Source organism: Streptomyces sp. NPDC001980 (assembly GCF_040296885.1).
In the GTDB taxonomy this organism is placed as follows: Bacteria; Actinomycetota; Actinomycetes; order Streptomycetales; family Streptomycetaceae; genus Streptomyces.
Genome location: NZ_JBEOYD010000061.1, coordinates 1 through 49,932 on the forward strand (window position 1 = coordinate 1; position 49,932 = coordinate 49,932).

The 49,932-nt window shown below is 72.4% G+C and carries 38 protein-coding genes and 2 pseudogenes; 21 read left to right on the forward strand and 19 right to left on the reverse strand.

Annotated elements, in window-relative coordinates; all coding sequences use genetic code 11:
- Positions 1-407 precede the first annotated feature (407 nt).
- Together ABT137_RS46700 and ptsP are read left to right on the forward strand one after the other, a co-directional pair.
- Positions 408-857, forward strand: coding sequence for a PTS sugar transporter subunit IIA (locus tag ABT137_RS46700; protein ID WP_351719171.1), 450 nt, complete (start codon positions 408-410; stop codon positions 855-857).
- Between the two features lie 111 nt (positions 858-968).
- Positions 969-2,639 (forward strand): phosphoenolpyruvate--protein phosphotransferase, encoded by a 1,671-nt coding sequence (gene ptsP / locus ABT137_RS46705; RefSeq protein ID WP_351719173.1) that lies wholly within the window; start codon positions 969-971, stop codon positions 2,637-2,639.
- Positions 2,640-2,708: 69 nt separating this feature from the next.
- Here the strand turns inward: ptsP and ABT137_RS46710 are convergent, their stop codons facing one another.
- A complete protein-coding gene (locus ABT137_RS46710; protein ID WP_351719175.1) occupies positions 2,709-3,602 on the reverse strand; it encodes a DUF8829 domain-containing protein in 894 nt (297 codons plus the stop codon).
- Between the two features lie 123 nt (positions 3,603-3,725).
- Positions 3,726-5,702 (reverse strand): acetoacetate--CoA ligase, encoded by a 1,977-nt coding sequence (locus ABT137_RS46715; protein ID WP_351719178.1) that lies wholly within the window; start codon positions 5,700-5,702, stop codon positions 3,726-3,728.
- A 214-nt stretch (positions 5,703-5,916) separates the two neighbouring features.
- Between ABT137_RS46715 and ABT137_RS46720 the strand changes: the two genes are divergently transcribed.
- Positions 5,917-8,277: a glycoside hydrolase family 31 protein gene (locus ABT137_RS46720; protein WP_351719180.1), complete on the forward strand. Its 2,361-nt coding sequence runs from the start codon at positions 5,917-5,919 to the stop codon at positions 8,275-8,277.
- 10 nt (positions 8,278-8,287) lie between these two features.
- Here ABT137_RS46720 and ABT137_RS46725 read toward each other — a convergent pair whose 3' ends face one another.
- Complete coding sequence (locus ABT137_RS46725; RefSeq protein WP_351719183.1) at positions 8,288-8,821, reverse strand: NUDIX domain-containing protein; 534 nt, start codon at positions 8,819-8,821, stop codon at positions 8,288-8,290.
- A gap of 196 nt (positions 8,822-9,017) precedes the next feature.
- Here ABT137_RS46725 and ABT137_RS46730 point away from each other — a divergent pair, with 196 nt between their 5' ends.
- The 5 genes from ABT137_RS46730 (at position 9,018) to glpK (ending at position 15,116) form a co-directional block, all read left to right on the forward strand.
- On the forward strand, positions 9,018-9,464 hold the full coding sequence (locus ABT137_RS46730) for a Zn-ribbon domain-containing OB-fold protein (RefSeq protein WP_351719185.1): 447 nt from the start codon (positions 9,018-9,020) through the stop codon (positions 9,462-9,464).
- Positions 9,461-10,651: a lipid-transfer protein gene (locus ABT137_RS46735; RefSeq protein ID WP_351719187.1), complete on the forward strand. Its 1,191-nt coding sequence runs from the start codon at positions 9,461-9,463 to the stop codon at positions 10,649-10,651. Before ABT137_RS46730 ends, ABT137_RS46735 begins: the two co-directional genes overlap by 4 nt.
- Before the next feature lie 112 nt (positions 10,652-10,763).
- Entirely contained in the window at positions 10,764-12,404 is a 1,641-nt protein-coding gene (locus ABT137_RS46740) for an EAL domain-containing protein (protein ID WP_351719190.1), read from the forward strand.
- 306 nt (positions 12,405-12,710) lie between these two features.
- On the forward strand, positions 12,711-13,448 hold the full coding sequence (locus ABT137_RS46745) for an MIP/aquaporin family protein (RefSeq protein ID WP_351719191.1): 738 nt from the start codon (positions 12,711-12,713) through the stop codon (positions 13,446-13,448).
- 150 nt (positions 13,449-13,598) lie between these two features.
- Positions 13,599-15,116 (forward strand): glycerol kinase GlpK, encoded by a 1,518-nt coding sequence (gene glpK / locus ABT137_RS46750; RefSeq protein WP_351719193.1) that lies wholly within the window; start codon positions 13,599-13,601, stop codon positions 15,114-15,116.
- 58 nt (positions 15,117-15,174) lie between these two features.
- Here glpK and ABT137_RS46755 read toward each other — a convergent pair whose 3' ends face one another.
- Genes ABT137_RS46755 through ABT137_RS46775 form a run of 5 tightly spaced genes read right to left on the reverse strand, consistent with a single transcriptional unit; the run spans position 15,175 to position 23,139 of the window.
- On the reverse strand, positions 15,175-15,780 hold the full coding sequence (locus tag ABT137_RS46755) for a GTP-binding protein (RefSeq protein WP_351719195.1): 606 nt from the start codon (positions 15,778-15,780) through the stop codon (positions 15,175-15,177).
- Positions 15,781-15,820: 40 nt separating this feature from the next.
- Positions 15,821-19,444 carry a hydantoinase B/oxoprolinase family protein gene (locus tag ABT137_RS46760; RefSeq protein WP_351719197.1) on the reverse strand — a complete coding sequence of 1,208 codons (3,624 nt, stop codon included), beginning with the start codon at positions 19,442-19,444 and terminating at the stop codon, positions 15,821-15,823.
- 24 nt (positions 19,445-19,468) lie between these two features.
- A complete protein-coding gene (locus tag ABT137_RS46765) occupies positions 19,469-19,864 on the reverse strand; it encodes a DUF742 domain-containing protein (RefSeq protein WP_351719200.1) in 396 nt (131 codons plus the stop codon).
- Positions 19,865-19,873: 9 nt separating this feature from the next.
- Positions 19,874-20,308 carry a roadblock/LC7 domain-containing protein gene (locus tag ABT137_RS46770; RefSeq protein ID WP_351719202.1) on the reverse strand — a complete coding sequence of 145 codons (435 nt, stop codon included), beginning with the start codon at positions 20,306-20,308 and terminating at the stop codon, positions 19,874-19,876.
- Complete coding sequence (locus tag ABT137_RS46775) at positions 20,305-23,139, reverse strand: nitrate- and nitrite sensing domain-containing protein (RefSeq protein ID WP_351719244.1); 2,835 nt, start codon at positions 23,137-23,139, stop codon at positions 20,305-20,307. Before ABT137_RS46775 ends, ABT137_RS46770 begins: the two co-directional genes overlap by 4 nt.
- A gap of 433 nt (positions 23,140-23,572) precedes the next feature.
- Between ABT137_RS46775 and ABT137_RS46780 the strand changes: the two genes are divergently transcribed.
- Entirely contained in the window at positions 23,573-24,043 is a 471-nt protein-coding gene (locus ABT137_RS46780) for a hypothetical protein (protein WP_351719205.1), read from the forward strand.
- Between the two features lie 47 nt (positions 24,044-24,090).
- Here the strand turns inward: ABT137_RS46780 and ABT137_RS46785 are convergent, their stop codons facing one another.
- From ABT137_RS46785 to ABT137_RS46800, 4 genes are all read right to left on the reverse strand, one after another.
- Positions 24,091-28,701: a hypothetical protein gene (locus ABT137_RS46785; RefSeq protein ID WP_351719208.1), complete on the reverse strand. Its 4,611-nt coding sequence runs from the start codon at positions 28,699-28,701 to the stop codon at positions 24,091-24,093.
- A gap of 51 nt (positions 28,702-28,752) precedes the next feature.
- Positions 28,753-29,622 (reverse strand): hypothetical protein, encoded by an 870-nt coding sequence (locus tag ABT137_RS46790; protein ID WP_351719211.1) that lies wholly within the window; start codon positions 29,620-29,622, stop codon positions 28,753-28,755.
- Positions 29,623-29,752: 130 nt separating this feature from the next.
- Positions 29,753-31,282, reverse strand: a complete 1,530-nt coding sequence (locus ABT137_RS46795; RefSeq protein WP_351719212.1) for a hypothetical protein — start codon at positions 31,280-31,282, stop codon at positions 29,753-29,755.
- Positions 31,283-31,455: 173 nt separating this feature from the next.
- On the reverse strand, positions 31,456-32,151 hold the full coding sequence (locus ABT137_RS46800) for a GntR family transcriptional regulator (protein WP_351719214.1): 696 nt from the start codon (positions 32,149-32,151) through the stop codon (positions 31,456-31,458).
- A gap of 174 nt (positions 32,152-32,325) precedes the next feature.
- Between ABT137_RS46800 and ABT137_RS46805 the strand changes: the two genes are divergently transcribed.
- The 5 genes from ABT137_RS46805 to ABT137_RS46825 all read left to right on the forward strand — a co-directional run bounded on the left by ABT137_RS46805 (position 32,326) and on the right by ABT137_RS46825 (position 36,814).
- Positions 32,326-33,645 carry an MFS transporter gene (locus ABT137_RS46805; RefSeq protein ID WP_351719216.1) on the forward strand — a complete coding sequence of 440 codons (1,320 nt, stop codon included), beginning with the start codon at positions 32,326-32,328 and terminating at the stop codon, positions 33,643-33,645.
- Entirely contained in the window at positions 33,642-34,490 is an 849-nt protein-coding gene (locus tag ABT137_RS46810; RefSeq protein WP_351719218.1) for a putative hydro-lyase, read from the forward strand. Before ABT137_RS46805 ends, ABT137_RS46810 begins: the two co-directional genes overlap by 4 nt.
- Positions 34,491-34,509: 19 nt before the next feature.
- Complete coding sequence (locus tag ABT137_RS46815; RefSeq protein WP_351719220.1) at positions 34,510-35,268, forward strand: LamB/YcsF family protein; 759 nt, start codon at positions 34,510-34,512, stop codon at positions 35,266-35,268.
- A gap of 62 nt (positions 35,269-35,330) precedes the next feature.
- Positions 35,331-35,948 (forward strand): 5-oxoprolinase subunit B family protein, encoded by a 618-nt coding sequence (locus ABT137_RS46820; protein ID WP_351719245.1) that lies wholly within the window; start codon positions 35,331-35,333, stop codon positions 35,946-35,948.
- Entirely contained in the window at positions 35,945-36,814 is an 870-nt protein-coding gene (locus ABT137_RS46825; protein WP_351719222.1) for a 5-oxoprolinase subunit C family protein, read from the forward strand. The genes ABT137_RS46820 and ABT137_RS46825 overlap by 4 nt, the downstream gene beginning before the upstream one ends.
- A gap of 51 nt (positions 36,815-36,865) precedes the next feature.
- On the opposite strand, the gene ABT137_RS46830 is transcribed toward ABT137_RS46825, so the two are convergent.
- Genes ABT137_RS46830 through ABT137_RS46840 form a run of 3 tightly spaced genes read right to left on the reverse strand, consistent with a single transcriptional unit; the run spans position 36,866 to position 40,046 of the window.
- A complete protein-coding gene (locus ABT137_RS46830; protein ID WP_351719224.1) occupies positions 36,866-37,717 on the reverse strand; it encodes an SGNH/GDSL hydrolase family protein in 852 nt (283 codons plus the stop codon).
- Positions 37,714-38,919: a glycosyltransferase gene (locus ABT137_RS46835; protein ID WP_351719226.1), complete on the reverse strand. Its 1,206-nt coding sequence runs from the start codon at positions 38,917-38,919 to the stop codon at positions 37,714-37,716. The genes ABT137_RS46830 and ABT137_RS46835 overlap by 4 nt, the downstream gene beginning before the upstream one ends.
- On the reverse strand, positions 38,916-40,046 hold the full coding sequence (locus ABT137_RS46840; RefSeq protein WP_351719228.1) for a glycosyltransferase family 4 protein: 1,131 nt from the start codon (positions 40,044-40,046) through the stop codon (positions 38,916-38,918). The genes ABT137_RS46835 and ABT137_RS46840 overlap by 4 nt, the downstream gene beginning before the upstream one ends.
- Between ABT137_RS46840 and ABT137_RS46845 the strand changes: the two genes are divergently transcribed.
- On the forward strand, positions 39,948-40,166 hold the full coding sequence (locus tag ABT137_RS46845) for a hypothetical protein (protein WP_351719247.1): 219 nt from the start codon (positions 39,948-39,950) through the stop codon (positions 40,164-40,166). The genes ABT137_RS46840 and ABT137_RS46845 overlap by 99 nt on opposite strands.
- A 117-nt stretch (positions 40,167-40,283) precedes the next feature.
- On the opposite strand, the gene ABT137_RS46850 is transcribed toward ABT137_RS46845, so the two are convergent.
- Both ABT137_RS46850 and ABT137_RS46855 read right to left on the reverse strand, forming a co-directional pair.
- The gene (locus ABT137_RS46850; RefSeq protein ID WP_351719231.1) at positions 40,284-41,702 is read right to left on the reverse strand and encodes a HEAT repeat domain-containing protein; all 1,419 of its coding nucleotides are present in this window, start codon (positions 41,700-41,702) and stop codon (positions 40,284-40,286) included.
- A gap of 301 nt (positions 41,703-42,003) precedes the next feature.
- Complete coding sequence (locus ABT137_RS46855) at positions 42,004-42,396, reverse strand: ankyrin repeat domain-containing protein (RefSeq protein ID WP_351719233.1); 393 nt, start codon at positions 42,394-42,396, stop codon at positions 42,004-42,006.
- Between the two features lie 341 nt (positions 42,397-42,737).
- On the opposite strand from ABT137_RS46855, the gene ABT137_RS46860 reads away from it, so the two are divergent.
- Both ABT137_RS46860 and ABT137_RS46865 read left to right on the forward strand, forming a co-directional pair.
- Positions 42,738-42,932 carry a hypothetical protein gene (locus ABT137_RS46860; RefSeq protein WP_189268091.1) on the forward strand — a complete coding sequence of 65 codons (195 nt, stop codon included), beginning with the start codon at positions 42,738-42,740 and terminating at the stop codon, positions 42,930-42,932.
- 37 nt (positions 42,933-42,969) lie between these two features.
- Positions 42,970-44,526 carry a hypothetical protein gene (locus tag ABT137_RS46865; protein ID WP_351719235.1) on the forward strand — a complete coding sequence of 519 codons (1,557 nt, stop codon included), beginning with the start codon at positions 42,970-42,972 and terminating at the stop codon, positions 44,524-44,526.
- 268 nt (positions 44,527-44,794) lie between these two features.
- On the opposite strand, the gene ABT137_RS46870 is transcribed toward ABT137_RS46865, so the two are convergent.
- On the reverse strand, positions 44,795-46,297 hold the full coding sequence (locus tag ABT137_RS46870; protein WP_351719238.1) for an SCO1417 family PLP biosynthesis transcription factor: 1,503 nt from the start codon (positions 46,295-46,297) through the stop codon (positions 44,795-44,797).
- 115 nt (positions 46,298-46,412) lie between these two features.
- Between ABT137_RS46870 and yczE the strand changes: the two genes are divergently transcribed.
- From yczE to ABT137_RS46890, 4 genes and pseudogenes are all read left to right on the forward strand, one after another.
- Positions 46,413-47,066 carry a membrane protein YczE gene (gene yczE / locus ABT137_RS46875; protein ID WP_502984697.1) on the forward strand — a complete coding sequence of 218 codons (654 nt, stop codon included), beginning with the start codon at positions 46,413-46,415 and terminating at the stop codon, positions 47,064-47,066.
- Complete coding sequence (locus ABT137_RS46880) at positions 47,063-47,830, forward strand: glycerophosphodiester phosphodiesterase family protein (RefSeq protein ID WP_351719241.1); 768 nt, start codon at positions 47,063-47,065, stop codon at positions 47,828-47,830. The genes yczE and ABT137_RS46880 overlap by 4 nt, the downstream gene beginning before the upstream one ends.
- Positions 47,831-47,871: 41 nt before the next feature.
- A complete protein-coding gene (locus ABT137_RS46885) occupies positions 47,872-49,218 on the forward strand; it encodes an MFS transporter (RefSeq protein ID WP_351719242.1) in 1,347 nt (448 codons plus the stop codon).
- A 255-nt stretch (positions 49,219-49,473) separates the two neighbouring features.
- Positions 49,474-49,842, forward strand: a pseudogene (locus ABT137_RS46890) (RNA polymerase-binding protein RbpA); the annotation flags it as partial.
- On the opposite strand, the pseudogene ABT137_RS46895 reads toward ABT137_RS46890, so the two are convergent.
- Positions 49,839-49,932: pseudogene (locus ABT137_RS46895) on the reverse strand (short-chain dehydrogenase); the annotation flags it as partial. The pseudogenes ABT137_RS46890 and ABT137_RS46895 overlap by 4 nt on opposite strands.

The window sequence follows — 49,932 nt, forward strand, 5'->3', positions numbered from 1 at the left end:
GTTGACTTTTGGCACGCTGTTGAGTTCTCAAGGAACGGTCGCTTCCTTTGTACTCACCCTCTCGGGCTTTCCTCCGGGCTTCCCTTCGGTGTTTCAAACTCTATCAGTGTTTTTCCGTCTCTCTGACCACCCTCCCGCAGGCATGCGGAAGATGATCCCGAGTTAGGATCTGACAAGTTTGGGTGCTGCTCAGTAGCGACGCTTTATCGCACCGCTCGGTCCCAAGCAGGAGTACGACTGTACACGGAGCCTCGAAGGCCGCGCAAATCGAATAGGCTGGTGGTCTAGACCACTACCTGGTAGCTTCCATGCGGAACCGCCACTTCATATGACATACGCTGCTGCTCAGCGCCGTCCGGAACAGGCAGTGACGGCCCGTAAGCAGCACCACTCCTGGGAGGCTTCCCATGACCACCGTGACGTCCCCGCTCGCCGGACGCGCCGTCGGACTGGCCGCAGTGCCTGATCCGGTCTTCGCCGGGGCCATGGTCGGCCCGGGTACCGCCATCGACCCCGCGCGTGAGCCTTCCGAGGTCGTGTCGCCCGTGGACGGAGTCGTCGTCTCTCTCCACCCGCACGCGTTCGTCGTGGTCGACGGCGAAGGCCATGGCGTGCTCACCCATCTCGGTATCGACACCGTGCAGCTCAACGGGCAGGGCTTCGAACTGCTCGTCAACAAGGGCGACACCGTGACCCGCGGCCAGGCCGTGGTCCGCTGGAACCCGGCCGAGGTCGAGGCCGCCGGCAAATCTCCGGTCTGCCCCGTCGTGGCCCTGGAGGCCACGGCCGACTCACTCTCCGACGTCAACGAAGCCGGGGACGTGAAGGCCGGCGACGTCCTCTTCTCCTGGAGCTGACTCGTCCCGGACCGACAACCCCGCCACCGTGCGCTCGTAGGGACGGCGCAGGCGGCGACCACGACAACCACCGCGGCGGCGGGACCCGCCGCACTATCGGAGACGGGTGAGATGGAGACAACGCTGCGAGGCGTCGGCGTGAGCCACGGTGTGGCGATCGGCGAGGTTCGGCATATGGGGACGGCGGTACTGGAGCCGCCTGCCAAGCAGATCCCCGCGGAAGAGGCGGAGCGGGAGCAGGGGCGTGCCCGTCAGGCCGTGGATGCCGTGGCGGCCGACCTGACGGCGCGCGGCAATCTGGCGGGCGGCGAGGCCCAGGCGGTGCTCGAGGCACAGGCCATGATGGCGCAGGACCCTGAACTGATGTCCGACGTGGACCGCCGGATCGCCGTCGGCAGCACCGCCGAGCGTGCCGTGTACGACGCGTTCGCCGCGTACCGCGAGTTGCTGGCCGGAGCGGGCGAGTACCTCGCCGGCCGAGTAGCCGACCTGGACGACGTGCGGAATCGTATCGTCGCCCGGCTGTTGGGTGTTCCGATGCCGGGTGTGCCGGACAGTGACGAGCCGTACGTACTGGTGGCGCGGGATCTGGCGCCGGCGGACACGGCGCTGCTCGACCCGGCACTGGTGCTGGGTTTCGTGACCGAGGAGGGCGGGCCGACGAGCCACAGCGCGATCCTGGCGCGGGCGCTCGGTGTGCCGGCCGTGGTGGCGCTGCCGGGTGCCGGGGAGCTCGCCGAGGGCACCGTGGTGGCCGTGGACGGCAGCACCGGCGACATCTTCGTGAACCCGAGTGCGGAGAAGAAGGCGGCGCTGACGGCTGCGGCCGCCGAGCGGAAGGCGGCGCTGTCCGCCTCGACCGGCCCGGGCGCGACCGCCGACGGACACAAGGTGCCGCTGCTGGCCAACGTGGGCGGTCCGGCGGACGTGCCGGCCGCGCTGGAGGCCGGTGCCGAGGGTGTCGGTCTGTTCCGTACCGAGTTCCTGTTCCTCGACGACAGCAAGAGCGCTCCTTCCGAGGAGAAGCAGGTCGAGGCCTACCGTCAGGTGCTGGAGGCGTTCCCGGAGGGCCGGGTCGTCGTACGGGTGCTGGACGCGGGCGCGGACAAGCCGCTGGACTTCCTGACGCCGGCGGACGAGCCGAACCCGGCGCTGGGTGTGCGTGGTCTGCGGACGCTGCTCGACCACCCCGAGGTGCTGCGCACCCAGCTGACGGCGTTGGCGAAGGCGGCCGAAGGGCTGCCCGTCCGCCTTGAGGTCATGGCACCGATGGTGGCGGACCGTGCCGATGCGAAGGCGTTCGCGGACGCCTGCCGGGAGGCGGGGCTGCGGGCCAAGTTCGGCGCGATGGTGGAGATTCCGTCGGCCGCGCTGCGGGCGCGCTCGGTCCTTCAGGAGGTCGAGTTCCTGTCGCTGGGGACGAACGACCTGGCGCAGTACACGTTCGCCGCCGACCGTCAGGTCGGTGCGGTGTCCCGGCTGCAGGATCCGTGGCAGCCCGCGCTGCTCGACCTGGTCTCGCTGTCGGCGGAGGCGGCACGGGCCGAGGGCAAGAGCTGTGGCGTGTGCGGTGAGGCCGCGTCGGATCCGCTGCTGGCCTGTGTGCTGACGGGTCTGGGTGTCACCTCCCTCTCCATGGGTGCGGCGTCGATTCCTTACGTGCGGGCGATGCTGGCCAAGTACACGCTGGCCCAGTGCGAGCGGGCCGCGGCGGCCGCGCGCGCCACCGACAGCGCGGACGAGGCCCGTGCGGCGGCTCAGGCGGTGCTGTCCGGCGAGTAGTCGGCCAGGGCCGTGATCGGCTGTCTTTCCAGGGGCGCTCCACCGGTGGGTGGGGCGCCCCTGGTGTTTTCAGTGGTGGTGGCCGGGGGTCGTGTCCTGGTCGCCCAGTTCGGGCGGGGCGCTGTAGTCGACGTCCGATTCCGGTGAGATGAGGTCTCCCGATTCGACGTCGGTACAGTACGCGTCGAAGACCTCGCCTGCGGTGAGGGGCCCGAGGTTGTTGCCTCGCAGCCGCCAGCCGTAGACGCGGTCGGGGGTGCCGGGGGCGCTGGTGCGCATGACGAGTCCGCCGGGGCTGTTGGTGGCGAGGCCGAGGGCGAGGACGCTGGTGAATTCGAGGGCTTCGGCCTCGTCGAGTTGGGTGGTGCCGTCGCTGTTCTGGTCGGCGTGGAGGACGGTGACGAGGGTTTCGGGTGGTCCGGAGACGCTGCACACGAGGTGCCGGTTGCCTGGCGGGGCGGTGTCGAGGATGCGGGTCAGGAGGTGGGAGGCGCGGGTCAGGGCAGCGCGTCCGATGTCCTCGCCGCAGGTGGGGCAGGGGCCGAGGCGGGCGAGGAGGGTGCTGGCGTACTCCCAGGTGGCCTGCCGTACCGCCTCGTCGACGAGGGCGGGGACGAGGTCGGTGAGGGGTCGGCCGTCGTAGGGGACGGTGGGGCCGGTGGCCGCGAGTTCGGCGGTGAAGCGGGTGCGGCTGGCCGGGTCGTCCGGGTCGAGGCCCGTGACTGTGCAGAACTCGGCGAATTCCTCGGGGTCGAAGAGGGCGAGTGTGGTGTGGGTGCCCTCGGCGGCGCGGGTCCTGAGAAGGGCTTCGATCTGGCGGAGGTAGGTGAGGTGGTCGTCGAAGGTGAAGGTGCGGTAGCGCCGCATGGCGCGGAAGTCGTGTTCGTCGGTCAGCAGCCCGATGGTGCCGGCGATCTCGCGGCGCAGAACGCGTCGCATGGTCCGGTGGTCGGTGTGCGCCATGGTTCCCCCTGTGTGCGGTCGATCAATGCTCACTCACAGTAACCGGCGCCACTGACAGCGAGGGTGCGGAAGCCGGTCGAGGACCAGGCGGTGCCGAATGGCGCAGGTCGGACCGATGCGGGTTCAGGCGCGCTTGCGGGCGAGGTTCTCGAAGTAGGTCAGCAGGTCGAGGTTGTCGATGGAGCCGGGGTTGACGGCTTTCTCCAGGGGCGTGCCCTGGAGAAGGCGTTTGACGGGGACCTCGATGCGCTTTCCGGTGAGGGTGTGCGGGACGCCGGGGACCTCGATGACCTCGTCGGGGACGTGCCGGGGCGAGAGCTGTTCGCGGATGGCCTGCTTGATGCGGTTCAGCAGGGCCTCGTCGAGGACCGCGCCCGGTGCCAGGTGGACGAAGAGGGGCATCCAGTAGCCGCCGTCGGGCTGTTCGATGCCGATGACGAGGGACTCCTTGATCTCGGGGAGTCGTTCGACGACCTCGTAGATGTCGGCCGAGCCCATCCGTACGCCCTGGCGGTTGAGCGTGGAGTCGGAGCGGCCGTGGATGATCACCGTGCCGCGTGAGGTGACCGTGATCCAGTCGCCATGGCGCCAGACGCCGGGGTAGGTGTCGAAGTAGCTCTCGTGGTAGCGGCTGCCGTCGGGGTCGTTCCAGAAGCGGATCGGCATGGAGGGCATGGGGTTGGTGACGACCAGTTCGCCCACTTCGTCGATGACGGGATTGCCGGCCGGGTCCCAGGCCTGGAGGTCGGTGCCGAGGCCGGGTGCCTGCAGTTCGCCGGTGTACACGGGGAGGGTGGGTACGGCGCCCGCGAAGCAGGAGCACACGTCGGTGCCGCCGCTGACGGAGGCGATCCAGAGGTCGGCCCCGCTCGCTGCGAACTCGTCGTGCAGCCAGCGGAAGCCGTCGGGGGGCAGTGGGGAGCCGGTGGTGGCGACGCACTGCACGTTGGAGAGGTCGTAGTCGCGGGAGGGGTGCACGCCGGCCTTGCGGCAGGCCATCACGTAGGCGGCGGAGGTGCCGTAGAGGGTGGCTCCGGTGCGTTCGGCGACGCGCCACTGGGCGCCGGTGTCGGGGTAGCCGGGGCTGCCGTCGTACAGGACGATCGTGGTGCCCGTGAGGAGGCCGGAGACGAGGAAGTTCCACATCATCCAGCCGGTGGAGGTGTACCAGAAGAAGCGGTCCTCGGGGCCCAGGTCGCAGTGCAGGCCGAGCTGTTTGAGGTGTTCGACCAGGATGCCGCCCTGGGACTGGACGATGGCCTTGGGCAGGCCGGTGGTGCCGGAGGAGTAGAGCACCCACAGGGGGTGGTCGAACGGGACCTGTTCGAATTCCGGCTCGGTGTCGGCGGCGGTCAGGGCCGACCATTCCAGGGCGCCTTCGGGGGCGGGGGTGCCGAGCAGCGGGATGTGGACGACGGCGCGCAGGGTGGGCAGTTCGCGGCGGAGTTCGGCGACGATCTCGCGCCGGTCGTGTTCCTTGCCTCCGTAGCGGTAGCCGTCGACGGTGAACAGGACGACGGGTTCGACCTGCTGGAAGCGGTCCAGGACGCTGCGGGCGCCGAAGTCGGGGGCGCAGGAGGTCCAGACGGCGCCCACGGCGGCGGTGGCGAGGAGGGCGGCCACGGCCTGCGGGATGTTCGGGAGGTAGCCGCTGACGCGGTCGCCGGGGCGGACGCCCAGGGCGCGGAGTTCGGCGGCCAGTGAGCCCACCTGCCGGCGCAGCTCCGCCCAGGTGACCGGGCGGGGTTCGTGGGTCTCGTCGACGTACAGGAGGGCGGGTTCGTCCGCGCGGGTGGCGGCGGCGCGCAGGGCGTGCTCGGCGTAGTTCAGCCGCGCGCCGGGGAACCATTCGGCGCCGGGCATGGCTCGGTTGCCGAGCACGCGCGCGTAGGGCGTCGAGAACCGCACGTCGAAGTGTTCCGTGACGGCTTGCCAGAAGGTGTCCAGGTGGTCGACGGACCAGCGGTGCAGGGCCGGGTACCCGCCGTCGGCGGGGGCTCCGTGGTGTTCCGCCGCCCAGGACTGGAACCTGGTGATGCGTGCCTGGGCGATCCGCTGTGGATCGGGCTGCCAGAGCGGCTGGGGGTTCGCGGTCGACATGGGGCGGCTCCCGGGCTTCTGCGCTTTGTGTGCGTGGGACGCGCACGGGCTGGGGTGTGCGCGTGACGCGGCTGACAGGGACGATGCCATGTGATCGACTTCTACACCAGGGTGCGCTCCACATAGTCCGCGTCGTGAAGATGTGGTCCCGGCACGGGTGAACGCCAGTTGAACGGCACGCGCGTGTGGAGCGCTGAGTGGCAGGGTGAGCAGCATGGACGGTCGTGACCTGGTGCGTTCGGTAAGAGTGGTCGGTTCGAGCAGGGCGGCTCAGGGGTTGCGTACCGTACGGGCCGCGTGGCGCAGGCGGCGGATCGATGCCGCCGGGCTGCCCGCGCGGGGGGCGGAGCGGGCCCGGGTGCCGGGGCCGGTGCAGGACGCGGAGCCGGGGCCGGGCGGCGGTGTGATCCGGTTCAGCCGGTCCGAGCTGCGGATCACGGTCGCCGTGAACGGGGCCGTGTTCTGGGGCTGGGACGGGGCCGGTCCCGAGCCGTCGTACGCCCTCGCGGGGCGCTGTCCGGAGCCGGATCCGCGGGCGGTCCTCGAACCGGACACCAACGGCGGCTGGCGGGTCGTGGCGGAGCGGGTGACGGTCAACGTGTCGCGGCACGGGGCGGTGGAGGTGTGCACGCCCGGTGGTGTGATGCTGCGGCGCGAGCTGCCGCCGCGGTGGTGGGAGCCGGTGGGCGGGGGTGCGGCGCGCTGGGTGCAGCGGTCGGAGGTGGCCGCGGACGCGCGGTTCTTCGGGCTGGGCGGGCGTCCTTCGGGGCCGCGGCTGCGGGACGGCACGTACCGGTTGTGGAACACCGATCCCGGCCGTGCCTTCGGGCCCGGTGACGATCCGTTGTACATCACCATGCCGGTGCAGCTGGTGGTGGCGGACGCGGCGGCGCATCTGGTGTTCCACGACAGTTCCTGGGACGGGACGGTGACGCTCCGCGAGGGCGAGGAGGGCGCCGGTTCGGGGCACGACCGGACCGGGCGCTGCGAGCTGCGGATGGACGGCGGTCCGCTGCGCTGCTGGGTGATGGTGGGCACCCCCGCGCGCGTGCTGCACACGTGGGCCTCGCTCACGGGCGCGCCCGCGCTGCCGCCGGCGTGGGCGCTGGGTCATCACCATGCGCGCTGGGGTTTCGGCAGCGAGCAGGAGGTGCGGCGGATCGTCGCCGGTTACCAGGAGCGCGGTCTGCCGCTGGACGCCGTCCATCTGGACATCGACCACTACGACGACCACCAGGTGTTCACGGTCGATCACGAGCACTTCCCGAAGCTGCCGACGCTGGCGGAGGAGCTGCGGCGGGACGGGATCCGGCTGGTGTCGATCGTCGATCCGGCGGTGAAGGCAGAGCGGGGCAACGCGGTCTACGACAGCGGGACGGCGGTCGACGCCTTCGTCCGTGATGCGTCGGGGCGGACCGTGGAGGGCGTGGTGTGGCCCGGGGAGGCGGTCTTCCCCGACTTCACGGACGCGCGCGTGCGCGCGTGGTGGGGCGGGCTGTACGAGGAACGGCTCGCGCTGGGCTTCGCCGGGTTCTGGCACGACATGAACGAGCCGACGTCCTTCAGCGCGTTCGGCGAGTCGACGCTGCCGCGCTCGGCGCGGCACGCCCTGGAGGGGCGCGGCGGCGACCACCGGGAGGCGCACAACGTCTATGCGCTCTGCATGGCGCGGGCGGCCTACGAGGGCCTGCGCGGACTCGCGCCCGGGGAGCGGCCGTTCCTGTTCTCCCGTTCGGGCTGGGCAGGTATGCAGCGCTACGGGGGCACCTGGTCCGGTGATGTCGCCACCGGCTGGCCGGGGCTGCGCGCGTCCTTGTCGCTGGTGCTGGGGCTCGGGCTGTGCGGGGTGCCGTACTCGGGTCCTGACGTGGGCGGTTTCGACGGGAGTCCGTCGCCGGAGCTGTTTCTGCGCTGGTTCCAGCTGGGCGCGTATCTGCCGCTGTTCCGGACGCACGCGAGCATGCGGGCGGGGCGCCGGGAGCCGTGGGAGTTCGGGGCCGAGGTGCTGGAGCACGCGCGCGTGGCGCTTCTCGAACGGCGGCGTCTGCTGCCGTACTTCATGACGTTGGGGCAGCTGGCCCGTCGGACCGGTGCGCCGTACGTGCGGCCGGTCTGGTGGGGTGCGCCGGAGGACCGGGCGCTGCGCGACTGCGAGGACGCGTTCCTGCTGGGCGACGCTCTGCTGGTGGCTCCGGTGCTGGATCCGGGTGCCGACCGGCGTGCGGTGCAGCTACCCCGGGGCCGTTGGTACGACACGGTGACCGAGCAGGCGTACGAGGGGCCCGGGCAGGTGCTCGTCGATGCCCCGCTGTCGCGGATCCCGGTGCTGGCGCGCGCGGGTGCCGTCCTGCCCGTGCGGGACGAGGACGGCGGGACGCGGCTGGAGGTGTGGGCGCCCGCCCGGGGGCGGACGGGTGGTGGACTCTTCGTGCCGGACGCGGGCGACGGCTGGGAGGAGCCGGAGATCGAGCGTTACGTCGCCCGCTGGGAGGACCGGCGGGTGGTGGTCGCACGCGAGGACGAGACCGGCGCGAGCGAGCCGTCCCGGCCCGTCCGGATCAGGGGGCTGGGATGAGCGGGAGGGCTCAGTAGCGGCCCTCGAACCACGCGCGTACGGCCACGCTGTGCAGCGGGAAGGCGAGTTCCTCGGGGCGGCGCAGCAGGTGCCAGCCCTCCGTCTCGTCCGTGGCGCCCGACGGCGGGAGGCCTTCGGCCGGGCGTTCCGGGAGGAGGCCGAACAGCAGCAGGTGTCCGTCGGGTGAGCTCATGGCGTCGACGAGCCGTACGTCGCGGGCGGCCGCGTCGATGCCCGTCTCCTCCTTGAGCTCACGGACGACGGCGTGCCGCCAGTCCTCGCGGTCGTCGACGTAGCCCCCGGGCAGCGCGGTGCCGCCGCGCGCGGGGGCCACGGTGCGGGTGATGACGACCAGGGCGGTGCCCTTCGTGTCGTAGACGGGCTGAAGGGCGATCGCCACCGGCAGCGGGTTGCGGTAGGCGACGTGGCCGCAGGCCGGGCAGGTGCGGGGCCAGCCGGAGATTCTCTCTCCGTAGGCCGCTCCGCAGCTCGAACAGTGCGAGTCCGGAGCGGAGTTGGCAATTGGGTGCTGATTTTCGGACACGCGCGGACTTTATCCGATCGGGAGTACGACGTCTTACGGTCAGGGGAACGCCTCCTTCCGGAAGTGAACCGACAGATGGCGGCCCCGGAACCGAAACCGGGCGGGGCGGCCAGGGGGCGCCGACGCGGCCTGCCCAAACCCGGTCGCCCGTGGCACACTTCTGACGTTCCGTCAGATCTGGTGTCCTGGAGGAGCTTTGTCGCGCACACGCACGCCGGCGGTCGACGGCTGGTTCACGGGCGAGGGGGACGGATTCCGGCTGCTGGGGACCCGCTGTGCGGCCTGCGCCTCGGTCTTCTTCCCGCGTGAGGACGTCCACTGCCGCAACCCCGGCTGCGCGGGCGGCGACCTGGAGGAGGTCCCGCTCTCCCGGCGCGGACGGATCTGGTCGTACACCGACAGCAGATACCGTCCTCCGTCACCCTATGTGAGCGATCCGGAACTTCCGTGGGAGCCGTACGCGTTGATCGCTGTGGAGCTGGAGTCCGAGCGGATCGTGGTGCTGGGACAGGCGGTTCCCGGAATCACCGTCGCCGATCTGGCGGTGGGCATGGAGGCCGAGGTCGTCCCCGGAGTCCTGGGCGAGGACGCGGAGACGACCTGGACGACCTGGCACTGGCGGCCGACGGGGGTGACGGCATGACGGCGGACGTGGCGGTGCTCGGCGCGGGCATGCACCCCTGGGGCAAGTGGGGGCGGAGCTTCGTCGAGTACGGGACGGCAGCGGCCCGCGCGGCGCTCGCGGACGCCGGACTCGGATGGCGGGACATCGGCTCGGTCGTGGGCGCGGACACGGTGCGTGGCGGCTATCCCGGCTATGTGGCGGGCGCGACCTTCGCGAAGGCGCTGGGCTGGCAGGGGGCAAGGGTCGCGAGCGTGTACGCGGCGTGCGCGTCCGGGGCCCAGGCGGTCGCCGCGGCGAGGGCACAGATCCTGGCGGGCCTCGCGGACGTGGTGCTGGTGGTGGGTGCGGACGCGGCCCCCAAGGGCTTCTTCCGGCCCGCCGGAGGGGACCGGCCCGACGATCCCGACTGGCTGCGCTTCCGGCTGCTGGGGGCGACGAATCCGACGTACTTCGGGCTGTACGCGCGCCGCCGGATGGCGGTGTTCGGGGACACCCCCGAGGACTTCGCCCTGGTCAAGGTGAAGAACGCGGCTATGGGAGCGCTCAATCCGTACGCCCGCTACCGCAAGCGGGTCACCGCCGAGGAGGTCGCCGCCTCCCAGGTGGTCGCCGATCCGCTGCGGCTGCTGGACATCTGCGCCACCTCCGACGGCGGGGCCGCGCTGGTGCTGTCCAGCCTGGAGTTCGCGCGCCGGCACGGGGAGGCACGGCCGGTGCGGATCCGCGCGGTGTCCACGGTCACGCCCCGCTACCCGAGCACGGTGCTGGACCTGCCGGACATCGCCACGGACTCCGCGGCGGCGGTGGAGCCACCCCCGGAGCCGTTCCGGGCCTCGATCGCGCGGGCCGCCTACGAGGAGGCGGGCATCGGCCCCGAGGAGCTGTCCCTCGCCGAGGTGTACGACCTGTCCACCGCGCTGGAGTTGCAGTGGTACGAGGATCTCGGGCTGTGCGCCGAGGGCGAGGCGGCGAAGCTGCTGCGCGAGGGAGCGACGTCCCCGGGCGGCCGCATACCGGTCAATGCCAGCGGGGGGCTCGCGTCCTTCGGGGAGGCGGTGCCGGCCCAGGCGATCGCCCAGGTCTGCGAGCTGACCTGGCAGTTGCGGGAGGCGGCGGGCGACCGTCAGGTGGCGCACGCGCGCGTGGGGATCACGGCCAACCAGGGGCTGTTCGGGCACGGCTCGTCCGTGATAGCGGTGCGCTGACGGGACGGGTGTGACAGCAGAGGGTGCATACCCTGTGTGACCACCCCGAAATGGTGCGTGAACGTCTCATGAACTGCCCCTGGGCGTGCGCCGGTGGCGTCATCATGCTCCCGTGCGCACCTGGACGGATGCTCTCCGTTTCGCCTTCCAGCCGGTGGTCAATCTGACGACCGGCGGGATCGCCGCACTGGAGATCCTCGCCCGCCCCGAGACCGGCGACATCCTCGGCGAAGCCCGACGGAATCCCGAACTCGACGGCAATCTGGCGGTGTTGGCCCTCCGCGCGGCGGCCCGCAAGGAGACTCTGCTGCCGCTGCACATCAACGTCTTCGCGGCCACCCTCGCCGACCTGGGCGGCATCGGACGGCTGCCCGAGGCCGTACGCGAGGCCGGACGGATGCCCTGGGAGGTCACCCTGGACATCGTCCCGCCGTACACGCACGTGCCGCAGCAGGCCCTGCTGGAGGCCGTGGCGGTGCTGCGCGGCCAGGGTTTCCGGATCAGCGCGGACGGCATCGGGGACGGGGACGTGCCGCTGCGGCTGCTCACCGACCTCTCCCCCGATCTGGTCAAGCTCGACGCCTCGCTGCTCCCCCGGCCGGCCGCGATGCGGGCCATGCGGACCCTGTGCGAGGAACTGGGCGCCCTGGTGGCCGTGGAAGGCGTGGAGACCGAACTCCAGCACGCGGCCGCGCTGTCGGCCGGGGCGCAGCTGGCCCAGGGCGAGCTGTTCGCGCCACCGGCCCGGATCCCGGTCGCGGAGGTATACGTTCCGCCGCCCTCCCCCGCCGTCGTACCGCCACCGCGCTCCGGACCGTCCGTGCGCGAGTTCATCCGGCCCGCCGCGCTCCTGCCGGTCACCGCGTCCGCGTTGCAGGTGCGGGCGCTGCTGACCGGCGCCCCGGACGTCTCCGGCGTGCTCCTGGTGGACCAGACCGGCGCCCCCGTCCGGTCGGTGCACCGCTCCCGCTTCCTGCTGTCGATGTCCGGCCGCTACGGGCACGCCCTGTACGCGGACCGCCCGGCCTTCAAGCTGGGCGACGCACCGCGCACCGTCGGCATTGACGCAACCGCCTGGGAGGTGCTGGACGTGGTGGCCGTCGGCGGCCCGGACCGTACCTCGGACGATGTGACGGTCGTCGACCGGTTCGGGCGCTGCGTGGGCGTCGTACGCCTCGCCGACCTGGTACGGGCGCTCGCCGAGACCCGGGTCGAGGAGGCGGCCGGGCTCAACCCGCTGACACGGCTGCCCGGTTCGGACGCGATCACCGGCGAGGTGGACCGGTGGCTCGCGGACGGCCGTGTCTTCGCGCTGAGCTGGCTGGACATCGACCACTTCAAGCAGGTGAACGACGGTGTCGGGTTCGCCGCGGGCGACGAGCTGATCCGTTCGGTGGGGCGAGCGCTGCAGGAGGCCGCCGTCGGGCACGCGCGCGTGGGGCACATCGGCGGGGACGACTTCCTGGTGCTCGCCGACGAGGCGGGGCTCGATCAGGTCGCCGCCCTGCTCGACGCGCCCTGGTCCGCGGGCGGGCGTCCCGTCACGCTGTCCCTGGCCACCGTCGTGTGCGGCCCTGGCAGTGTGTCCGACCACCGGCAGGCGGCCGCCTGTCTGGCACCGCTCAAGAAGGCCGCCAAGGCGCTCAGCGGGGCGAGTTGGGTGCTGGGGCGGGCGGGGCTGCCCGGGCACGAGATCCGGCGCGGCTCGAACGCGTACCCGACCCAGGCCGGGTACGCGGCGGTGGAGCCGTGACAGCTGCTTTCCGGCGGGTTGCCTGTCATCGTTGCCGTCGGCGACCTTGACGCCCCCTGAGTGCCGGTGAAAACTTCCGGTGTCGGTCGACATCGCCGTACATTCTCGGCGTATTCAGGCACTGCGCCATGGGCCGCTCCTGTCTCGAGGCTCTTTCCCCATGGGCGATTCGGCCGCGACGGCACGCTCGTCATGGACGCCGGGCGGGGCGCGGGACCTTCCCTGCCTTCGGCTGACGTCGCCAAGGGAACCGTTCCTGCTCAATGCGCCGGGGTCGATCCCCCGGCCAGCGCCCTAGGAGCCGCCATGAGCAACGGAGACATCTTCGTCGGCGAAGTCATCGGCACGGCCATTCTGATCCTCTTCGGCGCCGGTGTCTGCGCCGCGGTCACCCTCAGACACTCCAAGGCCCGGGCCGCGGGGTGGGTGGTGATCGCGTTCGGCTGGGGATTCGGCGTGCTCGCCGGCGCCTACACCGCCGCTCCCCTCTCCGGCGGGCAGCTGAACCCCGCCGTCACCATCGGCATCGCCGTCGACACCGGCGAGTGGGGCAAGGTCTGGGTGTATCTGCTCGGGCAGTTCGTCGGCGCGATGCTCGGGGCCGTGCTGACCTACCTGGTCTACCTGGCCCAGTTCCAGGCCAACGTGCGCGACGAGGAGTCGGGAGAGGAGCCGACGCCGACGCTCGGCATCTTCTCCACCATCCCGGAGATCCGGAACCCGCTCGCCAACCTGATCACCGAGATCATCGCGACCATCGCGCTCGTCCTGCCGATCCTCGCGTTCGGACTGACCAAGGGGCTCGGCGAGTCCGGCACCACTGTGCTGATCGTCTCGCTGCTCGTCGTCGGCATCGGGCTGTCGCTCGGCGGCCCCACCGGCTACGCCATCAACCCGACGCGCGACCTCGGCCCGCGGATCGTGCACACCTTCCTGCCGATCCCCAACAAGGGCACCTCGGACTGGGGTTACGCCTGGATCCCGGTCGCCGGCCCCCTGATCGGCGGGGCGCTCGCGGGCCTCATCTACAACGTGGCCTTCTGACGCGGCGCGGCCGTCCCGGCCCGCGCGATCGATCCTCCGACCCGACGCGGCCCTCCGACCCGACGGGACCTTCAGGTACGAAGCGGCCCTCCGACCGGACGCGGCCCTCCCACCCACGCAGCCTTCCGACCCAGCGACCAAGGGGTAGCCATGACGGACACCGCCGAGAAGTACGTCGCCGCAATCGACCAGGGCACCACGTCGAGCCGCTGCATCATCTTCGACCACTCCGGCGCGATCGTCGCCGTCGACCAGCGCGAGCACCGCCAGATCTTCCCCAAGCCGGGCTGGGTGGAACACGACGCCACCGAGATCTGGTCCAAGGTGCAGGCCGTGGTGGCCGGGGCGCTCGCCAACGCGGGGCTGCGCCCCGACCAGCTGAGCGCGCTGGGCATCACCAACCAGCGCGAGACGACCGTCCTGTGGGACCGCGCCACCGGCAAGCCCGTGCACAACGCCATCGTCTGGCAGGACACCCGCACCGCGGCCCTGTGCCGCGAACTCGGCGGCAGCGACGGCCAGGACCGCTTCCGCGAACAGACCGGGCTGCCCCTGGCCAGTTACTTCTCCGGACCCAAGGCGGCCTGGCTGCTGGACAACGTGCCCGGGCTCCGGGACCGGGCCGAGCGCGGCGAGATCGCCTTCGGGACCATCGACTCCTGGCTGATCTGGAACCTCACCGGCGGCACCGACGGCGGCCGGCACGTCACCGACGTCACCAACGCCGGGCGCACCATGCTGATGAACCTGGAAACCCTCCAGTGGGACCCCGCCATCCTCGCCGCGATGAACGTCCCCCAGGCGATCCTGCCCGAGATCAGGTCGTCCGCCGAGGTCTACGGCACCGCAGTCGGCCAGCTCGCCGGGGTGCCGGTGGCGTCCGCGCTGGGCGACCAGCAGGCGGCGGTCTTCGGGCAGGCCTGCTACGACGTCGGCACGGCGAAGAACACCTACGGGACGGGCAGTTTCCTGCTGCTCAACACCGGCAACCGGCCGGTGCCGTCCAAGAGCGGGCTGCTGACGACGATGGGATACCGGATCGGCACCGAGGCGCCGGTCTACTGCCTGGAGGGTTCGATCGCCATAACGGGCGCGCTCGTCCAGTGGTTCCGCGACCAGCTCGGCATCATCCGCACCGCCGACGAGATCGAGACACTGGCGGCGAGCGTCGACGACAACGGCGGCGCCTACATCGTGCCCGCCTTCTCCGGCCTGTTCGCTCCCTACTGGCGCTCCGACGCGCGCGGGGTCGTCACCGGGCTGACCCGGTACGTCACCAAGGCGCACCTCGCCCGCGCGGTCCTGGAGGCGACGAGCTGGCAGACGCGGGAGGTCGTGGACGCCATGTACCAGGACTCCGGGGTGCCGATCACCACCCTGAAGGTGGACGGCGGCATGACGAAGAACAACCTCCTGATGCAGCACCAGGCCGACGTCCTCGGGGTACCGGTGATCCGGCCCCGGGTCTCCGAGACGACCTGTCTGGGCGCCGCCTACGCGGCCGGCCTGGCCACCGGCGTGTGGAACGACCTGGACGAACTCAGGTCGCACTGGCAGAAGGACGCGGAGTGGACGCCCACCATGGCGGCGTCGGTGCGCGACCGCGAGTACGCGAACTGGCGCAAGGCGGTGGAGAAGAGCTTCGGCTGGCTGGAGGACGGCGAGTAGCCCCCTGGACCACGGCCCGTACCCCGGTCGGCGGGGGTACGGGCCGTGCCGCCGCCGTTCAGGTGGTGACGGCCTGCCGGTGGCCCGCCGCGTACGCCATCGCGTGCCGGACGACGCCGATGAGCACCTCCTTGACCGACTCGCGGTCCCGGGCGTCGCAGAGCACAACGGGCACGTCCGGGTCCAGGTCGAGGGCCTTGCGCACCGACTCCACCGGGTAACGGGCCGCGTCCTCGAAGCAGTTGACGCCGACGAGGAAGGGTATGGAACGCCGCTCGAAGTAGTCGACGGCGGCGAAGCAGTCCTCCAGCCGGCGCGTGTCGGCGAGCACGACGGCTCCCAGCGCGCCCTCGGCCAGCTCGTCCCACATGAACCAGAACCGTTCCTGCCCGGGCGTGCCGAACAGATACAGCACCAGGTCCTCGCGCAGGGTGATGCGGCCGAAGTCCATGGCGACGGTGGTGGTGTGCTTGCCCTCGACGCCGGAGGTGTCGTCGACCGGTCGCCCGGCCTCGGTGAGCAGCTCCTCGGTGCGCAACGGCCGGATCTCGCTGACCGCGCCGACCAGGGTCGTCTTGCCCACGCCGAAGCCGCCGGCCACGAGGATCTTGAGCGTGACGGGCTCGACCGGGGGCTTGCCGCGCTCAGATCGCCCGAAGATCATCGTTTTCTTCTCCTGCTTGATGAAGTCGCTGATGGGGGGGTCATTGATGGGCTCGGGTGCCGGGTGACGGGCGTCCGTATCCGCCGCCGCCCGGGGTTTCGACGACGAGTACGTCGTCGGGGCCTACGTCCGCGGCATCGCTGCCGCCGAGTTCGGTGACCGTGCCGTCGGCCCGCTCCACCCGGTTGGCGCCGAGTGCGCCGGGTTCGCCGCCGGCCATGCCGTACGGCGGCACGCGGCGGTGCTGGGAGAGGGTGGAGACGGTCATGGGTTCGAGGAAGCGGACGCGGCGGACCGCGCCGTCCCCGCCGTGCCAGCGGCCCGCGCCGCCACTGCCCGCCCGTACGGCGAACTCGTCGAGGCGGACGGGCAGCCGCCACTCCAGGACTTCCGGGTCGGTGAGCCGGGAGTTGGTCATGTGGGTCTGTACGACGCTCGCACCGTGGAAGCCGTCACCGGCTCCGGAACCGGAGGCGACGGTCTCGTAGTACTGGTGGCGTTCGTTGCCGAAGGTGACGTTGTTCATGGTCCCGGAGCCCTCGGCCTGGACGCCGAGCGCCGCATAGAGGGCACCGGTGATGGCCTGGGAGGTCTCGACGTTGCCCGCGACGACGGCGGCCGGCGGCTCGGGGGCGAGCATCGAACCCGGCGGCACAACGATGTCGAGCGGGCGCAGGCAGCCGTCGTTGAGCGGGATGTCGTCGGCGACGAGGGTGCGGAAGACGTACAGCACGGCCGCGTTGACGACGGCGAACGGGGCGTTGAAGTTGGTGGCGAGCTGGGCGGAGGTGCCGGTGAAGTCGACGGTCGCACGCCGGTTGGCGCGGTCCACGCGCACGCGTACCCGGATGACGGCGCCGGAGTCGGTCTCGTAGGCGTACGCGCCGTCGTCGAGGGCGTCGATCACCCGGCGGACCGCCTCCTCGGCGTTGTCCTGGACGTGCCGCATGTAGGCCTGGACGACGTCCAGGCCGAACTCCTCGATCATCCTGCCGACTTCGTCGACGCCCTTGCGGTTGGCGGCGATCTGGGCGCGCAGGTCGGCGAGGTTGGTGGGGATGTTGCGGGAGGGATAGCGGGCCTCGGCCAGCAACCGGTGCGTCTCGGCCTCCCGGAACCGGCCGTTCTCGGCGAGCAGCCAGTTGTCGAAGAGGACGCCCTCCTCGTCGATGGTGCGGCTGTTCGCCGGCATCGAGCCCGGGGCGATGCCACCGATCTCGGCGTGGTGGCCGCGGGAGGCGACGTAGAAGAGGATCTCCGGAGCCCGGCCGGGGTCACCGTCCGTGTCCGCCGTGCGGTCGGTGTCGAAGACCGGCGTGATGACCGTGACGTCGGGCAGGTGGGTGCCGCCGTGGTAGGGGTCGTTGACGGCGTAGGTGTCGCCGGGGCGCATCGAGGTGCCGCGGCGGCGGATGACCTCTTTGACGCTGGTGCCCATGGAGCCCAGGTGGACGGGGATGTGCGGGGCGTTGGCCACCAGGTTCCCGTCCGGGTCGAACAGGGCGCAGGAGAAGTCCAGACGCTCCTTGATGTTGACGGACTGGGCCGTCGACTCCAGGCGGGCGCCCATCTGTTCGGCGATCGACATGAAGAGGTTGTTGAAGACCTCGAGCAGAACCGGGTCGGCTTTCGTGTCGAGATCGGAACTCTGCGTGACCGTCGCGCGTTCCATGACCAGATGCCCGTCTTCGGTCGCCGCGGCCCGCCAGCCGTCGTCGACGACGGTCGTGGCACTGGCCTCGGTGACGATCGCCGGGCCGGTGACGGTTTCGCCGGGAGGCAGGTCCTCGCGGCGGTGCAGGGGTACGACGCGCCAGGCGCCGCCGGTGTGGAGGCGGACGGTCTCCGGGGCGGCGGGAGTGCCCTCGTAAGGGGCGAGGGCGGAGAGATCGGGGGGTTGGGTGATGCCGGTGGCTTCCACGGAGAGGGCTTCGACGACGACCGGGCGGTCGAGCGTGAAGGAGTACGTGGCGCGATGACGTTCCTCGAAGGCGTGTTTCATCGTGTCGGGCTCGGTGAGCTCGACGGTCAGGGTGGTGTCGGTGCCGTCGTAGCGGAGCTGGGCGCGGCGGGTGACTTCGACGCGGTCCTCGGGGACGTCCTCGGCGAGGAGTTCGGCGCGGGCCGCGGCCTCCAGGTCGTCGGCGGTCTTGCGGATGCCGGCCATGGCGGCGGGCTCCAGGGGGGCCTCGACGGACTGCTCGCGCATGGCGGTGGTGTCGGCGAGCCCGATGCCGAGCGCGGACAGGACCCCCGCCATGGGCGGCACCAGGACGGTGCGGATGCCGAGCGAGTCGGCGACCATGCACGCGTGCTGCCCGCCGGCCCCGCCGAAGGTGGTGAGGGCGTAGCGGGTGACGTCGTGGCCCTTCTGGACGGAGATCCGCTTCACGGCGTTGGCGATGTTGGCCACGGCGATGCTCAGGTAGCCCTCGGCGACCTGTTCGGGGGTGCGGTCGTCGCCGGTCTGCTCGCGGATCTCCCGGGCGAGCCCGGCGAAGCGGTCGCGGACCAGGGCGGCGTCGAGGGGCTGGTCCCCGCCCGGTCCGAACACCTGGGGGAAGTGGGCCGGCTGGATCCGGCCGAGCATGACGTTGGCGTCGGTGACGGCGAGCGGGCCGCCGCCCCGGTAGCAGGCCGGGCCGGGGTCGGCGCCGGCCGAGTCCGGGCCGACGCGGTAGCGGGAGCCGTCGAAGTGCAGCACCGAGCCGCCGCCCGCGGCGACGGTGTGGATGTCCAGCATGGGAGCGCGCAGCCGGACGCCGGCGATCTGCGTGGTGAAGACCCGTTCGTAGCCGCCCGCGAAGTGGGAGACGTCGGTGGAGGTGCCGCCCATGTCGAAGCCGATGACCCGGTCGAAGCCGGCCAGCTGCGACATCCGGGCCATGCCGACGATCCCGCCGGCCGGACCGGAGAGCACGGCGTCCTTGCCGCGGAACTGCCCGGCCTCGGCGAGCCCGCCGTTGGACTGCATGAACATCAGCCGCACGCCTTCGAGCTCGTCGGCGACATGGCGGACGTAGCGGCGCAGCACGGGCGACAGGTAGGCATCGACGACGGCGGTGTCGCCGCGCGGGACCAGCTTCATCAGCGGGCTGACCTCGCTGGACAGCGAGATCTGCGGGAAGCCGGTGCGGGCGGCCAGCTCGCCGATCGCCTGCTCGTGGGCGGGGTACAGGTGGCTGTGCATGCAGACGACGGCGACGGCGCGGATCCCGTCGTCGTACGCCTCCTGGAGCGGGCCCGCCAGGGCGTCCAGGTCGGGTGCGCGCAGCACGGTGCCGTCGGCGGCGACGCGCTCGTCGGCCTCGACGACCCGTTCGTACAGCAGCTCGGGCAGGTCGATGCGGCGGGCGAAGATGCGGGGGCGGTTCTGGTAGGCGATGCGCAGGGCGTCGCGGAAGCCGCGGGTGATGACGAGGAGGGTGCGCTCGCCCTTGCGTTCGAGAAGGGCGTTGGTTGCGACCGTGGTGCCCATCCGGACGGCGTCGACGGGGGCGCCGGAGCCTTCCAGAAGCGCGCGTACCGCGGCCACGGCGGCGTCGGTGTATCGCGCGGGGCTGTCGGAGAGCAGCTTGTGGGTGAGCAGCCGGCCGTCCGGGCGCCGTGCGACGACGTCGGTGAACGTACCGCCACGGTCGACCCAGAACTGCCAGCCTGTCACGTCACTACTCCGCTTCCGCGCCGGTCACAGCGCCCGGAGGCCGTTGATCACGTCGCGCAGAATACTCTCGTCCACCAGCTCTGCCGGGGGTACCGGCCGGTTGACATGGACGAGTTCCCCGTCGACGAGGTCGCCGATGAGGACCCGGACCACTCCGACGGGGAGGTCGAGTTCCGAAGCCAGCTCGGCGACCGACTGCGGGGCGTCGCGGCAGAGCTCGACGATGTCCACGTGTTCCGGGGACAGCGTCCGGTCGTCGTCCGGGTCGTCCACGTGCGGCTCCGTGACGACCACCGCGATCAGGTCGAGCCGGTGCTGGGCCGCACTGGTGGTGCGGCCCCGTGTCATGGCGTACGGACGGACGACCGGTCCGGCCTCGTCGTCGAACCAGTGACTTCTTCCCTGACCGTCTCCGCTCATGTCATCCCACTACCCGCCCGAGGACAGATCGGTGCGCGGAGCGGACCCCAGATGTACACCGACCCTCTTGACCAGGAGCGTCATCTCGTAAGCGACCTGGCCGACGTCGGAGTCGGCGTCGGAGAGGACGGCGAGGCAGCTGCCGTCGCCGGCGGCCGTGACGAACAGGAAGGCGTCATCGAGCTCGACCACGGTCTGCCGGACACTGCCCGCCTCGAAGTGCCGGCCCACGCCCTTGGCGAGGCTGTGGAAGCCGGAGGCCACGGCGGCCAGGTGCTCGCTGTCCTCTCTGGTGAGGTCCTTGGACACGCCGGTGGGCAGGCCGTCGCCGGAGAGCACGACGGCCTTGTGGATGCTGGCGACCCGGTCCACCAGGTCGTCCAGCAGCCAGTTCAGCTCGCCCTTGTTCGTCGCCGTGTGGCCGGTCGCCTTCGGATCGGTCATCGACCGTCCCCCTTAGTCGTTCCTTGTGCTCTGCTGTCCCAGGAGCCTTCGCTCTCGGCGTTCTCGGCACGGCCGCGCTGCCAGCCGCGCTGGAGCGAGCCCATGCGGCTGCGGACCTCGTCGGCGTCGCGCTCGACGGGTTCCGGCTCGCGCGCGGTGGATGATGCGGGTTCCTGTCGCAGCTGTGGGGCCAGGTTGGCCTGCCGTACCCGCTTGGGCAGCGGCCGGGTGCCGGACGCGGCCTCCGGGGGTGTGCTGCCGAGGGGCGGGACGGAGTCTTCGGTGCCGCTGCCGGGGGCGGTCGCGGCGCGGCGGGACCGCCGGGGCAGGGCGGGGGGCCCGGAGGGTTCGTCCGGGCCGCCGGCCTGGGGCGCCGTCCGTTCCTCGGTGCGGTCGGCCGAGCCGATGGCGCGGGGCGAGGAAGGGTCGGTGCGGCGGCGGGAGGGCAGCGGGGCGAGTCCGCCGGGTTCGAGGCGGCCCTGGTCCGCCTGGTCCCGCTCGTCCGGGTCGACGCGGCGGGAGCGCTGCTCGGTGACCGGCTTGCCGTGCGAGCTGACCAGCTTGGGCGTACGCCGTCCGGGCAGCGGCACGGGGCCGCCGGGGTGCTCGTCGCCGAAGCGGTCGGCGGTCTCGCGGGCCGGGTGAGGGAGCTCGGTCACGGCGGGCGTGGGGTCGCCGTCGGCGGGGGCGACGGAGCGGCGGGGGCGGAACAGGCCGCCGCGCTCGCTGTCGTCGTCGGTGAGGGCGCCCGGGAAGTCGTCCAGCGCGTCCAGGTCGACGGGTGCCTCCAGCTCGACCGGGCCGTCCAGGAGTGCAGCCGGCAGTCCGGGCCGCTGTCCCGGCACGTGGGCCAGGGAGGTGGCGCGGCTCTCCTCGGGTTCGGCCTCCCTGGCCGGCCGGCTGCGGTCGAGGCGGAAGCCGACGCCGTTGGTGTCGGGGACGTCGTCGGTCAGCAGCACGTCGGGGATGAAGACGACGGCGGTGGTGCCGCCGTAGGGGGACGGCTGGAGCGAGACGCGGACGTTCTGGCGCTGGGCGAGGCGGCTGACCACGAACAGGCCGAGCCGGTCGGTGTCGGAGAGCTCGAACTCGGGCGTCTCGGCGAGCCGCAGGTTGGCGTCCAGGAGCGCCTCGGCCGCCATGCCGAGACCGCGGTCGTGAATCTCCAGGGTGAAGCCGTTGGCGACGCGTTCGCCGAGGACCTGCACGGCGGTGTGCGGCGGCGAGAACACCGTGGCGTTCTCCAGGAGTTCGGCCACGAGGTGGGTGAGGTCGGCGACGGCGGGGCCGGTGACGGCGACGCGGGGCAGCCGGCGGACCTCGATGCGCTCGTAGTCCTCGACCTCGGCCACGGCGGCGCGCACCACGTCCATCAGCTGGACGGGCCGGCGCCACTGCCGCGAGGGGGCGGCACCGGAGAGGATGACCAGGCCCTCGGCGTGCCGGCGCATACGGGTGGTGAGGTGGTCGAGGCGGAAGAGGTCGGCGAGTTCGTCGGTGTCCTCGGTCCTGCGTTCCATGGTGTCGAGCAGGGTGAGCTGCTTGTGCAGCAGGACCTGGCTGCGGCGGGCGAGGTTCACGAAGACCTCGGAGACTCCGGCGCGCAGTTCGGCCTGCTTGACGGCGGCCTCCACGGCGGCGCGCTGCAGGGTGTTGAGGGCCTGGCCGACCTCGCCGATCTCGTTCCTGTCGTACTCCAGGCGCGGGACCTCGGTCTCCACGTCGACCTGTTCGCCCGCGGACAGCCGGCGCATCACGCTCGGCAGCCGGACCCCGGACGCCTCGTGCGCCTCCTGGCGCAGCAGCCGCAGGTCGCGGATGAGGCTGCGGCCGACCCGGACCGACATGACCAGCGAGAACAGCACGGCGGCCAGGCCGAGGACACCGACGACGGCCGCCTGGACGAACTCGCTGACCGCGACGGGCCGGATGCGGTCCTCGAAGCGGTCGCCGACCTGGTCGTCGAGAGTGCGCAGTTCGCCGAGCACATTGCCCGCGGTGGTGTCCCAGCTCTTCGCGCCGACGTCGTTCGGCATGCCGGATCCGGCGGCGACGACGGACCTCTCGGCGGCCAGCAGCGGGGCGGTGGTGGCGCTCTTCCAGAAGCGGTCGAAGCGGTCGCGTTCGCCGGCCGGCAGCAGCGGGAGGCTGATGTCGTAGAGGAGGGTGCGCTGGGCTATGAGGTCGGAGATCTCGCGGGTCTCCTCCCGGGAGACCTTCCCGACCACCAGAGCGGAGCCGAGGAGGGCGTCCTCACGGGAGACGAGCTCCCGGGCGCGGGTGATGTTGACGAGGGCGCGGGCCTCCTTGTCGATCCCGACATCGTCGGTGCCGTCGAGGGAACCGAGCAGCGTGTAACAGGGGTCGACGACGGCGTTGTAGAGGGCGAGGGCCTGGGCACGGTCCACGGTGCCCTGCTCGACGCTGCGGCGCAGCGGGTCGATGCCGTCGAGGCCGTCGAGTTCGGCGGTGAGGTGTTCGCTGTCGTCGGCGTCCAGGCCGTCGCGTACCTGCTGTTCCCCGGCGTTCCTGCGGAGCTTGGCCACGGTGTCGTCGGTGGCGGCGCGCGTGCGGTTCAGGGCGGTGAGCGCGTCGGACGCCCGCGGGTCGGCGAGGTAGACCAGGGTCTGCCGGCGTTCCTGCTGGAGAGCGCGGACCGCGTCCTCGGTGGGGTATCCGATGTCCTCGACGAGCGACGACACCTGGAAGACGTGGGTGACCACGCGTCCCGTGAGCACGGCCGCGAAGCCCCAGACGGCCGTCAGGGACACCAGCGGCACGAGAAGCAGCGCCACGATCTTCCGGCGGATCGACTTCCCGCGAAAGCGCATGGCCTCCCCCAGCTCGACCCCCACGGTCCGGGGGTACACATGTACGTCAACAAACGGCGCGAGCCTACTACCGTCACAGGGATAACTCGAAGAACTGTCCGGACGGTGAACTTCCGCCCCGATACCCGAACATGACCGACAGACAGGACGAGTTGTCCGGGCATTGCGGGAGATTGCCACCGCGATCGCGTCGACTTCACGCGAGTGGGGCGGGAACGGCACGAAGGATCAGTTGGCCGGAATTTTTCCCTGGTCGGGAATCATCGGGCGAGTTCGTTCGTCCTTGTAGACGGGTGATGAGTGCGGATTCGGCCACAGGAGCCGCATCTCGGATCCGGGCGGCGTAAAACAGCGCAAGCCGGGCAGCCACTGGGGAGCCGGGGTCGTCGGACACCGGTGCGAGGGCTTGCCGGCGGTGGGGAGTGACACGTTGATGGGGACGGCTGAGCGGCGCCTGGCGCCCGAGGACGGCGCGGCCACGCACTCGACGGTGCGGCAACAGCAGGTGCAGTACCGGGCGTTGTGGGTCGAGGAGCCTGCCAAGCGGTACCGGATGCCCGATCCTGTGCGGACGGCGGCGGTGCGAGCGGTGATCATCATCGCGGTCACGCTGACACTGGCCATGGTGGCGTTCTTCTGCACGATGGCGGAGTCCTGGCTGGCGTTCCCGATGGTGATCAGCAGTGTGGCGAGCACGGTGGTGGCCACCTGGAGTGCGGTCGACGTCCTGGTGACCCGTCAGGTGTGGAATCAGCGCTACGGCGTGCTCTCGGAGCCGAGCAGCACGGCCCGCACGCTCCGCCGCGAGCGGCGCGCGGCCCGGCGGCAGGAGCGGGCCGCCGAGCGCGAACAGGAGCGGATACGGCGGCGGGGCGGCAAGGCCGGGCAGCTGACGCACCCCTGACACACCCTCTGAAGACGCCGTGTCCCGTGCCGTACGGGGACCGTCCGTCAGGCTGACGGCTTCTTGAACATCCGCGTCGCGGTGATCTCGCTGTGCACGGCCTCTCCCGTCTGCGGCTGCTGCGGCAGCCCGGGCCGGAGATGTTCCTCCACGCTGATGTATTTGAGTCCGGCCCGCAGGTCCGCGTCGTTCCGCAACCGGATGACCAGCGGGAACTCGGCCAGTGCGGTCGTGTCGAACAGCCCGGTCGTGTACAGCAGTTGCACGCCCAGCGCATCCGACACGGCTCGCTGGAGCTCCAGCAGGTAGGTCGCGTTGGCGCGACCGATGGGGTTGTCGAGGAACAGCGTCCCCGCGTGCCGGTGCTTGTCCCGCCCCCGGTCGTTGGACCGCAGTGCGGCCATCGTGCAGTACAGGGCGATGGCCGCGGTCAGCAGCTGCCCACCGGAGAACACGTCCCCCATCTGCCCCACCGGCACCCGCTCGGCGCGCAGCACCGCGTCCGGCTTGAGGATCTCGACGGCGACACCCCTCGGCTGCAGAGCGGCCGCGACTCCCCGCAGCAGCAGGGACATTCCGTCCCGCCGCAGATCGGAGTTCTTCTTCACGGCGGCCCGGGTCGCCTCGTCGACGACCTCGCCGAGCCGCTCGGTGAGTGTGGCCTGGTCGGGCTCCTCGAAGCGGATGCGGAGGAACTCCTGCCCGGACCACTCGCCGAGCCCCTCGGGCAGCCGGGAGAGCCGCTGGGCGGAGCGCAGGGTCGCCAGCGCCGACTCGACGAGCCCCCGCAGCCGGTCCACGATCGAGTCCCGGTTCCGCTCCAGCTGGGCGAGTTCGTCGGTCAGCACCCGCAGCCGCGGCGCGAAGGCGTCCGCCCACTTCTGGGCGTGCTCGGGCAGTGCGGAGGCGGGCAGTTCCCGGATCTGCTGGCGCGCGGGGGTCCGCACCGCCTCGTACCGGGTGGCGTTGGCATGCCGGACGAGGACGTCGCTCGCCTCACGGACGGCGGACTCGGCGGCGGACAGGTCACCCGCGCAGCCGCGCAGCGACCTGCGGGCCTCCGCGGCGGACTGCCGGGCCTCCTCCAGGCTGCCGGGGTACGGCTCGATCTCCTCCTGCTCCTCGTCGGCGGTGTGCTCGCGCAGCAGGTCGCGGAGCATGGCGGCGATCTCCTCGAAGCCGCCCGCCGCGTCCTCGGCCGCGCGGTGCGTGCCCAGCAGCTCGGCGTGCGCCTCCCGGGCCTGGGCCAGCGCCTCGGTGCGTGCGGCCAGTTCGGCCGTCGCCGTGCGCAGCAGTGCCTGGGCGTGCTCGGCGTCGCGCGGCTGCAGCTCCCCGGGCAGTTCGGTGTGCGCCTCGCCGTCCTCGGGGGCGTGCCGCTCGGCCTCGCCGCGGAGCCGCCCGAGCTGCTCGCTCGCGGTGGACATGCGGGTCTCCAGGAGCTGCACCAGTTCCTCCGCGCGGGCGGCGGCGGCCTGCCGGGAGGGCCCGTCGGAGCCGTCGGGCGACTGGAGCAGCTGCTCCGCGCGGGTGCGGACCTTGTTGCTCAGCCGTTCCAGTTCCGCGAGCGCGGCGCTCTCGTCGCTCTCCGCACGGGCCTGCTCGGCGCGCAGGTCGGCGCCGACGCCGACCTTCTCGTACACCTGCGAGGCGGCCCGGTAGGCCTCGCGCAGGGCGGGCAGCGGGGACGAGGACTCGGGGGCGTCCTCGTCGCTCTCGGGCATGTCGTCGGGGGCGCCGGCGATCTCGGAGCGCTCGGCGCGCAGCGCACGGGCGGTGCGGCGGGCGTCGTCGGCGGCGCGCTGGGCGGCGCGGCGGTCCTCGTCGGCGACACGGGCGCGTTCCAGACAGGACTGGGCACGGGCCTCCGACTCGGTGGCCTCGTCGGCGAGTTCGCGCAGCCTGACCTGCCAGCCGGCCCGCTCGCGCAGCCGGAACGCGAGGCCGGCGAGGGCATCGGCCGCGCGCCGGGCCCGCTGGGCGGCCTCCTGCCGCTCGTCGCGCACCTGCGCGTTCTCGGCGGCGGCCTCCTCGGCTTCGGCCCGCACGGTCCGGGCCTCGGCCAGCTCGGCCTCGGACTCCGCCGCGAACACCCGTGCGTCCCGGGCCTCCTGTGCCAGCTCCACGAGCCGCCCGGACGGGCAGCCGGTGCGCCAGGAGGCGAGCCGCGCGGCCAGCTCGCGGTCCTTGCCGAGCCGGGCGGCGAGCGTGCGGATCTCCTCGTCCCGCTCGGTGGCCCGCGCGCGCAGCGCCTGCCGCTCCTCGTCGGCGGCGTGCTCGTCGTGCATGGCCGGGTTCGGCGGTACGAGGAACACGTCGCCCGGGGTGGCGTCGGCGGCCGGGGTGGGCGCGAGCAGGGCGGCGGCGGTGCCGACGGCCACGGCGGAGCGGGGCAGCAGGGCCGCCTCGCTCAGCGCCTCGCGGGCGCGGGCGTGCGTGCCGGGGTCGGTGATGACGACGCCGTCGACGAGTTCGGGGCGGGCGGCCAGCACGCGCGCGTGGTCGGCGGGGTCGACGGCCTGGGCGAGGTAGCGCCAGCCGGGCAGTGCCGGGATGCCGTGCTCGCCGAGGAACTCGACGGTGGCCAGCACGTCGGGGCCCGGCGGCAGCAGTCCGCCGTCGCCGAGTGCGCCGAGGATCCGGGAGTCGTCGGCGGCGGCGGTCCGCAGCTCGAACAGCTGCCGCTCGGCGGACCCGACGGCGTCGTCCAGCAGTTCCCGCAACTCGTCCGCGAACCGGTCGAGTTCCTCGGGCACGAGGGTCGTGAGGGTGTCGTCGTCGCCCTCGTGGCGGGGCCGCGGAACGGCGGTGCGGGAGCCGGTGAGGCCCAGCAGTTCGGTGAGCCGCTCCTCCGCCGCCAGGCTCTCGGCCAGCCGCTGCTCGGCGTCGTACGTCCGCTCGGCCGCAGTCGCCGCGTCCGCGGCACGGGCGGCGGTGAGTTCGGCGCGGGACTCGGCGGAGGCCGCCTCGCGCGCGTGCTCGCCCGCTCGGCGGGAGGCCTCGCGGGCGGTGTCCCAGGCGGCCACGGCCGTCTTCTCGGCGTCGCTCGCCGCGAGGGCGGCCCGGGCCGGGTCGGCGTCCGGGGCGCTGTCGTCGAGCCAGCCCGCACGGACCGCCTCGGCGGTCTCCTGCTCGACCTCGCCGAGCCGCTGCCGGAGGTGCCCGGCCTCGCTGCGGGCGCGCTGTGCCTCGGTGGCGGCGGAGGTCGAGTCCCGGTACGCGCAGTCGCTGACCTCCTGGAGTGCGGCGGACCGCTCCTCCCCCTCGTTGGCGAGGGTCTCCGCACTCTCGGCGGCCCCGTGCAGGGCCCGGACGAGTGCGACGGCGGCCTTGGCGCGGGCGGCGAGGGCGGGCGCCGCGTCCCGCTCGGCCTCCTGGATGGCGGCGGCCACGCGCGCGACGCGGTCGGCGGCCGCGCGGTGGCGCAGCGCGGCCTCGGCAGCCTGCCAGGCCGAGTGCAGGGTGCGGGCATCGGCCAGCTCGCGCTTCTGCGCCGCGGCGGACTTCTCGCCGACGGCCAGTGCCAGGGAGGCGTGCCGGTAGGCGAGTTCGGCGGCGATCAGCGCGCTGCGCTCGCGGGCGCCCTCGGAGTGCGTGACGGCGTAGGCGGCGGCCGTGACCCGCTGGGCGAGGTCGGCGGCGCGCACCCGCTCCTGCACGCCCCGCGCGGACAACCGGCGCGCCAGCGTGCGGGTGCGGCGCTCGGCGCCCGCGTGGATGTCACGCGCGCGTGACCGAGCCTCCGCGGCCTCCACGATCCGCCCCAGCAGGTCCACCGACCCGGCGGTGAAGTCCCGTTCGGCGATCAGCTCGGCGCGCCGCCCGAGCTTGTTGCCGAAGCCGCCGACCAGGTCGGCGAGTCCGTCGGTGTCCCGGGTGTCGGTGACGGCCCGCAGCAACAGGTCCGTGAAGTCGGAGTCCTTCTTCACCGCGAACAGGCCGGCGGCCTCGCCCTCGTCGGCGTTCATCTCGCGCTGGTAGCGGAAGAGTTCGGGGTCGAGGCCGAGTTCGCCGAGGTGCTCGATCCAGCGGTCGTGGATCTCCTCCCAGTGCACCTCCAGATGCGGATAGAACTTGCCCGCCTCGGTGATGGCGTCGCGGAAGCCCTTCATGGTGCGCCGCCGCCCCTGTGCGCCGGAGGCGCCCTCGACGGGCGGCCGTACGGCGGTGGACTCGGCGACCGGCAGATTGTCCAGGGAGAGCCCCGGGCCGGGCCGGAACGAGTACCAGGCCTCGGCGAACTTCCGCGGGTCGTTGGAGACCTGCCGCCCCCGCCACTCGCTCGCCTTGCCGACGACCACGCACTCGCCGGTGAGCGTGTGCTGCCACTCCAGGGCGACATGCCCGCAGTCGTCGGCGAGCAGGAACTTGCGCAGCACACCCGAGCTCGCGCCACCGAGGGTGTTCCGGTGCCCCGGCAGCATCACCGAGAAGATCAGCTTGAGCAGCACCGACTTGCCGCCGCCGTTCTCCAGGAAGAGCACGCCGGCGGGCGCGGGCCGGCGCGGCGGCCCGACCGGCTCCTCCTCGAAGAACTCCGCCTGGGTGGGGGCGGGGTCGGGCACGGGCGCGCCGACACCCCGCAGGTCCAGCACGGTGTCGGCGTAGCGCGCACCGGCAGGCCCGATGGAGTAGAGGCGGACCCGGGACAGCTCGTACATGGCGGACTCTCGTAAGACGTGGGAAGAGGGTGGTGACGGCTCGGGAACGGCTCAGGAGTGGAACGGCAGACCGGCGTCGGCGACCAGGTCCAGGTCCTCGGTGGCGTCGGCGGGCAGCAGGCTGGCCGTGCCGTCCGTCACCGGGACGACGCCGAGCTCCAGCAGCTCGGCCATGGCGGCGCTGCCTGCCATGTCCCGCACCTGGAGCTGGTAGCGGGCCGTCGTGCGGTACGTGCCGCCCTGGTCGTCCCCGGTGCGCTGGAGGAACCCGGAGTCGGTGAGGAAGACGACCGCCTTGCCGATGATGCCGGTGGTGGAACCGGCCAGCCGGCGGGCGTCCTTGGTGGCGCCGGTCGCGCTGCGTCTGGCCCAGATCCGCCAGGCGGCCTCCAGGCCGGGCGCGTCGGTGGCCGGGTCGGTGTTCTCCCCCGCCTCCTCGGCCCGCTCCTCCAGCCTCCGGCAGGCCTGCCGGACGAAGGCGTCGACGCCGTTGACCGTGATCCGCCCGATGTAGCCGTCGTCGGCCAGGTCCTCGGGACGCGGGAACGCCAGTGCCGCGACGGCAAGGTGGGCCAGCCCGTGCAGGAACCGGTCGCTGCCGTCCGCGGACGTACGACGCGCGTAGTCGCCCATACGCACGGCGAACACCGAGTCCTCGGCGGCGGCCACGGCCATCCCCGCGCGGGGCGACACTTCAAGGACCACCAGCCCCAGCCCGGCGGCCACGGCATCGGCGAGCCGCGCGAAGGCCGGGTCCTCCCGGTACCGCCGCAGCAGCTCGGTGTACTCCTGATCGCGCGCGGGCTGCAGCTTGGGCTGCAGCCCGAAGGCGACGAGCCGAGCCGCGTCGGCGGCATCGGCGGGCGTGACGGCAGCACTCGCCGACGCACCGGATGCCTCAGCCTCAACGTACTCGCTCACGACGAAAACTCCTTGATCTTGAAAACAGAGGGATGGGCGACTCCCTCAGGGGCGCGGGGATGTGGTGAATGTGCGGCTACCGCCGCGTGGGCGCGACCAGCCACGACGCATCCGCACCCGGCCCACGACATCACGCGGCCTCGGTCCGATCCGCAGCCATCCCCACCGCATCCAGCAAAGCCGTCCCGACGATCAGATCGGCACCACCGAAGCCGGGGTCGTCCAGCTGCGTGCCGTCGTCCACCGCGAACAGCAGCTTCTCCTCACCCTGCCGGTAGGCCGTGCCCACGGCCGGGCTGGCAGCGTGCACCGCCAGCAACGCGACCAGGTAGGCCAGGTCCTCGCCGCCCACGCGCCGCGCCTCCGCCAGCAGCCCCGACAACCGCCGGGGCGCGTCGGCCGGAAGGTCCAGCAGCCGCATCGCGTCGGCCAGCTGCTCCTCGCTGAACCGGCTGTCGTCCGGCGTGGCGATCAGGTCCGGCTCCGGCATCTCGGCGCCCAGGTGCTCCCGCTCCACCGGCGGCGTCAGCAGTATGTCGACAAGGTCGCCGACCCGCACCGACACCGGCGTCCGCAGCCCGGTCCCGCGCGCGAAGAACGCCCCCGTGACCCGGCTCGCCTGCTCCAGCGGCAACGGCAGCAGCGGCGCGAGGAGGTGCCCGTACAGGTCCGTCCCCGACGTCGTCATGGGCGTCGCGAACGCCTGCCGGTCCTGCTCCGCGCGGAACAGCGGCCCCGCCTCCAGCAGCCGCGACTGCAACTGGGTGTGGCGTCGGATGCAGTCCTTGACGATGTCGACGAGTTCGGCGGCGCGCCGCTTGTTCTCGGGCTCCTCGGTCTCGTCGCGGGCCTTGCGGATGTTGGTGAGGATCGCGTTCTCGTGCCGGTAGCGGTCGGCGACGTGGTCCAGGGCCTCGGCGATCAGGTCGGGGACGGCGTTGAGCCAGTCCACCGCGCGGACGTTGCGCCGGGTGGCCTCCAGGGCACGGCGCAGGCTCTCCGAGTACTGAACGGTCCGGTAGCGGGCCTGCTCCGCGGCGAGCTGGGCGTCGGCGAGCCGGCCGCGGTTGATCAGCACCTCGAGCTTGACCTCGGCGGCGATCTGGGCGCTGGTGACGTCCGTGTCGAGGGCACCGACCAGGACGTTGACCGCCTCGTCGGTGGTACGGAGGTACACCGTGCCGCCCGGGCCGGGCACCTCCTCGATCAGCTTGAAGTCGTAGTCCCGGCGGACGTACGACCCGTCCGGGGTGAAGGTGCCGTACACCGCGCGGAAGCCGCGGTCGACGCTGCCGACGTTGATCAGGTTCTCCAGGACCCAGCGGGCCACGCGCTCGTGCTCGGCGACGGGGCGGTGCGGGGTCTGGGCGGAGATGCGCGGGATCAGCCGGGCGACGATCTGCTCGTGGTCGGCACCGGTGTCGAAGTCCATGTTCAGGGTGACCAGGTCGATGGCGGAGAGGGCCACCTCGGCCATGCCGTACACCGAGTACTCGCCGGCCAGGTTCGCCTTGCGTGCGTCGAGGTCGTGCAGCGGCGCCGTGCAGGCGAGCGCGCGCAGCCGCCGCGCCAGCCCCTCGTCGGCGGCCGGGCCCGGTGCGGGGCGCGGCCCCGCGCTGAGCTGGGGCGGCACGCTGTCCGTCGATGCAGGCGAAGTCACGGTGCACAGACTAGGTCCTGGGTCTGACATCGGCCCAAACGACGCGGGTGGCTCCGCCGGTGGGGCCGGGTACTGCAGGCCGGTTGTCAGAGTGCGGGCCGGTGGGGGCCGGTCGCGCAGTTCCTCCCCCAGCCTTCGGCCGGGGGTACCCCCAGCGCCCCTGAAGGGGCGCTTTACGGGGCGCTGTCCACTCGGCGTCGGTAGACCTCCACCACTCGGTCCAGGGAGTCCGTGAGGTAGGTCTCGAGCAGGCGCTCCGCCCCGCGCCTGTCACCGCCCTGGAGCGACTCCAGGATCTCGCGGTTTCGGGCCAGGTACGGCTCGTGCAGGGCATGGGGGTCGTCGACCACGTGGAAGGCGAGGCGGAGTTCCGCGAAGACGCTGCGCATCAGTTCGTCGGTGCGTTCGCTGCCGGCCAGGGCGACCAGTTCCCGGTGGAAGTGGATATTGGCCGTACCCACTGCTTTCCAGTCATCCGCGGTGGCCGCCGACTGCCCCTCGTCGACCGCCGCCGACAGGCTCTCCAGGGCGTACGGCGGCTCGCCGAGACCGCGTACCACCGCGCACTCGACGAGGGTGCGGGTGCGGTAGATGTCCTCGACGTCCTCGACGGTCAGGACCCGGACGAAGACGCCCCGGTTGAGTTCGTGGACCAGCAGGCGCTCGTGGGTGAGCAGCCGGAACGCCTCGCGCAGGGTGTTGCGGGAGACACCGAGCGCGCCGCCGATGCCGTCCTCGGACAGGCGGGTGCCTGGCGGGAAGTAACCCTCGGCGATACGGCTCCTGAGGATGTCGGAGACCCGTTCCGCGGTGCTGGTCCGCCCGAGGAGGGCGCGGTCGTCGGCCAGTCCCGTCAGCTGCTCTGCCATGCCCGGAATTCAACCGCAGACACAGGAACGAAACAACGTGGGTATTGAAGGATCGTTGAACGATCCCCTACGGTGCTCATCACGCTCACCTTGGTACGGCCGTCGACACGGCCCCTGGCACGGCCCCGCACCGCTCAGTCCCCGCACCCTCCGTCCCTCATCTGCGAGGTGCCCATGAGCACAACTCCTCCACCGCAGGCCCTGTCCTCCGACGCGCATCCGGGCAGGGGTGAACGCACCGCCGAGGACGGCGCGTTCGGCTGGCTGCGCGCCCTCGGTCCGCGCGGCCGGCGCGCGTTCGCCGGTGCTTTCGGCGGATATGCCCTGGATTCGTACGACTACTTCACCCTGCCGCTGAGCATGGTCGCGCTCGCGGCGTACTTCGGCCTGGACAGCGGCCAGACCGGCCTGTTCACCACCGTCACCCTGGTGGTCTCCGCGGTCGGCGGTGCCGCGGCGGGCGTGTTCGCGGACCGTGTCGGCCGGGTCCGCGCGCTGATGATCACGGTGGTCACCTACGCGGTGTTCACGGTGGCCTGCGGCTTCGCGCCCAACTACGAGACCCTGCTGGTGTTCCGAGCGCTGCAGGGCCTCGGTTTCGGCGGCGAGTGGGCGGTCGGCGCGATCCTGGTCGCCGAGTACACGAGCGCCCGCCACCGCGGCCGTACGCTGGGCGCGGTCCAGAGTTCCTGGGCCGTCGGCTGGGCCCTCGCCGCGATCGTGTACACGCTGGTCTTCTCGTTCGCCGGCGACGACCTGGCCTGGCGGGTGATGTTCTGGACCGGCGCACTGCCCGCGCTCCTCGTGGTGTGGCTGCGCCGCCGGGTGCACGACGCCCCGCAGGCGGTCGCGGTACGCGAACAGAGCCCGCAGCGCGGCTCGTTCCTCACCATCTTCCGGCCGGGCACGGCCGAAGCGCCCGGACTGCTGCGCACCACGGTCTTCGCGGGCCTGTTGTCAACGGGTGTGCAGGGCGGCTACTACACGCTGGCCACCTGGATCCCGACGTATCTCAAGACCGAGCGCGGTCTGTCGGTCGTCGGTACCGGCGGCTACCTCACCTTCCTGATCTCGGGAGCCTTCCTCGGCTATCTGACCGGCGGCTACCTCACCGACCGGCTGGGCCGGCGTCGCAACATCTGGCTGTTCGCGGTGCTGTCGGCGGTCTGCGTGCTGGCGTACGCGAACATCCCGGGCGGCGCCAACACGCTGCTCCTGGTGCTCGGTTTCCCGCTCGGCTTCTGCATGTCGGCGATCTTCAGCGGCTTCGGTTCGTACCTGAGCGAGCTGTACCCGACGGCGGTGCGCGGCACCGGCCAGGGCTTCACGTACAACGCGGGCCGCGCGGTGGGCGCGGTCTTCCCGACCCTGGTGGGCTTCCTGGCCGACAGCTGGGGCGTGGGCGGCGCGCTGGTCTTCGGCGCGGCCGGTTACGCGCTCGCCGCCGTGGCCCTGTTCGGACTGCCGGAGACGCGCGGGAAGGAACTGGCGTGAACCGTACGGAAGATCACGTTCTCACCCTGGCCACGGAAGACCGTCCCGTCACCCTCGTCGACGAGCACGCGCACGCGTGGAGCCCGAGAAGTGCCCGGGCCCGCTTCCGGGAGGGCCTCACGGGTCCCACGGCCGGGGTCGCGGCCGGGCACACGCAGGCCAACCTGATCTCGGTGCCGGCCGACTGGGCGTACGACATGCTGCTGTTCTGCCAGCGCAATCCGAAGCCCTGTCCGGTGCTCGACGTCACCGACGCCGGTGCGACCGGCACCGAACTCGCTCAGGGCGCGGACCTGCGCACCGACCTGCCGCGCTACCGCGTGTGGCGGGACGGGGAGTTGGTGGACGAGCCGACGGACGTACGCGCGTACTGGCGCGACGACCTGGTGTCGTTCCTGCTCGGGTGCAGCTTCACGTTCGAGTGGGCGCTGGCCGGTGCCGGGGTGCCGATCCGCCATGTCGAGCAGGGCCGGAACGTGCCCATGTACGTGACCAGCCGGCCGTGCCGTCCTGCGGGTCGGCTGCGCGGGCCGATGGTGGTGTCCATGCGCCCGGTCCCGCCGCAGCATCTGTCGGCCGCGATCCGGGAGAGCAGTCTGCTCCCGGCGGTGCACGGCGGCCCCGTGCACTGCGGCGATCCCTCCGCACTCGGCATCGCCGACCTCGGCCGGCCCGACTTCGGCGACCCGGTGGACGCCGACCCGGACGACATCCCGGTGTTCTGGGCCTGTGGGGTGACTCCGCAGGCGGCGGTGACGGCCTCCCGGCCGCCGTTCGCCATCACGCACGCGCCGGGCCAGATGTTCATCAGCGACGCCCGCGACGAGCAGTACCGCGTGGCCTGACAGGAGAGACAGCGCATCCATGACCTCGATCGACCTGAACGCCGACCTCGGCGAGGGCTTCGGCCGCTGGCGGCTCACCGACGACGAGCAGCTGCTGTCCGTCGTGACCAGCGCGAATGTGGCCTGCGGCTTCCACGCGGGGGACGCGGCCACCATGCGGCGGGTGTGCGAGCTGGCGGCCGGGCGCGGCGTGACGATCGGCGCCCAGGTGTCCTACCGGGACCTGGCGGGGTTCGGGCGGCGCGCGATGGACGTGCCGCCCGCCGAGCTGGCGGCCGAGGTGGCCTACCAGATCGGCGCCCTAGAGGTCTTCGCCCGGGCCGCCGGCGCGCGCGTGGCGTACGTGAAGCCGCACGGCGCGCTCTACAACCGGGTCGTGCACGACGAGGAGCAGGCCGCCGCGGTGGTCGACGGCGTGCTCCTCGCGGACGCCTCGCTGCCCGTGCTCGGGCTGCCCGGTTCCCGGCTGCTCGCGCTGGCGGGCAAGGCGGGGCTGCCGGCGGTCACGGAGGCGTTCGCGGACCGCGCGTACACCGACGAAGGGACGCTCGTCCCGCGCGGGCACGAGGGCGCGGTGGTGAGCGACCCGGAGGCGGTCGTGGAGCGCTCGGTGGAACTCGCACGCTCCGGTGCGGTCGTCTCGCACTCCGGCGCGCGCATCACCGTGCGCGCCCGCTCACTCTGCCTGCACGGCGACACCCCGGGCGCCGTGGAGCTGGCCCGCAGGGTGCGTGCGCGGCTCGCGGCGGCGGGCGTGACCGTGGCGGCCTTCGCATGAGCATGAGCATGAACGTGGGCGGGAGCACGAGGGTGAGCACGAGCCCGCAGCCGGTCACGCCCCTGACGGTCCACCTGGTCGGCGACGACGCCCTCCTCGTCGAGGTCGGTTCCGACGCGCAGGCCCAGGCCCTGCACGCCGAGTTGCTGCGCCGCCGCGCGGAGGGCTCGCTGTCGGTCCGCGAGATCGTGCCCGCCGCCCGCACGGTCCTGCTCGACGGCCTCGACGACCCGGCCCGCCGGGCCGCCGAACTGGCCGCCGCCGAGGTCCCGCCCGCTCCGCCACGCACGCGTGCGGCGATCGAGTTGCCCGTGCGCTACGACGGCCCGGATCTCGCCGAGGTCGCCGCCCACTGGAGGGTTCCCGAGCGGGAGGTGGCCCGCATCCACGCGGGCACCGAGTTCACGGTCGCCTTCTGCGGCTTCGCGCCCGGCTTCGGCTACCTCACCGGACTCCCGGCCCGCTACGACGTGCCGCGCCGTGCCACCCCGCGCACCGCCGTGCCCGCGGGCGCGGTGGCGCTGGCCGGGCCGTACACCGGTGTGTACCCGCGGTCCTCGCCGGGCGGCTGGCAGCTGATCGGCGCGACGGACGCGGTGCTCTGGGACCACGCGCGCGTGCCGGCCGCGCTGCTGGCGCCGGGGACGCGCGTGCGGTTCGTGCCGGTGGGGGACGTATGACCGACCGCGCGCTCGTCGTCGTACGGGCCGGTGCGCTGACCACGGTGCAGGACCGGGGGCGGCCCGGACACGCGCATCTGGGGGTGCCCCGCTCCGGGGCGCTGGACGCACCCGCCGCGGCGCTCGTCAACCGGCTGGCCGGGAACGCACCGGACGCGGCCGTGCTGGAGACGACGCTCAACGGGTGTGCCGTGCGGCCGCGCTCCACGGTCGTGGTGGCGGTCGGCGGCGCGCCGTGCCCCGTCACGGTGGGCGGGCGCCCGGCGGCCTGGGGCGCGCCGGTCGTGGTGCCGGCCGGGGACTTGCTGGAAGTGGGAACGGCCCGCTCCGGCGTACGGAGTTACGTGGCCGTCTCCGGTGGCATCGCCGTGGAGCCGGTGCTGGGCAGCCGGGCCACGGACCTGCTCTCCGGACTCGGCCCCGCTCCGCTGACGGACGGCACGGTGCTGCCGCTGGGCACACCCGTGGGACCGCACGCACGCGTGGACGTCGTACCGCAGCCGTCGCCGCCGGCGGAACTCGTGCTGCGGGTGACGCTCGGCCCGCGGGCCGGCTGGTTCACGCCGGAGGCCGTCCGGGCGTTCACCTCGCGCGCGTACCGCGTGTCGTCGGCGAGCAACCGCATCGGGCTGCGCACGGAAGGGCCCGCCCTGGAGCGGGCCCGTACCGGTGAACTCCCCAGCGAGGGCATGGTTCTCGGCGCCGTGCAGGTGCCGCCGGACGGCCGTCCGGTGGTGTTCCTGGCCGACCATCCGACCACCGGCGGCTATCCGGTGATCGCGGTGGTCCGCGCCGCCGACCTCCCGGCGGCGGCCCAGGCGGTCCCGGGCATCCCGGTCCGTTTCGTGGCCGTACGCCGTCGCTGAACCGCCGCGGCGCTCTCGCCCGGTGCCGTCGTCCGTGTGACCTCTTCGTCCTCACGCGGCGTCGGCGGGCCGCTCAGGCGGCTGGAGTGCGGCCAGCGCGGCGGAGACCGCGGCGGACGCGCTCAGGTCCAGGCGGGCGCTGGTGCCCCTGCGGCGGTGCCGCATCTCGTCGACGGCCAGCCGCAGCAGCTGGGGCAGCAGGTCGCGGCAGCGCCTGATCACCCAGGCGGTGCCGGCCGTGGCCAGCCAGAAGAGACTCGCCTTCTTCGTCGGCGGCGGGAACTCGGGCTCGGGGGACGGCGCCGTCCCCGTCGCCATGCCCAGCGGGGCGAGCAGGGCGTGGAAGCGAACGGCGAGCTGCCGGTGCCCGCGCTCGCACGGGTGCAGCCGGTCCGCGCTCCACATCTCGCGGTCGGTGAGCCAAGCGCCCTCCGACGCGTGCAGGTGGACGGCCCCGTACCGCTCGGACAGGGCGTGCACCACCGCGTTGACCGCACGCCCCCGGCGGGCCAGCGGGCGGGCCAGGGCGCCCGGGAGTCCCCACATCGCACCGGGGTCGGGCAGGCACGCCGTGAGCAGGGTCGCGCCCTGCGCGGTCAGGGCCGCGTAGACCTTGTCGAGCCGCTCGGCCACCGCGTGGATGTCGAAGGTGCAGCGCAGGGTGTCGTTGACGCCTATGACGACGGCGACGACGTCGGGACGCAGTTCCAGTGCGGCCGGGGTCTGGCGTTCCAGCACGTCCCGGGTCTGTGCCCCGCTCACCGCGAGGTTGGTGAACTCCACCTCCTTCGCGGCGAGTCCGCCGGCCAGCAGCGCGGCCCAGCCGCGCCACCCGTCGCCGGCGGGGTCGCCCACGCCCTCGGTCAGCGAGTCCCCGAGCGCCACGAAACGAACCGCTCTCATGCCACGCCCTCCGGCACGACACGACGGACCGGTGCCGTCGCTCCGTTCTCGTCACGACGGGACAGTACCGGCGCGTCGTGCGCGGCGAGGAACGCCTCCACGGCCGTTCCCCAGCCGAAGCACTCCGCACGCGCGCGTGCCGTTTCCCGGCGCTCGGCGCCGGGCCGCTCCAGGAGCATCTCCACGGCGTCGGCGAACGCCTCGCCGCGGTCGGCCGCGGTGGCCCCGGCGGAACCGATCACCTCGGGCAGCGCGGAGGAGGCACTGGCGACCACCGGCGTCCCGCAGGCCATGGCCTCCAGGGCGGCCAGCCCGAACGTCTCCGCGGGTCCCGGCGCCAGGGCGACGTCGGCGGACGCCTGCAGTGCGCCCAGGCTGTCCCGGTCGGAGACATGCCCCAGGAAGGTCACCGGCAGCCTGCGCTCCCGCACCCGCTGCTCCAGACGCTCCCGCAGCGGCCCGTCGCCGGCCACCACCAGGATCACCCGGCGCCCGCGCCGTACCAGCGCCTCGACGGCGTCGATGGCGGTGCCGGGCCGCTTCTCCACGGACAGCCGGGAACACATGACCAGCAGTGCCTCGTCCTCGCGCGCGTACCGGGCCCGCAGGTCGAGGTCGCGCAGCGAGGGGTGGCGGCCTATCAGGTCGACGCCCAGCGGGGCGCGCACGACGTTGCGCGCACCGATGCGGATGAACTCGCGCTCGGCGAACTCGGTGGTGCACACCACGCGCGCGTACGTGTGCGCCGTACGGATGTTGAGCGCGTCGGCGGTGCGCCGGGACATGTTCTCGGACATGCCCCAGGTGCGCAGGACCCCGTCGGCGGTCTCGTGGGAGACCATCACGGCGGGGATCCGGGCGCGCCGGGCCCAGCGGCCGGTCCAGCGCAGGGTGGTGCGGTCGGACACCTCCAGCCGGTCCGGGGCGAGGTGCTCCAGGAGGCTCTGCACCCGCTTCTTGTCGACGAGGACGCGGTAGCCGCCGGTGCCGGGCAGCAGCGGGCCGGGCAGCGTGATGACCCGGCCCTGCTCCTCGTCCCGGTCCGAGTAGCGCTCGCCCGGCACGATCAGGACCGACTCGTGCCCGGCCGCCACGAAGCCCTTGCCGAGCTCGCGCAGGGCGGTGCGCAGACCACCGGAGGCGGGGGCGACGAAGTTGGCCAGCCGGACGATGCGCAGGGGGCCTGGCGAGGTGACGCTCATGCCGCCACCACCGGTCGGCGCGCCGCGAGCACGTCCTCGTAGTGGCCGATCAGCTGGTCGCCGACCGCGGCCCAGGTGCGGCCCTCGACCGTGGTGCGCGCGGCCTGTCCGAACGCGGCCCGCAGTCCGGCGTCGGCGACGAGGGAGGCCACGGCCTCCCGTACGGCACCGGCGTCGCGCGGCGGGACCAGGAACCCGGTGCGGCCGTGGTCGACCAGGTCGATCGGGCCGCCGACGGCGGGCGCGACGACCGGGACGCCGCTGGCCATGGCCTCCTGGACGGTCTGGCAGAACGTCTCGAAGGGGCCGGTGTGGGCGAAGACGTCGAACGAGGCGAAGATCCGGGCGAGGTCGTCACCGGTGCGGCGGCCGAGGAAGACCGCGCCGGGCAGCGCCTCGGTGAGGTGGGCCTGGGCGGGCCCGTCGCCCACGATCACGACCTTCACACCCTCCAGGCCGCAGACCCCGGCGAGGAGTTCGACCTGCTTCTCGGGCGCCAGGCGGCCGACGTAGCCGACGATGACCTCGCCGTTCGGGGCGATCTCGCGGCGCAGGGCCTCGTCGCGGAACTCGGGACGGAAGCGGACGGTGTCCACGCCGCGCTGCCACAGCTGGATCCGGGGCACCCCGTGTGCCTCCAGGTCGCTGATCGAGGCGGTGGACGGGGCGAGGGTGCGGTCGGCGGCGCCGTGCACGGAGCGGATCCGCCGCCAGGCGGCCGCCTCGCCGGCACCCACGTAGGTGCGGGCGTATCCGGCCAGGTCGGTCTGGTAGACGGCGACGGCCGGGATGCCGAGCCGGGCGGCTGCGGCCATGCCGCGGACGCCGAGGATGAAGGGGCTGGCCAGGTGCACCACGTCGGGGCGGTGCTCGATCAGCGCGGCGGCGAGCTTGCGACTGGGGAGAGCCACGCGGACCTGGGGATAGCCCGGGAGCGGAAGGGAGGGGACGTGGACGACAGGGCAGGGCGCGGCAGCCGCGGCGAGCCTGTTTCCGGGGGCGGGGGCCGGAGCGACGACGAGGGGAGCGTGACCGCGATCGACGAGGTGTCGGGCGGTCTGGAGCGCGCAGTGGGCCACGCCGTTCACATCGGGGGGAAAGGATTCGGTCACGATGACGACACGCATACCGGTGTTGTCGCCGCGCTGGACGTGGCCGCGCCAAAGTGGATCTTTCCGATTGTTAAACGTCCCATGAGCGTTGCCCTGCACACCCGAGCGGGCCACCCGGCGTCCACACCCGACTGACCCGACGGTCACCGGTTGTTCACCTAACGGGCAGTCGTCCGGATATGGAACGTGTACGGGATCCCCCGTGGTTCCCGTGCTTCCCGTGGTGAAGCAGTTGTCCGTTGCAGTGATATGTCACATGGCGGCCGTGTCCGGTCCGATACGGCTGCGTACGGCCGTCTGCACCTCCGCCTCCTCGGCGGGGTCGGCGGCGAGCCGCCGGAGCTGTTCGACGACCCGGGCGTCACCGGTCTCGGCGTGCCGGGCGGCAATTTCGCGGGTGGTCTCCTCGCAGTCCCACAGGCACTCGACGGCGAAGCCGGTGGCGAAGGAGGGATCCGTGGCGGCCAGGGCGCGGGCGGCGCGGCCGCGCAGGTGGGACGAGGCGGTCTCGCGGTAGACGTGACGCAGGACGGGGGCGGCGCAGACGATGCCGAGGCGTCCGGTGCCGTCGACGAGCGTCCACAGCGTCGGCGCGTCGGGGCCTTCGCCGCGTACGGCCTCCCGCAGCGCGGCGAGGACCAGTTCGCTGTCCTTTGTCCCGCCCCGGCAGGCCAGCATCCGCCCGGCGGCGGCGCCGAGGGCGTCCGGCCTGCGGGCCCAGCCGCGCGCGCGGTCGACGGCGGCGATACTGCGCATGCGTTCGAAGGCGTCGACAGCTGCCTCCACGACGGTAGCGGTGCCGTCGGTAACGGCGGCCTCGATCAGGTTCAGCGCGTCGGGGTCGTTGCTGTCGGCGAGGTAGCGCAGGGCGGTGCAGCGGGCTCCGTCGGTGCCGTCCTTGGCGGCCTGGAGAATCTCCGGCCGGTCCTCGGGGCCGGCGACGGCGACCAGGCAGCGGGCGGCCGGCACATGGAGGGCCGCGCCCCGCTCGACGCCCTGCTGGGCCCATTCGAAGACGGCCCGCACGCTCCACCCCGGACGGGGCCCGGTAGGTCGCATCTGGCGCTGCCAGCGGTCGAAACAGCCGGTTTCCTGCGCGGCACGCACGCGTGTGGCGATCGGTTCGCGGGGATCATCGGCCCACAGCCGCCAGGGCCGTGGCTCGAACGCGTCCCGTACGGCGGCGGCCAGCTCGGCCTCGCCCTCGGCGTCCGTGGTGAAACGCGCCAGCACCGGGGCGGCGAGGGCGCGCAGGCCCGCGTCGTCGTCGCGCAGCGCCAGCTCGTCCAGGGCCCAGGCCCAGTTGGAGCCGGTCGCGGCGTACCGGCGCAGCAGTTCGAGCGCGTCCCGCCTGCCGTAGGAAGCGAGGTGCCCGAGCACGGCCAGCGCGAGGCCGGTGCGGGACTCCTCGGTGTCGAGGACGTCCTCGGGCTCGAAGAGGTGCGCCGCGATGGCGTCCAGCTCGCCGTGCAGGTCGACGTAGAGCCGGGCGTAGTACAGGGAGCGGTTCTCCACCTGCCAGTCGTGGCGGGGGTCGTGGAGTACACAGTGGTTCAGCGCCGCGAGCGCTTCGGCGCGCGGGGCGGTGAGCGCGTGCAGCGTGCCGTCGCCACGGCCCCGCTGAAGCAGGCCGAGCAGCGTACCGCTGGGCGCTATGACCGGATCGAACATGGGAAACAGCCTCACATCAAGCGTCGACGCAACCGGAGAACACGCACTACCTGGCCGCGTGACACAACGTCGGAGCGCCCGCCGTCTCTTGCTTGCTGTAGACCATTTCTCTCTGCCTCTCGTCAGTGGCCCATGCGGGCCGCATCACGGCCCGCGCGGTGCGGCAACACCTGCCCAGCCATCGCGTCCGTGAATCACGACGTCATGATGACTCGGCACTTCGACCTGCCGCGACCGAAATTTCGGCGGCCCTGTACCGCCTCCCCCGTTTTGTGTGTTTTAGCTGGTCAGAACAGATGGGTCAGGAGGTACCGAACAGTTCCAGAACCTCCGTCTTGCCGAACATCCGTGCGGTGTCGACGGCCGACGGAGTGCCCGCCGCCGGGTCCGCGCCGGACTCCACCAGCACCTTGACCACGTCCGTCTCGCCCTTGAAGACCGCTCCGGCGAGTGGCGTCTGACCGCGGTCGTTGACCCGGTCCGCCTCGGCGCCCCGGGCGAGCAGCTCACGCACCGCCGCGGCGTGGCCGTGATAGGCGGCGAGCATCACGAGGGAGTCGCCGCGGTCGTTGGTGAGGTTGGCCGGGACGCCCGCGTCGAGGTACGCCACGAGCTCGTCGGTCCGCCCCTGCCGGGCCAGATCGAAGATCTTGGTCGCCAGCTCCACGACCTCGGGGTCGGGGGCTTCGCTCATCGGCCGGACCGCCTCTCCTGTGTGCTGCGGGGACTATCGCGGACGGGGGGAGCGTACGGCAACGGGCGGGCCGCGGAGCCGTACGAGTGAATCGCCAGCGTACTGGCTCAGGGTGCACATGACCGGATCTGCCCGAGGTAAAGATCACCGCAACCCCGCCGAACGATCACATTCCCGCGCCGGACGGCGAGCAATCCGGCCGACACGGAGCAGGAATGATCCACCAAACGGGTGAAATAAGCCAAGTTTCACCCATTTACACCTTTAATAATATGGATACCTGCTGTGATCCTGGAAGAACTCATGGTGACTGTCCCCTCTTCGACACCAGGAGATCTCAAATGATCCTCTCCATCTCAGGCGTCATCGTGCTCGGCATCGTCGTCTTCCTCTTCTTCCGCAAGGACGGGCTGAAGCCGTCGCACGCCACGGTCTCGGCGCTCTTCGGCTTCTATCTCGCCAGCACGGCCATCGCACCGAGCATCAAGGCAGGCGGCGAGAGCCTGGCGAGCCTGCTCGGCGGCATCAAGTTCTGATGCCCCACCCGCCCGTACGCACCGTGAGGAGACAGCAGTGGCCCGGCGCCCTCTCCCCCGCATTCTGAGCAACGGCGGCGCGCAACTCGCCCGGAGCCGGGAGCTGGCCCGGACGGCCGCCGACAGCGCCACCGACGTCCTCCACCCCCTCATCACCGTGACCCGCGGGCTGAGCCGGCTGGCCTCGGCCGGGCGGCGCAGATGGGCGGAGACACCCAAGGACAAGCGTGGGCCACTGCTGTTCCTGGTGGCCTCGGTCGTCCTGGTCGTGGCGCTGGTGCCGTACGGGCCGCTGCTCGCCGTCATCACCCTGATGGCGGCGAGCGCCTGGCAGGGCCGTGACCGCGCCCCGTCCCAGCCGGAGGGCCCCGACGAGTCGCAGACCCAGCGGCTCCAGTCCCTGTACGAGGCCCTGGTGCCGTACCTCTCGGCCGCCGAGGACCCGGCGCCGCTGTACGCATACGGCGGGGAGTGGGAGAAGGCCTTCCTCGCCCACGAGTTCGACGACGCGGGCCGCCTCGGTCAGCTGCTGCTCCGCTACCCCGCGTACTTCCCGGACGGCGAGCCCGAAGCCCGCGCACGGATCGAGAACCTGCTCACCGCGAAGTCCGGACGAGGCCGCGAGTACCACTTCGCGTGGGACGAGGAGGGCAACCGGCTCACGGTGACCGTCCTCGCCCCGCTGCCCACCGACATCGCCGCCCAGCGCTTCGTCACCGCACCGGGCGAGACAGTCCTCGGGTTCACCGACCCCAGCGAGGTCCAGCGCACGCTTCCGCTCGCGTACGGCGACGAGCAGCGTGACGTACCGCCGGTCGTCTGGCGCACCGGCGCCCGCTCCACCGAACCGCACCTGCTGGTCATCGGCCGCCCCGGCAGCGGTACCTCGACCCTGCTGCGCTCCATCGCCCTCCAGGCCCTCCAGTACGGCGACGTCCTCATCGTGGAGGGCGGCGGCACCGGCGAGTACATGTGCCTCGCCGGCCGGGACGGGGTCCTCGCGGTGGAGTGCGGGCTCGCCGGGGCACTGGCCAGCCTGGAGTGGGCGGCGAACGAGACGGAGCGGCGGCTCATCGCGCTCAGCCGCGCGCGCCAGGCGGGCCACCCGCCGCCGGACGACTGCCGGCGACCCCTGTGGATCCTCCTCGACCGCCCGAGCGCCTTCGTCCACCTTGCCTCGGCGGACGGCCACCAGGACCCGCAGGCCCTCCTCCAGACCCCCCTCCGGCACGGCCGGGCGGCCAACGTGACCGTGGTGGTCGCCGAACAGCTCGACAGCGCGGACGTGTTGAGCGAGGCGGTACGACAGCACGCACGCGCGCGTGTCGTGCTGGGACCGGCGCTGCCGGACGAACTGGCGGCGGCGCTGGGCGCTCCGCCGCACACGACGCCGTTGGCTCAGGTGCCGCCGGGGCGGGGATACGCACGGCTGGGGCACGGGCCGGTGCTGCGGCTTCAGGTGCCGGCGACTCCGGATCCGTACGACGACGCGACGAGCGAGGTGGACCGGGAGGCGGTACTGGCTTTGCTGCCGCCGAGGAGTGAGGTGGTGGAGCAGGCGGTGCCTTTGGAGGCTGCGGTCGCTGAGAGCTGAGGGGGGACGCTTACCAGCGCTGGCAGGGTGCCTCCCCCACTCTCGGCTTCGCTCGAGCGGGGGGACACCCCCATCGCCCACCCGTGCCGCCCTGGGGGCACCTCCCAGGCCCTTGAGGCACTGGGGGAGGCACGACTTGCCCGCAGCCATGTGGGACACGGCTGGGAAGCGCCCCGTCAGGGGCGCTGGGGGTACCCCCGGCCGAAGGCTGGGGGAGGAACTGCGCGAGCAACCCCCACCCACCCGCAGCCGAAGCACTACCCCACCGTTACGCCACAAACGTTCGCGGCGCCTCGCCGTTCCCCCCGCTCGCCCCCGACTCCACCAACCGCGCCGCCGCCGCCAGCCGCACCGCCGCCTCCTCCGCCACCGCTCCCCCGACGGTGAACGGGAGGCGCACATAGCCCTCGAAGGCCCCGTCGACCCCGAACCGCGGACCGGACGGGACGCGTACCCCGACCCGCTCCCCCGCCTCCGCCAGCCGGGAGCCGGACAGGCCCCCCGCCCGGACCCAGAGCGTCAGGCCGCCCTTCGGCACCTCGAATTCCCACGTCGGCAGCTCCCGCCGGACCGCCGTCACCAGGGCATCCCGGTTCTCCCGGGCCTGGGCCCGGCGCAGGTCGACGGCCTGGGCCCAGCCTCCGGTGCTGAACAGCCAGTTCACCGCCAGCTGCTCCAGCACCGGCGTGCCCAGGTCGGCGTAGGCCCGCGCGGCGACCAGGCTGCGGATCACGTCGGGAGCCGCCCGGACCCAGCCGATGCGCATGCCCGCCCAGAACGCCTTGCTGGCCGAGCCGACGGTGACGACGGTGGAGCCCGCCGGGTCGAAGCCGCACACCGGGCGGGGCATCTCCACGTCGTCGTCCAGCCACAGCTCGCTCATCGTCTCGTCGGCGACCAGCACCGTGCCCGCCGAGCGGGCCGCGTCCACCAGCCGGCGCCGCTGGTCGTCGTCGGCGAGCGCGCCGGTGGGGTTGTGGAAGTCGGCGACCACGTACGCGATGCGAGGCGCCGCCTCCCGCAGGACCTGGCGCCAGCGGTCCACGTCCCAGCCGCCCAGCCCCTCGGCCATCGCCACCGGCACCAGACGGGCGCCCGCCTCCCGCATCAGCTGGAGGATGTTCGCGTACGACGGCGACTCGACGGCGATGCGCTCGCCACGGCCGCCGAAGAGGTGGCAGATCGCGTCGATCGCGCCCATCGCACCGGTCGTGACCATGATCTGTTCGGGCATGGTGGGGATCCCGCGTGCCGTGTAGCGCTCGGCGATCATCGCGCGGAGGACGGGGAGTCCGGCCGGGTAGTCGCCGTGGGTGTGGGCGTACGGCGGAAGTTCCTCCAGGGCGCCCTGCACCGCGCGGGTCAGCCACGGCTCGGGGGCCGGCAGCGCGGCGCAGCCCAGGTCGATCACCGAGCCGAGCGCCTCGGGGGGCAGGGGTTCCAGGCCGCGGGCCGGGAGCGGGTTGCCCGCCGGGACCGCGGTCCAGCTACCCGCGCCCCGGCGGGACTCCAGGAAGCCCTCGGCGCGCAGCGCCTCGTACGCCGCCGCCACCGTCGTACGGCTGACGGACAGGGCGAGGGCCAGTTCGCGTTCGGCGGGCAGCCGGGCGGCGACCGGAACGCGGCCCTCCAGGACCAGCAGCCGGATGCCGTCGGCGAGCGCGCGGTAGGCGGGCGGCCGTCGGGTGCCGGGGCCGGCCGGGCGGTCCTGCTGCGAGTTGAGCAGCCGGGCGAGCTGTGCGGGCCCCACCGCCGAGGTCCACTGCGCCATACGAATCAGTCCACCTTCCCCGAATTGGCCATGGATGGCTTTCTCATCCAAGCCACAGAGTGACATGGGTCAGTCCACCTTTTCCACCGGCACCTTTTCCCTCAGGGGGTATCTCTTGTCCACGCAAGGCCGTCTCGGGCGACGGTTGGTCCAGCTCTACGCGGGGCTCACGCTGTACGGCGTCAGTTCCGCGCTGCTCGTCGAGGCGGGCCTCGGGCTCGAGCCCTGGGGCGTGCTGCACCAAGGGCTCGCCGGGCACACCGGGCTGAGCATCGGCACGGTGTCGATCGTCGTGGGGGCGGTCGTGCTGCTCCTGTGGATCCCGCTGCGCCAGCGACCGGGCCTCGGCACGGTCTCCAACGTCTTCGTCATCGGCCTCGCCATGAACGCCGCGCTCGCCGTCCTCCCCGACGCGCACGCGTTCGCCGTGCGGATTCCGCTGATGGCGGCCGGCATCGTGCTCAACGGGGCGGCGACCGGCCTGTACATCGCGGCAAGCTTCGGGGCCGGGCCCCGGGACGGTCTGATGACGGGGCTGCACCGGCGAACCGGCCGATCGATCCGGCTCATCCGTACGGCGATCGAGGTCGCGGTGGTCGTCACCGGGTTCGCGCTCGGCGGGACCATCGGCGTCGGCACGCTGCTCTACGCCGTGTCCATCGGCCCGCTCGCACAGCTGTTCCTGAAGGTGTTCGCCGTCCCGGCGGCATCCGGCCGCAGCACGGTCGTTGCCACGGGGTCACCCGAGCGCGCCATACTTCGTCCGTGAGCACGCTGACACGCCACCCGTACCTGGACCACCCCGGCCCCATCGCCTTCGCCCATCGGGGCGGGGCTGCGGACGGCCTGGAGAACACCGTGGCGCAGTTCCGGCGCGCGGTCGAACTCGGCTACCGGTACATCGAGACCGATGTGCACGCCACGGCGGACGGCAGGCTCGTCGCCTTCCACGACGACACCCTGGACCGGGTCACCGACGGGGCCGGCCGGATCGCCGACCTGCCGTGGGAGGACGTACGGCACGCGCGCGTGGCGGGCCGCGAGCCGCTCCCCCTCTTCGAGGAGCTGCTCGAGGAGTTCCCGGACGTCCGCTGGAACGTGGACGCCAAGGCGGAGCCCGCTCTTCGGCCGCTCCTCGACCTGATCGAGAAGACGGACTCCTACAACCGGGTCTGCGTCGGCTCGTTCTCGGAGGCACGGGTGCTGCGGGCCCAGCGGCTGGCCGGGCCGCGCCTCGCCACCTCGTTCGGCACCCGTGGTGTGGTCGGGCTGCGGCTGCGCTCATGGGGGCTGCCCGCGTCGGTGCGCCGGTCGGCGGTGGCCGCGCAGGTGCCCGAGTCGCAGTCGGGGGTCCCGGTGGTCGACCGGCGCTTCGTGCGGGCCGCCCACGCGCGCGGGCTGCACGTCCACGTCTGGACCATCAACGAACCCGAGCGGATGAACCGGCTCCTGGACCTGGGTGTCGATGGCATCATGACCGATCACATCGACACGTTGCGTGAGGTCATGCAGAAGCGCGGCGTCTGGTTCTGAGGCGCGCGGGCGGTACTGCTGCGGGAAGGGCAAGGGCACGGGTGGGCACCGAAACCGTGCGGACGGGGGTCTTGGACGAGGCCACCGAGCTGCGGCGCGAACAGCGCGGCTGGTACTTCTACGACTGGGCGTGCTCGGTCTACTCGACGAGCGTCCTCACCGTGTTCCTCGGCCCGTACCTCACGTCGGTCGCCGACCACGCCGCGGACGCCGGCGGCTACGTGCACCCGCTCGGCATCCCGGTCCGGGCGGGCTCCTTCTTCGCCTACTCGGTCTCCCTGTCGGTGATCCTCGCGGTCGTGCTGATGCCCCTGGTGGGCAGCGTGGCCGACCGCACCGGCCGCAAGAAGCAGCTGCTCGGCGCGGCCGCGTACACCGGGGCCGTGGCGACGACGGGCATGTTCTTCCTGGACGGCGACCGCTATCTGCTCGGCGGGCTGCTGCTGATCGTCGCGAACGCCGCCCAGTCCGTCGCCCTGATGCTCTACAACTCCTACCTCCCCCAGATCGCCCCGCCCGAGGAACGCGACACCATCTCCTCCCGGGGCTGGGCCTTCGGCTACGCGTCGGGCTCACTGGTACTGATCGTCAACCTGGTCCTCTACTCCGCGCACGACTCCTTCGGCCTCTCCGAGACCGAGGCGGTCCGCATCTGCCTGGCCGGGGCGGGCCTGTGGTGGGGCGCCTTCACCCTCGTACCGCTGCGGCGGCTGCGCGACCGGGGCGGCCGGACGGCCAAGGCGACGGCGCCGGGGCTGCGTCAACTCGCGGCGACCGCCCGGGACATGCGCCGTCATCCGCTGACGCTCTCCTTCCTGCTGGCGTACCTCATCTACAACGACGGCATCCAGACCGTGATCTCCCAGGCGTCGGTCTACGGCTCCGAGGAGCTCGGGCTCGGCCAGTCGACGCTCATCGGCGCCGTCCTGATGGTGCAGGTGCTGGCCGTGGCGGGCGCGCTGACGATGGGGCGGCTGGCCAGGACGTACGGGGCGAAACGCACGATCCTGGGGTCGCTGGTGGCGTGGACGGTGACGCTGGCGGCCGGGTACTTCCTGCCTGCCGAAGCACCCGTGTGGTTCTTCGCCCTCGCGGCCGGCATCGGTCTCGTCCTCGGCGGCAGCCAGGCCCTGTCCCGCTCCCTGTTCTCCCATCTCGTACCGCCCGGAAAAGAAGCCGAGTACTTCGCGGCGTACGAGATGAGCGATCGGGGGATGAGCTGGCTGGGACCGCTGTTGTTCGGGATCACCTACCAGCTGACCGGGAGCTACCGCTCGGCGATCATCTCGCTGGTGGCCTTCTTCGTCATCGGGTTCGCGCTGCTCGCGCGGGTGCCGGTGCGGCAGGCGATCGGCGAGGCCGGCAACCCGGTTCCGCAGAAGATTTAGCGTTCAACGCAGAAGGGCGGTAGTGTACGCGTTTGGCCTGCCAGGCGTACCGTTACTGCGCGTCAAAGATGCAGAAACGCTGGGTGACATCTGCTAGCAGATGTGACAAACCGGGCGCTGGTGGGTACAACAAGGGGCGGCTACGACGGCGACGCATGACCCGGAACGGGAATCTTTACCGCCGACCGGACGTTGACCGGATGACGACGACAGCGACACCTGTCCTGTGGGCGACAAGCCCGGGAGGCACGATTCATGAGTGAGCGAGCTCTTCGCGGTACGCGCCTCGTAGTGACCAGCTACGAGACGGACCGCGGTATCGACCTGGCCCCGCGCCAGGCCGTGGAGTACGCATGCGAGAAGGGGCACCGGTTCGAGATGCCCTTCTCGGTCGAGGCGGAGATCCCGCCGGAGTGGGAGTGCAAGGTCTGCGGGGCCCAGGCACTCCTCGTGGACGGCGACGGCCCTGAAGAGAAGAAGGCCAAGCCCGCGCGTACCCACTGGGACATGCTGATGGAGCGGCGCACCCGTGAGGAACTCGAAGAGGTCCTTGAGGAGCGTCTGGCGGTTCTGCGTTCCGGGGCGATGAACATCGCGATTCATCCCAGGGACAGCCGCACGTCGATGTGCGTGCCGAGTTCGGTGTCCGTCAGACCCGGCTCGACGTTGGTGACCCGCACGTCCCGCGGCCCGAACTCGGCGCGCAGGGACTGC

Excerpts from the sequence above, each read along its gene's own strand:
- ABT137_RS46700 (WP_351719171.1), top strand. The coding sequence starts at position 408 with ATGACCACCGTGACGTCCCCGCTCGCCGGACGCGCCGTCGGACTGGCC.
- ptsP (WP_351719173.1), top strand. The coding sequence starts at position 969 with ATGGAGACAACGCTGCGAGGCGTCGGCGTGAGCCACGGTGTGGCGATC.
- ABT137_RS46710 (WP_351719175.1), bottom strand. The coding sequence starts at position 3,602 with ATGGCGCACACCGACCACCGGACCATGCGACGCGTTCTGCGCCGCGAG.
- ABT137_RS46715 (WP_351719178.1), bottom strand. The coding sequence starts at position 5,702 with ATGTCGACCGCGAACCCCCAGCCGCTCTGGCAGCCCGATCCACAGCGG.
- ABT137_RS46720 (WP_351719180.1), top strand. The coding sequence starts at position 5,917 with ATGGACGGTCGTGACCTGGTGCGTTCGGTAAGAGTGGTCGGTTCGAGC.
- ABT137_RS46735 (WP_351719187.1), top strand. The coding sequence starts at position 9,461 with ATGACGGCGGACGTGGCGGTGCTCGGCGCGGGCATGCACCCCTGGGGC.
- ABT137_RS46745 (WP_351719191.1), top strand. The coding sequence starts at position 12,711 with ATGAGCAACGGAGACATCTTCGTCGGCGAAGTCATCGGCACGGCCATT.
- glpK (WP_351719193.1), top strand. The coding sequence starts at position 13,599 with ATGACGGACACCGCCGAGAAGTACGTCGCCGCAATCGACCAGGGCACC.
- ABT137_RS46755 (WP_351719195.1), bottom strand. The coding sequence starts at position 15,780 with ATGATCTTCGGGCGATCTGAGCGCGGCAAGCCCCCGGTCGAGCCCGTC.
- ABT137_RS46765 (WP_351719200.1), bottom strand. The coding sequence starts at position 19,864 with ATGAGCGGAGACGGTCAGGGAAGAAGTCACTGGTTCGACGACGAGGCC.
- ABT137_RS46770 (WP_351719202.1), bottom strand. The coding sequence starts at position 20,308 with ATGACCGATCCGAAGGCGACCGGCCACACGGCGACGAACAAGGGCGAG.
- ABT137_RS46775 (WP_351719244.1), bottom strand. The coding sequence starts at position 23,139 with ATGCGCTTTCGCGGGAAGTCGATCCGCCGGAAGATCGTGGCGCTGCTT.
- ABT137_RS46780 (WP_351719205.1), top strand. The coding sequence starts at position 23,573 with ATGGGGACGGCTGAGCGGCGCCTGGCGCCCGAGGACGGCGCGGCCACG.
- ABT137_RS46785 (WP_351719208.1), bottom strand. The coding sequence starts at position 28,701 with ATGTACGAGCTGTCCCGGGTCCGCCTCTACTCCATCGGGCCTGCCGGT.
- ABT137_RS46800 (WP_351719214.1), bottom strand. The coding sequence starts at position 32,151 with ATGGCAGAGCAGCTGACGGGACTGGCCGACGACCGCGCCCTCCTCGGG.
- ABT137_RS46805 (WP_351719216.1), top strand. The coding sequence starts at position 32,326 with ATGAGCACAACTCCTCCACCGCAGGCCCTGTCCTCCGACGCGCATCCG.
- ABT137_RS46815 (WP_351719220.1), top strand. The coding sequence starts at position 34,510 with ATGACCTCGATCGACCTGAACGCCGACCTCGGCGAGGGCTTCGGCCGC.
- ABT137_RS46825 (WP_351719222.1), top strand. The coding sequence starts at position 35,945 with ATGACCGACCGCGCGCTCGTCGTCGTACGGGCCGGTGCGCTGACCACG.
- ABT137_RS46830 (WP_351719224.1), bottom strand. The coding sequence starts at position 37,717 with ATGAGAGCGGTTCGTTTCGTGGCGCTCGGGGACTCGCTGACCGAGGGC.
- ABT137_RS46835 (WP_351719226.1), bottom strand. The coding sequence starts at position 38,919 with ATGAGCGTCACCTCGCCAGGCCCCCTGCGCATCGTCCGGCTGGCCAAC.
- ABT137_RS46840 (WP_351719228.1), bottom strand. The coding sequence starts at position 40,046 with ATGCGTGTCGTCATCGTGACCGAATCCTTTCCCCCCGATGTGAACGGC.
- ABT137_RS46850 (WP_351719231.1), bottom strand. The coding sequence starts at position 41,702 with ATGTTCGATCCGGTCATAGCGCCCAGCGGTACGCTGCTCGGCCTGCTT.
- ABT137_RS46855 (WP_351719233.1), bottom strand. The coding sequence starts at position 42,396 with ATGAGCGAAGCCCCCGACCCCGAGGTCGTGGAGCTGGCGACCAAGATC.
- ABT137_RS46860 (WP_189268091.1), top strand. The coding sequence starts at position 42,738 with ATGATCCTCTCCATCTCAGGCGTCATCGTGCTCGGCATCGTCGTCTTC.
- ABT137_RS46870 (WP_351719238.1), bottom strand. The coding sequence starts at position 46,297 with ATGGCGCAGTGGACCTCGGCGGTGGGGCCCGCACAGCTCGCCCGGCTG.